This window comes from Jeotgalicoccus marinus DSM 19772 (assembly GCF_000425825.1).
Lineage (GTDB): Bacteria > Bacillota > Bacilli > Staphylococcales > Salinicoccaceae > Jeotgalicoccus > Jeotgalicoccus marinus.
On record NZ_AUEE01000004.1, the window covers coordinates 173,015 to 230,685 of the forward strand.

Annotated in this window: 64 protein-coding genes, 2 tRNA genes and 1 pseudogene (2 of these 67 running past the window's edge); 4 read left to right on the top strand and 63 right to left on the bottom strand. The window is 37.9% G+C overall.

Features of this window, described 5'->3' with window-relative positions:
- From rplK to H624_RS0102415, 19 genes are all read right to left on the bottom strand, one after another.
- Window positions 1-329, bottom strand: the 5' portion of a protein-coding gene (rplK, locus tag H624_RS0102330; protein ID WP_026866150.1) for a 50S ribosomal protein L11. 97 nt of this gene lie to the left of the window's left edge; the window shows 329 of its 426 coding nt (coding positions 1-329); its start codon is at window positions 327-329; the stop codon falls past the left edge of the window.
- Window positions 330-476: 147 nt separating this feature from the next.
- The gene (gene nusG / locus H624_RS0102335) at window positions 477-1,016 is read right to left on the bottom strand and encodes a transcription termination/antitermination protein NusG (RefSeq protein ID WP_026866151.1); all 540 of its coding nucleotides are present in this window, start codon (window positions 1,014-1,016) and stop codon (window positions 477-479) included.
- Between the two features lie 18 nt (window positions 1,017-1,034).
- Window positions 1,035-1,211, bottom strand: coding sequence for a preprotein translocase subunit SecE (secE, locus tag H624_RS0102340; RefSeq protein WP_026866152.1), 177 nt, complete (start codon window positions 1,209-1,211; stop codon window positions 1,035-1,037).
- 17 nt (window positions 1,212-1,228) lie between these two features.
- Window positions 1,229-1,366 carry a 50S ribosomal protein L33 gene (gene rpmG / locus H624_RS12320; protein WP_084145681.1) on the bottom strand — a complete coding sequence of 46 codons (138 nt, stop codon included), beginning with the start codon at window positions 1,364-1,366 and terminating at the stop codon, window positions 1,229-1,231.
- A 10-nt stretch (window positions 1,367-1,376) separates the two neighbouring features.
- Window positions 1,377-2,033 carry an RNA polymerase sigma factor gene (locus tag H624_RS0102345; RefSeq protein ID WP_026866153.1) on the bottom strand — a complete coding sequence of 219 codons (657 nt, stop codon included), beginning with the start codon at window positions 2,031-2,033 and terminating at the stop codon, window positions 1,377-1,379.
- A gap of 63 nt (window positions 2,034-2,096) precedes the next feature.
- Window positions 2,097-2,621: an NYN domain-containing protein gene (locus H624_RS0102350; RefSeq protein ID WP_035855783.1), complete on the bottom strand. Its 525-nt coding sequence runs from the start codon at window positions 2,619-2,621 to the stop codon at window positions 2,097-2,099.
- A gap of 1 nt (window position 2,622) precedes the next feature.
- Window positions 2,623-3,363, bottom strand: coding sequence for a 23S rRNA (guanosine(2251)-2'-O)-methyltransferase RlmB (gene rlmB, locus H624_RS0102355; RefSeq protein WP_026866155.1), 741 nt, complete (start codon window positions 3,361-3,363; stop codon window positions 2,623-2,625).
- A complete protein-coding gene (locus H624_RS0102360) occupies window positions 3,360-3,761 on the bottom strand; it encodes a Mini-ribonuclease 3 (protein ID WP_026866156.1) in 402 nt (133 codons plus the stop codon). The genes rlmB and H624_RS0102360 overlap by 4 nt, the downstream gene beginning before the upstream one ends.
- The gene (gene cysS, locus H624_RS0102365; protein ID WP_026866157.1) at window positions 3,754-5,148 is read right to left on the bottom strand and encodes a cysteine--tRNA ligase; all 1,395 of its coding nucleotides are present in this window, start codon (window positions 5,146-5,148) and stop codon (window positions 3,754-3,756) included. The genes H624_RS0102360 and cysS overlap by 8 nt, the downstream gene beginning before the upstream one ends.
- Window positions 5,132-5,788: a serine O-acetyltransferase gene (gene cysE, locus H624_RS0102370; protein ID WP_026866158.1), complete on the bottom strand. Its 657-nt coding sequence runs from the start codon at window positions 5,786-5,788 to the stop codon at window positions 5,132-5,134. The genes cysS and cysE overlap by 17 nt, the downstream gene beginning before the upstream one ends.
- A 248-nt stretch (window positions 5,789-6,036) precedes the next feature.
- Window positions 6,037-7,488 carry a glutamate--tRNA ligase gene (gene gltX, locus H624_RS0102375; protein WP_026866159.1) on the bottom strand — a complete coding sequence of 484 codons (1,452 nt, stop codon included), beginning with the start codon at window positions 7,486-7,488 and terminating at the stop codon, window positions 6,037-6,039.
- Complete coding sequence (ispF, locus tag H624_RS0102380; RefSeq protein ID WP_026866160.1) at window positions 7,488-7,973, bottom strand: 2-C-methyl-D-erythritol 2,4-cyclodiphosphate synthase; 486 nt, start codon at window positions 7,971-7,973, stop codon at window positions 7,488-7,490. Before ispF ends, gltX begins: the two co-directional genes overlap by 1 nt.
- Before the next feature lies 1 nt (window position 7,974).
- The gene (ispD, locus tag H624_RS0102385) at window positions 7,975-8,649 is read right to left on the bottom strand and encodes a 2-C-methyl-D-erythritol 4-phosphate cytidylyltransferase (RefSeq protein WP_026866161.1); all 675 of its coding nucleotides are present in this window, start codon (window positions 8,647-8,649) and stop codon (window positions 7,975-7,977) included.
- Window positions 8,646-9,698 (bottom strand): PIN/TRAM domain-containing protein, encoded by a 1,053-nt coding sequence (locus H624_RS0102390; protein WP_026866162.1) that lies wholly within the window; start codon window positions 9,696-9,698, stop codon window positions 8,646-8,648. The genes ispD and H624_RS0102390 overlap by 4 nt, the downstream gene beginning before the upstream one ends.
- A gap of 32 nt (window positions 9,699-9,730) precedes the next feature.
- Entirely contained in the window at window positions 9,731-11,110 is a 1,380-nt protein-coding gene (radA, locus tag H624_RS0102395; RefSeq protein WP_026866163.1) for a DNA repair protein RadA, read from the bottom strand.
- Window positions 11,111-11,343: 233 nt separating this feature from the next.
- Entirely contained in the window at window positions 11,344-13,788 is a 2,445-nt protein-coding gene (locus H624_RS0102400; RefSeq protein WP_026866164.1) for an ATP-dependent Clp protease ATP-binding subunit, read from the bottom strand.
- Window positions 13,789-14,805, bottom strand: a complete 1,017-nt coding sequence (locus H624_RS0102405) for a protein arginine kinase (protein ID WP_035855726.1) — start codon at window positions 14,803-14,805, stop codon at window positions 13,789-13,791.
- Window positions 14,795-15,310 (bottom strand): UvrB/UvrC motif-containing protein, encoded by a 516-nt coding sequence (locus H624_RS0102410; protein ID WP_026866166.1) that lies wholly within the window; start codon window positions 15,308-15,310, stop codon window positions 14,795-14,797. The genes H624_RS0102405 and H624_RS0102410 overlap by 11 nt, the downstream gene beginning before the upstream one ends.
- A 4-nt stretch (window positions 15,311-15,314) precedes the next feature.
- Window positions 15,315-15,782: a CtsR family transcriptional regulator gene (locus H624_RS0102415; protein WP_026866167.1), complete on the bottom strand. Its 468-nt coding sequence runs from the start codon at window positions 15,780-15,782 to the stop codon at window positions 15,315-15,317.
- A 213-nt stretch (window positions 15,783-15,995) separates the two neighbouring features.
- Here H624_RS0102415 and H624_RS0102420 point away from each other — a divergent pair, with 213 nt between their 5' ends.
- Window positions 15,996-17,207, top strand: a complete 1,212-nt coding sequence (locus H624_RS0102420) for a NupC/NupG family nucleoside CNT transporter (protein WP_026866168.1) — start codon at window positions 15,996-15,998, stop codon at window positions 17,205-17,207.
- Between the two features lie 47 nt (window positions 17,208-17,254).
- Here H624_RS0102420 and H624_RS0102425 read toward each other — a convergent pair whose 3' ends face one another.
- On the bottom strand, window positions 17,255-18,064 hold the full coding sequence (locus H624_RS0102425) for a ZIP family metal transporter (RefSeq protein ID WP_026866169.1): 810 nt from the start codon (window positions 18,062-18,064) through the stop codon (window positions 17,255-17,257).
- A gap of 118 nt (window positions 18,065-18,182) precedes the next feature.
- On the opposite strand from H624_RS0102425, the gene H624_RS0102430 reads away from it, so the two are divergent.
- Window positions 18,183-19,505 (top strand): MurT ligase domain-containing protein, encoded by a 1,323-nt coding sequence (locus H624_RS0102430; protein WP_026866170.1) that lies wholly within the window; start codon window positions 18,183-18,185, stop codon window positions 19,503-19,505.
- A 58-nt stretch (window positions 19,506-19,563) separates the two neighbouring features.
- On the opposite strand, the gene H624_RS0102435 is transcribed toward H624_RS0102430, so the two are convergent.
- From H624_RS0102435 to H624_RS0102570, 28 genes and pseudogenes are all read right to left on the bottom strand, one after another.
- A tRNA-Ile gene (locus tag H624_RS0102435) sits at window positions 19,564-19,637 on the bottom strand.
- Between the two features lie 31 nt (window positions 19,638-19,668).
- Window positions 19,669-19,743: transfer RNA gene (locus tag H624_RS0102440), tRNA-Gly, on the bottom strand.
- Window positions 19,744-19,875: 132 nt separating this feature from the next.
- Window positions 19,876-21,363: a lysine--tRNA ligase gene (lysS, locus tag H624_RS0102445; RefSeq protein WP_026866171.1), complete on the bottom strand. Its 1,488-nt coding sequence runs from the start codon at window positions 21,361-21,363 to the stop codon at window positions 19,876-19,878.
- A 22-nt stretch (window positions 21,364-21,385) separates the two neighbouring features.
- Window positions 21,386-21,853, bottom strand: coding sequence for a 2-amino-4-hydroxy-6-hydroxymethyldihydropteridine diphosphokinase (gene folK / locus H624_RS0102450; protein WP_026866172.1), 468 nt, complete (start codon window positions 21,851-21,853; stop codon window positions 21,386-21,388).
- Window positions 21,853-22,218: a dihydroneopterin aldolase gene (gene folB, locus H624_RS0102455; protein ID WP_026866173.1), complete on the bottom strand. Its 366-nt coding sequence runs from the start codon at window positions 22,216-22,218 to the stop codon at window positions 21,853-21,855. The genes folK and folB overlap by 1 nt, the downstream gene beginning before the upstream one ends.
- Complete coding sequence (gene folP, locus H624_RS0102460; protein WP_026866174.1) at window positions 22,218-23,006, bottom strand: dihydropteroate synthase; 789 nt, start codon at window positions 23,004-23,006, stop codon at window positions 22,218-22,220. The genes folB and folP overlap by 1 nt, the downstream gene beginning before the upstream one ends.
- 150 nt (window positions 23,007-23,156) lie before the next feature.
- Entirely contained in the window at window positions 23,157-24,092 is a 936-nt protein-coding gene (gene cysK, locus H624_RS0102465; RefSeq protein ID WP_026866175.1) for a cysteine synthase A, read from the bottom strand.
- A 70-nt stretch (window positions 24,093-24,162) separates the two neighbouring features.
- Complete coding sequence (gene hslO / locus H624_RS0102470) at window positions 24,163-25,035, bottom strand: Hsp33 family molecular chaperone HslO (RefSeq protein WP_026866176.1); 873 nt, start codon at window positions 25,033-25,035, stop codon at window positions 24,163-24,165.
- 156 nt (window positions 25,036-25,191) lie between these two features.
- A complete protein-coding gene (gene ftsH / locus H624_RS0102475) occupies window positions 25,192-27,261 on the bottom strand; it encodes an ATP-dependent zinc metalloprotease FtsH (RefSeq protein ID WP_026866177.1) in 2,070 nt (689 codons plus the stop codon).
- A gap of 72 nt (window positions 27,262-27,333) precedes the next feature.
- Window positions 27,334-27,876: a hypoxanthine phosphoribosyltransferase gene (gene hpt / locus H624_RS0102480; protein ID WP_211220881.1), complete on the bottom strand. Its 543-nt coding sequence runs from the start codon at window positions 27,874-27,876 to the stop codon at window positions 27,334-27,336.
- The gene (gene tilS, locus H624_RS0102485; RefSeq protein WP_026866179.1) at window positions 27,860-29,104 is read right to left on the bottom strand and encodes a tRNA lysidine(34) synthetase TilS; all 1,245 of its coding nucleotides are present in this window, start codon (window positions 29,102-29,104) and stop codon (window positions 27,860-27,862) included. The genes hpt and tilS overlap by 17 nt, the downstream gene beginning before the upstream one ends.
- 63 nt (window positions 29,105-29,167) lie before the next feature.
- Entirely contained in the window at window positions 29,168-29,548 is a 381-nt protein-coding gene (locus H624_RS0102490; protein ID WP_026866180.1) for a S1 domain-containing RNA-binding protein, read from the bottom strand.
- 81 nt (window positions 29,549-29,629) lie between these two features.
- Window positions 29,630-30,019, bottom strand: a complete 390-nt coding sequence (locus tag H624_RS0102495; RefSeq protein ID WP_035855733.1) for an FtsB family cell division protein — start codon at window positions 30,017-30,019, stop codon at window positions 29,630-29,632.
- Between the two features lie 75 nt (window positions 30,020-30,094).
- Window positions 30,095-30,367 carry an RNA-binding S4 domain-containing protein gene (locus H624_RS0102500; RefSeq protein WP_026866182.1) on the bottom strand — a complete coding sequence of 91 codons (273 nt, stop codon included), beginning with the start codon at window positions 30,365-30,367 and terminating at the stop codon, window positions 30,095-30,097.
- Window positions 30,357-31,529: a MazG nucleotide pyrophosphohydrolase domain-containing protein gene (locus tag H624_RS0102505; RefSeq protein ID WP_026866183.1), complete on the bottom strand. Its 1,173-nt coding sequence runs from the start codon at window positions 31,527-31,529 to the stop codon at window positions 30,357-30,359. The genes H624_RS0102500 and H624_RS0102505 overlap by 11 nt, the downstream gene beginning before the upstream one ends.
- Entirely contained in the window at window positions 31,526-34,996 is a 3,471-nt protein-coding gene (gene mfd / locus H624_RS0102510; protein ID WP_026866184.1) for a transcription-repair coupling factor, read from the bottom strand. Before mfd ends, H624_RS0102505 begins: the two co-directional genes overlap by 4 nt.
- A complete protein-coding gene (gene pth / locus H624_RS0102515) occupies window positions 34,989-35,561 on the bottom strand; it encodes an aminoacyl-tRNA hydrolase (protein WP_026866185.1) in 573 nt (190 codons plus the stop codon). The genes mfd and pth overlap by 8 nt, the downstream gene beginning before the upstream one ends.
- A 69-nt stretch (window positions 35,562-35,630) precedes the next feature.
- Window positions 35,631-36,278, bottom strand: coding sequence for a 50S ribosomal protein L25/general stress protein Ctc (locus H624_RS0102520; protein ID WP_026866186.1), 648 nt, complete (start codon window positions 36,276-36,278; stop codon window positions 35,631-35,633).
- A 114-nt stretch (window positions 36,279-36,392) separates the two neighbouring features.
- Complete coding sequence (locus H624_RS0102525; protein WP_371807501.1) at window positions 36,393-37,334, bottom strand: ribose-phosphate diphosphokinase; 942 nt, start codon at window positions 37,332-37,334, stop codon at window positions 36,393-36,395.
- A 55-nt stretch (window positions 37,335-37,389) separates the two neighbouring features.
- Window positions 37,390-38,745, bottom strand: a complete 1,356-nt coding sequence (glmU, locus tag H624_RS0102530; protein WP_026866188.1) for a bifunctional UDP-N-acetylglucosamine diphosphorylase/glucosamine-1-phosphate N-acetyltransferase GlmU — start codon at window positions 38,743-38,745, stop codon at window positions 37,390-37,392.
- A 262-nt stretch (window positions 38,746-39,007) separates the two neighbouring features.
- Window positions 39,008-39,292 (bottom strand): annotated as a pseudogene (gene spoVG / locus H624_RS11505) (septation regulator SpoVG); the annotation flags it as partial.
- Window positions 39,293-39,372: 80 nt separating this feature from the next.
- Window positions 39,373-39,747 carry a RidA family protein gene (locus H624_RS0102540; protein WP_026866189.1) on the bottom strand — a complete coding sequence of 125 codons (375 nt, stop codon included), beginning with the start codon at window positions 39,745-39,747 and terminating at the stop codon, window positions 39,373-39,375.
- An 18-nt stretch (window positions 39,748-39,765) separates the two neighbouring features.
- Entirely contained in the window at window positions 39,766-40,596 is an 831-nt protein-coding gene (purR, locus tag H624_RS0102545; protein WP_026866190.1) for a pur operon repressor, read from the bottom strand.
- Between the two features lie 62 nt (window positions 40,597-40,658).
- Window positions 40,659-41,504, bottom strand: coding sequence for a 4-(cytidine 5'-diphospho)-2-C-methyl-D-erythritol kinase (gene ispE, locus H624_RS0102550; RefSeq protein WP_026866191.1), 846 nt, complete (start codon window positions 41,502-41,504; stop codon window positions 40,659-40,661).
- Window positions 41,505-41,643: 139 nt separating this feature from the next.
- Window positions 41,644-42,345, bottom strand: a complete 702-nt coding sequence (locus H624_RS0102555; protein ID WP_026866192.1) for an ABC transporter permease — start codon at window positions 42,343-42,345, stop codon at window positions 41,644-41,646.
- A 1-nt stretch (window position 42,346) separates the two neighbouring features.
- Window positions 42,347-43,192: an ABC transporter ATP-binding protein gene (locus H624_RS0102560; RefSeq protein WP_035855739.1), complete on the bottom strand. Its 846-nt coding sequence runs from the start codon at window positions 43,190-43,192 to the stop codon at window positions 42,347-42,349.
- 172 nt (window positions 43,193-43,364) lie between these two features.
- Window positions 43,365-44,057 (bottom strand): hypothetical protein, encoded by a 693-nt coding sequence (locus tag H624_RS0102565; RefSeq protein WP_026866194.1) that lies wholly within the window; start codon window positions 44,055-44,057, stop codon window positions 43,365-43,367.
- A gap of 18 nt (window positions 44,058-44,075) precedes the next feature.
- Entirely contained in the window at window positions 44,076-44,981 is a 906-nt protein-coding gene (locus tag H624_RS0102570; protein ID WP_035855742.1) for a LytTR family DNA-binding domain-containing protein, read from the bottom strand.
- Between the two features lie 174 nt (window positions 44,982-45,155).
- On the opposite strand from H624_RS0102570, the gene H624_RS0102575 reads away from it, so the two are divergent.
- The gene (locus H624_RS0102575) at window positions 45,156-45,719 is read left to right on the top strand and encodes an NADPH-dependent FMN reductase (RefSeq protein WP_026866196.1); all 564 of its coding nucleotides are present in this window, start codon (window positions 45,156-45,158) and stop codon (window positions 45,717-45,719) included.
- A 59-nt stretch (window positions 45,720-45,778) separates the two neighbouring features.
- On the opposite strand, the gene H624_RS0102580 is transcribed toward H624_RS0102575, so the two are convergent.
- From H624_RS0102580 to metG, 6 genes are all read right to left on the bottom strand, one after another.
- Window positions 45,779-46,351: an NADPH-dependent FMN reductase gene (locus H624_RS0102580; protein ID WP_026866197.1), complete on the bottom strand. Its 573-nt coding sequence runs from the start codon at window positions 46,349-46,351 to the stop codon at window positions 45,779-45,781.
- A 114-nt stretch (window positions 46,352-46,465) separates the two neighbouring features.
- Window positions 46,466-46,732 (bottom strand): Veg family protein, encoded by a 267-nt coding sequence (locus tag H624_RS0102585; RefSeq protein WP_026860087.1) that lies wholly within the window; start codon window positions 46,730-46,732, stop codon window positions 46,466-46,468.
- Between the two features lie 74 nt (window positions 46,733-46,806).
- Window positions 46,807-47,691, bottom strand: coding sequence for a 16S rRNA (adenine(1518)-N(6)/adenine(1519)-N(6))-dimethyltransferase RsmA (gene rsmA / locus H624_RS0102590; RefSeq protein WP_026866198.1), 885 nt, complete (start codon window positions 47,689-47,691; stop codon window positions 46,807-46,809).
- Window positions 47,692-47,693: 2 nt separating this feature from the next.
- Window positions 47,694-48,251 (bottom strand): ribonuclease M5, encoded by a 558-nt coding sequence (gene rnmV / locus H624_RS0102595; RefSeq protein WP_026866199.1) that lies wholly within the window; start codon window positions 48,249-48,251, stop codon window positions 47,694-47,696.
- 94 nt (window positions 48,252-48,345) lie between these two features.
- Window positions 48,346-49,110, bottom strand: coding sequence for a TatD family hydrolase (locus H624_RS0102600; protein WP_026866200.1), 765 nt, complete (start codon window positions 49,108-49,110; stop codon window positions 48,346-48,348).
- Between the two features lie 15 nt (window positions 49,111-49,125).
- Entirely contained in the window at window positions 49,126-51,093 is a 1,968-nt protein-coding gene (gene metG, locus H624_RS0102605; RefSeq protein WP_026866201.1) for a methionine--tRNA ligase, read from the bottom strand.
- Window positions 51,094-51,318: 225 nt separating this feature from the next.
- Here metG and H624_RS0102610 point away from each other — a divergent pair, with 225 nt between their 5' ends.
- A complete protein-coding gene (locus H624_RS0102610; protein WP_026866202.1) occupies window positions 51,319-51,600 on the top strand; it encodes a transition state genes transcriptional regulator AbrB in 282 nt (93 codons plus the stop codon).
- A gap of 37 nt (window positions 51,601-51,637) precedes the next feature.
- Here H624_RS0102610 and rsmI read toward each other — a convergent pair whose 3' ends face one another.
- The 9 genes in view from rsmI to H624_RS0102655 are tightly spaced (at most 36 nt apart) and all read right to left on the bottom strand, a layout consistent with a single transcriptional unit that may run on beyond the window.
- On the bottom strand, window positions 51,638-52,450 hold the full coding sequence (gene rsmI, locus H624_RS0102615) for a 16S rRNA (cytidine(1402)-2'-O)-methyltransferase (protein ID WP_035855746.1): 813 nt from the start codon (window positions 52,448-52,450) through the stop codon (window positions 51,638-51,640).
- A gap of 2 nt (window positions 52,451-52,452) precedes the next feature.
- Window positions 52,453-52,704, bottom strand: coding sequence for a GIY-YIG nuclease family protein (locus tag H624_RS0102620; protein ID WP_026866204.1), 252 nt, complete (start codon window positions 52,702-52,704; stop codon window positions 52,453-52,455).
- A complete protein-coding gene (locus H624_RS0102625) occupies window positions 52,694-53,431 on the bottom strand; it encodes a tRNA1(Val) (adenine(37)-N6)-methyltransferase (protein ID WP_026866205.1) in 738 nt (245 codons plus the stop codon). Before H624_RS0102625 ends, H624_RS0102620 begins: the two co-directional genes overlap by 11 nt.
- A gap of 36 nt (window positions 53,432-53,467) precedes the next feature.
- Window positions 53,468-53,779, bottom strand: a complete 312-nt coding sequence (locus tag H624_RS0102630) for an initiation-control protein YabA (protein ID WP_026866206.1) — start codon at window positions 53,777-53,779, stop codon at window positions 53,468-53,470.
- Window positions 53,779-54,588, bottom strand: coding sequence for a PSP1 domain-containing protein (locus H624_RS0102635; protein WP_026866207.1), 810 nt, complete (start codon window positions 54,586-54,588; stop codon window positions 53,779-53,781). The genes H624_RS0102630 and H624_RS0102635 overlap by 1 nt, the downstream gene beginning before the upstream one ends.
- 6 nt (window positions 54,589-54,594) lie before the next feature.
- On the bottom strand, window positions 54,595-55,500 hold the full coding sequence (locus tag H624_RS0102640) for a hypothetical protein (protein WP_026866208.1): 906 nt from the start codon (window positions 55,498-55,500) through the stop codon (window positions 54,595-54,597).
- Window position 55,501: 1 nt separating this feature from the next.
- Window positions 55,502-55,831, bottom strand: coding sequence for a cyclic-di-AMP receptor (locus H624_RS0102645; protein ID WP_026866209.1), 330 nt, complete (start codon window positions 55,829-55,831; stop codon window positions 55,502-55,504).
- Window positions 55,828-56,460, bottom strand: coding sequence for a dTMP kinase (gene tmk / locus H624_RS0102650; RefSeq protein WP_026866210.1), 633 nt, complete (start codon window positions 56,458-56,460; stop codon window positions 55,828-55,830). The genes H624_RS0102645 and tmk overlap by 4 nt, the downstream gene beginning before the upstream one ends.
- A 12-nt stretch (window positions 56,461-56,472) precedes the next feature.
- Window positions 56,473-57,671, bottom strand: partial view of an Orn/Lys/Arg family decarboxylase gene (locus H624_RS0102655; protein ID WP_026866211.1) — the 3' portion only. Its footprint extends 25 nt past the window's final position; only the last 1,199 of its 1,224 coding nucleotides appear in the window; its start codon lies off the right edge, out of view; it ends in the stop codon at window positions 56,473-56,475.

Here is a 57,671-nt window from a genome sequence, read left to right on the forward strand (position 1 = left end):
TCTGCGATTTCACGAACTTGAGCTTCTGTAACAGTTGCTACTTTGTTCTTGTTAGGCTCTCCAGAACCTTTTTCAGTACCAGCTGCTTTTTTAAGTAAAACTGCTGCTGGTGGAGTTTTTGTGATGAATGTGAATGAGCGATCTTCAAATACTGAAATTTCAACAGGGATAATTAAACCTGCTTGCTCTTGTGTACGCGCATTGAATTCTTTACAGAATCCCATGATATTTACACCTGCTTGCCCTAGTGCTGGACCTACCGGTGGTGCCGGGTTAGCCTTTCCTGCAGGGATTTGCAATTTCACAACATTAATAACTTTTTTAGCCACGATGTTGCACCTCCTCATAATCGTGATGTGGTCACAGGATGTTTAGATTTCATCCTCCCACTCATAAGTCTTTATACAAATAAAGATGGCCGCAATTTTGCGACCATAAAAGTATAGCATATTAACCTGTAATTTCCAAGTGTAAAATTAAAGTTTTTCAATCTGATCAAATTCAACTTCAACCGGTGTCTCTCTACCAAACATCTCAACAAGTACCGTTAGCTTATAACGTTCCTCATCAATCGATTCAATCACGCCCGTTTGATTATTAAACGGTCCTGAAACGATGTTAATGGATTCACCAACTTCAACCTCAACATCCACAATTTTCTCACTCATACCCATCTGACGAAGGATAAATTTCACTTCTTCTGGTAAGAGTGGGTTTGGCTTACTACCCGCACCTTGTGAACCAACAAAACCTGTAACTCCTGGTGTATTACGAACAACATACCAAGACTCATCCGTCATGACGAGCTCTACTAAAACATAACCAGGGAATGTTTTCTTCATTGCCGTCTTTTTCTTACCATCTTTTATAGATGTTTCCTCTTCTTCAGGAATAACGACACGGAAAATTAGATCTTGCATATTCATTGACTCGAGGCGCGCCTCTAAGTTTGCTTTTACTTTGTTTTCATAGCCTGAATAAGTATGTACTGCATACCACTCTTTGTCTAGAGACATTATACCGCTCCTTTAAAATTACATTAAATCAATTAGTGCTGTGATACCCAGATCAAGCACATAGAAAAACACTAAGAAAAATACAACTGTCACTACAACTGTTGTCGTATAACGGACGACTTCCTGACCAGTCGGCCAGCTGACTTTTTTCATCTCGCTGACGACATTTTGGAAGAAGTTCTTATTATTATTCATCAATCGTTCCTCCTGAACTATATAGAACTCTTATGCGTTGTATGCTTATTGCATTTGGGGCAAAACTTTTTCATGATGAGTCTCTCTGTGTGGGTTGGTCTGTTCAATGAGTAGTTACGAGACCCACATTCACTGCAAATCAGTGCAATTTTCATCTTAAAATCCTCATTTCAATTCTAATATACTATATCGATTTGAAGCGTTGTTGTCAACAATACTGTGTAAATCTTCAACCTCACCAAACTTTATTTTCAACCGATGAACTGTGTTTTTCACAGACTTTAGACCACACTTTAAAATACTCGCTATTTCTTGAACGGAATATCTTTCAAAAAAAAGTTTTAGTACGTATTTTTCACGAGTGGATAAGCTTTCTACAGCAGATAAGTAGTCTTCTGCCCTTTCCTTTAAATGAATACCTGCTAATGCATCCGAATGTGTACTATCAAAGATAGTTTCAAGTAATGGCTCCCAGCTGTTCCATGCTCCAGGATTCACCACTATCTTGTTATACATTTTAAAACGTATAGAACGAAGCGCATAGTTCATAAAATGACCGCGTTCATAATCATATCTAAAACACATCATAAACACCTCGATCATCATATCTTGAACCAGGTCATCTCGATCATATGACGTTATTTCATATTTAAATGACATTCTTAATATATGAGACCTAAGCAGTTTATCAACTGTATCAAAGGCAGCATAGTCACCGTTCTTCACACGGCAAGCAGCTCTATCTAAATCTTCTAAATCACTATCTTTGTAACTTGTACGCCTTTCCAACACTAAATGACTAGAAACCTTGATCCTATACAATCGATTCCCCTCCAACCTTTAGTTAACCTAAATATAAGTTGGAGGGGGGATATCTTCAAGTTGTCAATTTTCTCCCCGTCGCAGTTTTTCCATTTCTGCAAGTATTTCATCCGAAATATCCAATTTTGTCCTAGGCAGTTTTTCATTTATTGCCTTAATTCTTTTACTAATATTTTTATCTGCCTCGGACAAGTTCAACCACATTTCTCTCGATGAGATTCGGTAAGCTCCATAAGCAAAGATTGCATTTTGTTCAGTTAAGTCACTCGTTACTACACTGATATCACATAGAAATGGATGGTAATTATCATAGACAAATCTTTCGATAAATTCGTCTGCCGTTTCTTTTTCTTTCGTGTAGACCACTTCAATACCGTAATAATCCATCACGGCTTCTTTGCTTTTGACCTCGTAAGCATCAAAGACGCAGATAATCTCATAATTCTGAACTGCTTGGTATTCGCTCAATAGCTTTAATACTTTATCTCTTGCGAGTTGTAGAGACATCTGCGCTTCACGGTATAAATCAGAATTTGCCCCAATTAAATTGTAGCCATCGACGAGTAATACCCTTCTTTTTTTACGCACATTAACCACGCCCAAGTGGGTTTTGCTGCCTGTATACCTCATACATTAAAAGTGCAGCTGAAACCGAAGCATTTAAACTCGTTATTTCTCCTGCCATCGGTATACGAACGACAAAATCACATTTCTCTAGCGTCTTCTTACTGATACCTTCACCTTCGCTACCGATTACTACTGCAGTGTTCCCCTTAGCATTAATCTCACGATAATCCGTTTGTCCTGTTCCATCCGTACCAACAAGCCAGAAGTTATGCGCTTTTAAGGTATCGATTGTTTGGTTGATATTAGTCACTCTAATTACAGGTACATATTCAATCGCCCCTGTGGAGGTTTTTGCCACTGTATCTGTCAATTGTACTGAACGACGTTTAGGAATAATGACCGCATCAAAACCAGAAGCATCACAAGTTCTTATGATTGACCCTAAGTTATGCGGGTCTTCAAGCCCATCTAAAATAATAACATTTGCTGTTTTCCCCTCAACATTTTCTAAAAAGGTCTCAAGTGGCATATATTCATGCGCACTAACCATCGCCACAACACCCTGATGACGTTCTTCAGTCATGCCATCAATCTTATTTTTCGGCACCATAGAAACAACAATCTTTCTCTCTTTAGCGAGATCTAAAATTTCTTTTAGCTGTTGCTTGTTTGCTGTGTCCTGAACGTATACCTTGTTTATATCTGCATCTGTACGCAGTAGTTCTCTAACAGCATGACGTCCTGCAATTACTGAACCAGTCAAATGTCTTCACTCCCATCTGTAATTATAAGTTTCATAAGTTCATCTACTCTGTCAGTCTCTCCAGTCAAGGTTAAATACCCAATCAATGCCTCTATACCAGAAGCATTTCTATATTCTTGAATCGTTGCGTTCTTCGCTCTGGTTTGACTCGATTTATTACGCGCTTTTCTCGCAATGTCCCACTCATCTTCGGTGAGCACGCTAGTATTTTTCAAATAGTGTAATGCAGTTGCTTGCGCCCTAGCGCTAACCAACTTATTGGCCGCTTTGTGTAGGGCATCCGGTTTTGAATAAGGTTCATTTTCAATTAAATGCTCACGGACTTTAACCGCATAGACCGCGTCACCTAAAAATGCAAGGGATAGTGATGGAATTCTATTAATATCTATATTATCCACGTTTAAATCTCACGCCATCTTTAGTGTCTTCTAGGATAATTCCTTCATTTTTCAAGTTGTCTCTAATTTCATCAGCGCGTGCAAAATCCTTATTTTTTCTGGCACTTTCTCTTTCTTCAATCAGCGCTTCTATTTCTTCATCTAGGAGTACCTCTTTACGTCCTAAACTGACACCTAGTACTTGTGAGTATGCATCAAAGGTTTCGATAAACTTCTGTAGAACTGCCTTGCAAGTTGCTGGACGGCGTAAGTATTTGTTCAACTCACCCGTCAACTCATGCCATGCGGTAATGGCATTAGCAGTATTGAAGTCATCGTCCATATGACTTTCAAATAATTTAATATTATCATCAATAAGCTCAAGCACTTTACCATCAGATGCTTCACCAACCGCTTTTTCAAGACGTTCAAGTGCATGATGGTAGCTATCTTGAATGCGTTCTAAACTACTTCTTGCTGCATCAACTAATTCACGGTTATAGTTAATTGGATTTCTATAATGCACACTGATCATAAAGTAGCGAAGCACATTAGGCTCAATCTCCTTAATAATGTCATGCACAAGAATGAAGTTCCCTAAAGACTTAGACATTTTCGTATTATCAATATTGATGTACCCGTTATGCATCCAATAATTCGCAAACGTTTTGTCTGTCATACATTCACTTTGAGCAATCTCATTTTCATGGTGAGGGAAAGTTAAATCTTGACCACCAGCGTGAATATCTATCGTGTCTCCAAGATGACGACGGGCCATAACTGAACATTCAATATGCCAACCTGGACGACCTTCTCCCCAAGGTGATTCCCAACTGATTTCTCCTTCTTTCGCTTGTTTCCAAAGAACAAAATCTAGTGGATCTTTTTTCTTCTCACCCGCTTCAATCCTCGCACCGACCTTCAAGTCATCAACTGATTGTTGAGACAATTTCCCGTAGTTATCAAATGAACGTGTTTTAAAATAAACATCACCATCTGATTCATAAGCATGCCCTTTATCGATCAATATTTTAATAAATTCGATAATATCAGGCATGTGATCGAGCACGCGTGGATGGACTGTTGCTTTCTTAACATTTAAAGCACCTGTATCTTCAAAGAAAGCTTCGATAAAACGTTCTGCAATCTCTGGCACTGTCTCACCAAGCTCCTTAGATGCCTTTATTAATTTATCATCTACATCCGTAAAGTTAGAGACGTATTTCACATCATAACCTTTGTATTCCAAGTATCGACGTACTGTATCAAAAGCAATTGCTGGTCTTGCATTTCCAATATGAATATAGTTATACACTGTCGGACCACAAACATACATGCTGACTTTACCTTCTTGTAATGGTACAAATTCTTCCTTTTTTCTAGTAATTGAATTATATATGCGAACCATCTTTTACCTCACTCCCTACTTCTCTTCTGAAGTTATTAATATCTTTTTCAAGTTCCAATAATTTTTCAAACAGCGGATCTGGTATATCTCTATGATCGAAATTATTATGCTTTCTTATGCGCTGGCCATGCTGCTTAACGACGTGACCAGGAATTCCGACCACTGTGGAATGAGCTGGTACATTCTTTAATACAACAGAATTCGCTCCAACATTTGAGGACGCTCCGATGCGGATGTTTCCAAGTACTTTAGCCCCTGCAGCAATTAACACGTTATCATCAATATCAGGGTGTCTTTTATGGTCTTCTTTACCCGTTCCACCGAGTGTTACCCCTTGGTAGATTGTCACGTTATTACCAATGTTACATGTCTCACCAATCACTACACCCATACCATGGTCAATAAATAGACGCTTGCCGATATTCGCTCCTGGGTGAATTTCTATTCCTGTCATAAACCGTGTGACTTGCGAAATTACCCGGGCAATAATTTTAAAATTTTTCTTATAGAACCAATGCGCAACTAAATGCGCCCATACTGCGTGAATTCCAGAGTAAGTAAAGAATACTTCTAGCCGATTCTTTGCTGCTGGATCGAGCTCTAACACCATATTCAAGTCGTCTTTCATTCTTTGAAACATCTGTACCCTCCTTCACATAAGTAATATAAAAGCGCCTCTGTCCATATTGGGACAGAGGCGCATAAGCACGGTTCCACTCTGATTTTACTCTTTAATATAAGGTTTAAAGTACGTAAAAGCGCAATTCTATAAGGTTTATTGTTATCCTTTTCACCAACCGGATAATCTCTACATGTCCAGAACCTTATATACTAAACTTTTAACACCCATATTATACTTCGTCACCGCACCATTTTCAACATTCCAGTTTATTTCAAGCGTTCAATTCTTTCTAATGCTGTTTCTTGACCAATCAATGAAATCGCATCTGGTAATTCTGGTCCTTTAGTTTCTCCAGTTACTGCGACACGAATTGGCATGAATAATTTCTTACCTTTTATACCTGTTTCTTTTTGGACAGCTTTGATTTCAGCTTTAATTGCTTCAGGCGAGAAGTCTTCCATCGCTTCAAAATGGCTATACAGTGCCGTCATCAATTCATTTATATGATCTTGTTCTAGCACTTCTTTCGCATCTTCATCAAATTCAACATGGTCTTTAAAGAACTGTGCTGATAACTCAGTAATCTCAGCAGCATAGCTCATCTGTGGTTGGTATAAGGCAACAAGCCTACGCGCCCAGTCCAACTCTCTATCATCTGGGTTTTCTGAAACCTTCCCTGCTTTTTGTAGGAATGGTAGAGACATATCGAAAATTTCCTCAGCATTTTTTTGCTTCATGTACTGGTTATTAATCCACATTAACTTTTGATTATCGAAGAATGCTGAAGCTTTAGATAGACGATTTTCATCGAAATTATTAATCAATTCTTCCTTAGTGAATAGTTCTTCTTCACCTTCTGGAGACCAACCAAGTAAAGCAATGAAATTAAACATTGCATCTGGTAGATAACCTAATTCTTCATACTGTTCGATGAATTGGATAATTGATGCATCACGTTTAGATAATTTTTTCTTCTCTTCATTTACGATCAACGCCGTATGCCCGAACTTCGGTAATGGTAGGTCGAGAAGGTCATAAACCATCATTTGTTTTGGTGTATTTGAGATATGATCATCCCCACGTAAAACATGGGTGATTTTCATTTCATAATCATCAATGACAACCGCAAAGTTGTACGTTGGTACACCATCTTTTTTAACAATGACCCAGTCACCAAAACCATTAGAATCGAACGACACTTCACCTTTAACCATATCGTTGAAGGTATATGTTTTATCTCTCGGTACACGAATACGAATTGAAGGTTCACGACCTTCAGCCTTAAATGCTTCTTCCTGTTCAGCTGTAAGGTGCGCATGCTTTCCACCATACATCGGTGTCTGTCCATTTCTTAGTTGTTCTTCTCTTTCCGCTTCCAGCTCTTCAGAAGTCATGTAGCAACGATATGCAAGATCATTATCTAACAATTTCTGAATGTAAGGTGCGTAGATATCACCACGTTCAGATTGGCGGTAAGGTCCATAGTCTCCACCAACGTCGACACTTTCATCCCAGTCGATGCCCAACCATTTTAAATAGTTGAGCTGTGATGATTCACCTTCATCAACGTGACGTTGCTTATCAGTATCTTCAATACGAATTATAAAATCACCATCATAGTGGCGTGCAAATAAATAATTAAATAATGCTGCGCGCGCGTTACCGATGTGTAGGAATCCTGTAGGACTCGGTGCATATCTAACTCTAACTTTACTCATTATTTTGCCTCCTGTTTGTTAAGTAAGACTACCGCTTCACTTGCGATGCCTTCTTCTCTACCTGTAAATCCAAGTTTTTCAGATGTTGTTGCCTTGATATTAACATTCTCTATCTTTGTCAATAAAAGATCGGCTACATTCTGCCGCATTGTATCAATGTACTCTCTCAGCTTTGGTTTTTCTGCAATGACAACAACATCAATATTTCCAATTTCGTATCCTTTTTCAGTCATCATTTCGACGACTGCCGACAATAATTTCTTTGAGTCCGCATCCTTATATTGTGCATCCGTATCAGGGAAAAACTTACCGATATCTCCAAGGGCTAAAGCGCCGAGGATGGCATCAGTAACAGTGTGCAAGACGACGTCTGCATCCGAATGACCCTTCAAACCACGGTCATGTGGTATTTCCATACCACCTAAAATTAGTGGACGATTTTCATCAAAGGCATGAACATCGTATCCATGACCTATTCTCATCATATTAACCTTTCCCTTCAAGTATCAACTTGGCAAGCTGAATATCTTCAGCTGTCGTTATCTTAATATTATCATAGGATGATTCTGTTATATAGACAGACTCCCCGATTGCCTCTACCATCATAGAGTCATCAGTGACGTCAAGATGATGCTTTTTTGCATGTTCATAAGCTCTTTTTAAAATGCTTGCTTTAAATGCTTGGGGTGTATGTACAGAAATTATTTCCTGTCTCGGTAACGTTTCAACGACTTTATCATTTACAATTCGCTTTAAAGTATCTTTAACTTTTACCCCGCAAATGACTGCACCAGTTTCTTGAACCTTTTCTTTCAATCGTAGGATAATATCCTGACTAACAAATGGCCTCGCCCCGTCGTGGACAAAAATATATTCAGCAGAGTCTACATTAATTAATGCATTATAAATGCTGTCCTGACGTTCTTTACCACCAGTATGGATCCCTTTTACCTTAGCGACACTATGAAACAAGTCAGATACAACATCTCGTTCTTCCGCTCGGACAGATAAATGTATTGCTTCACAGTCCGGGTCTTCATCAAAAAATCTAACCGTGCGTGAAATAATAGATTCCCCGCCTATGTCTAATAAGACTTTGTTGTAGCCGAGGCCCATTCTAGAACCAAGTCCTGCTGCCGGAATAATTACTGTATACCTCATTTGTTTTTCTCTCTTTTCGCAAAGACGATACGTCCAGAATTTGTCTGCAGTACACTAGTTACAATGATTTTAACTGTTTGGTTAATCAATTGCTCTCCACGTTCGACAACCACCATCGTTCCATCTTCAAGGTAACCGACACCCTGGTTCTCTTCTTTACCAGTTTTGGAAATAAAGAGTTCAAAAACATCACCCTGTGCAACTACAGTTTTTATTGCATTAGATAATTCGTTCACGTTTAAGACTGGAATATCGTGGAGCTGACAGATTTTATTTAAATTATAATCCGTCGTTAAAATTGCACCGCCTTCTTTTTTGGCGATATCAATCAACTGTTGATCTACATCAAGTCTCTCATAAGTTACGGGTTCAATTTTTACGTTTTCATTATTGGTCTGTAACTTATTCAACATGTCTAAACCACGTTGCCCCTTTTCTCTTTTCACAGGGTCAGTCGCATCCGCAATAAGTTGCAGTTCATCCAAGACGAATTGTGGAATGACAATGTCTCCTTCTAAAAAGCCCGTTTCAACTACGTCGACTATGCGTCCGTCGATAATCACACTCGTATCGATAAACTTCGTCTTAGCTTCGGAAATCATTTTTTCCTTCGGGTTATTCTTTGGAAAGAAGTCCAGAACCTCACTGAACTTTCTCAAGCCGATAATGAAACCTAAGTAGCCAAAAACAACTGCCGACACAATCGGTACAATCTCTCCGACAAGTGGAATTTCTAAAGTATTAATCAATAGTGTGATTAGTACTGCAATCACTAAACCTAGTACCATTCCGAGTGTTGCAAAAACAATTTCGGTCAAACTTCTACTCAATAAATAACCTTCGCTTTTCTTCAAAAAGTTGTAAGCATGCTTGATTGTCCAGCCAAATAATAAGAAAAATAAAAGAATACCTAATAGGCCATATACAAGCACATTGTCTACTACTCTCGGAATATCAAACGGTAGCCAAACTGCTAGTTCTGGGAATAGCCAAGCACCTAATGATAAGCCAATCACTAAATAGACTGCATAGAGTAAGTATTTAAGCATCTTATCGCCTCCTCTCTTAAGCTTTTTTAAAATTAATCATTAAATTTTGTATGTCTCAATGCTTGTTTTAAAGTCTTAACACCCAACACTTCTAAACCATCAGGTACTTGGACCCCACTTAAATTGGACTGAGGAACAATAGCTCTTTTGAAGCCAAGTTTTGCCGCTTCTTGTAGCCTCTGTTCGATCTTTGTCACACGTCTGATTTCCCCAGTTAAGCCAACTTCACCAATGAAACAATCATCTCCTCGTACAGCAATGTTTTGAAAACTTGATGCAATACTGATGACTATACTTAAGTCTACTGCAGGTTCGTCTAATTTCACACCACCTGCTACTTTAATATAAGCATCATGTTGCTGCATCAGCAGACCTTCCGATTTTTCTAACACTGCCATAAGTAGCGATAGACGGTTAGTATCGATACCGGTTGCCATGCGTCTTGGATTGTGAAAGTGGGTAGGCGTAACAAGGGATTGTACTTCTACTAGCATCGCTCTCGTACCCTCCATAGTGGCAACAATAGCTGATCCTGGCGCATTTTTCGAACGTTCTTCCAAGAAGATTTCAGAAGGGTTTAACACCTCTTCTAAACCACTCGCTTTCATCTCAAAAATACCCATCTCATTTGTTGAACCAAACCTGTTTTTCACTGCTCTTAAGATACGATAAGTATGATGCTGATCCCCTTCAAAATAGAGTACAGTATCAACCATATGTTCAAGCAATCTAGGACCTGCAATCTGTCCATCCTTTGTGACATGTCCAACTATAAAGGTTGCAATATTATTGCCCTTAGCGATATTCATAATAGACTGTGTACTCTCTCTCACTTGTGCCACTGAACCTGGTGCGCTTGTAACGTCTGGGTGAAAGACAGTCTGAATTGAGTCGATAATCAAATAATCTGGTTGGATCTTTTTAATTTCATCATGAATATACAAAAGGTTTGTCTCACAAAAGACTGTTAAATTGGATGGTTTTGAGGTAATGCGGTCTGCACGCATTTTAATCTGCTCTAGAGATTCCTCCCCAGATACGTATAAAACGTTATGGTTTTCAGCTAGAATTAATGCAGTCTGTAAGAGAATAGTGGACTTCCCTATACCTGGGTCACCACCAATTAAAATAAGCGATCCATTAACAATACCACCACCGAGCACTCTATCGAATTCCCCAGAACGCGTAGTTGTTCTTGGTGTGACTTTCTTTTCAATGGTACTTAATTTAGATGCTTTACTACGCTCATCTATCTTATTTTTTCCGAGCGTCCCTCGACCACTAACGGTTTCTTTATGTACAATTTTTTCTTCAAGCTGATTCCACGCACCGCAATTTGGACATTTACCCATCCATTTAGGTGTTTCATAACCACATGCCATACACTCAAAAGTAACTTTTGGTTTTGCCATTCGTGTATACACTCCCCCACTATATTTCTTTTTCTATTGTATTATTTATCTACTTGTTTTAAAAGGCTAAAACCTTACAGTTAAAGACTTTTATAGAATTTTGTTGAGTAATTCACAAAAGTAAAATTATATTACTAGTTATAAAATATCCCTCTTAAGTATTCACTTTTTAAGTGTCTACATAAGAGGGAATATATCATGAGTCAGAGATGCTTATTAAAATCTATCCAGGATTACTGTTCAACAGTTTCGTTAACTTTGTCTTCTGTTGTGACTTTGAATGCATCATCAACATAATCCACTGTGACAAGTTTATTCTCGAAACTTTCACCTGATAGTAATGATTCACTTAGAGTATCTTCTATATTCTTTTGAATACTTCTAGACAAAGGTCTCGCCCCATATTCCGGATCGTAACCTTCTTCAACAATACGCTCAGTCGCTCGATCTGTAACCTCAATGTGAATATTCTGGTCAGTTAATCTCGCTCTTAACGTATCAATCATCAAGCTAACAATTTCCTTAAGATGTTCTTTCTCAAGCTTGTGGAAGACAATAATGTCATCAATTCGGTTAATGAATTCTGGTCTAAAGGTATTCTTCAATTCTTTCATCATTGTACTTCTAATATTTTCATAGCTTTCAGCCTCTGGACCACCAAAGCCTACGAATCTTTGATCTTGTAATTCTCTTGCACCTACATTTGATGTCATAACAATAATTGTATTGCGGAAATCCACCATGCGTCCGTTAGAGTCTGTTAAACGTCCATCATCTAACACTTGTAAGAGCAAGTTAAACACATCAGGGTGCGCTTTTTCAATTTCATCGAAGAGTATAAGAGAGTATGGTTTTCTTCTTACTCTTTCCGTTAATTGTCCCCCATCATCATAGCCTACATAGCCTGGAGGCGAACCAACTAAACGAGATACGGAATGTTTCTCCATATATTCACTCATGTCTACTCGAATCATCGCATCTTCTTCACCAAACATTGTTTCACTTAAGGCTCTAGCGAGTTCAGTTTTACCGACACCTGTCGGTCCTAAGAAGATGAAACTACCGATTGGACGCTTAGGATCTTTCAGTCCAGCACGCGCACGTCTTACTGCCTTAGATATCGATTTTACTGCAGAATCCTGTCCGATCACACGCTCGTGTAGAATGGATTCAAGATTCATCAGTCTATCCGACTCGTCTTCAGCAATCTTAGATAATGGAATACCTGTAATACCAGCGACTACAAGCTCAATATCACTTGCTGTAACTGATTGTGAAGATTGACCCTGTTGTTTCTTCCAGTTTTCTTCACATTCTTTAACTTCATTTTCAATTTTTGTTTGTTGATCTCTAAAGTTTGCTGCTGCTTCAAATTCTTGGCTTTGAACCGCCGCATCTTTTTCCTTTTTCACTGCTTCTAAACGCGTCTCTAAGTCTTTAAGATCTGGAGGTGTAGAATAACTTCTTAGTCTAACCTTAGATGAAGCTTCATCAATTAAATCAATTGCCTTATCAGGTAAGAAACGGTCCTGAATATAGCGGCTGCTCATACGAACTGCCGCTTCCAGTGCTTCATCTGTAATATTAATGCGGTGGTGCGCCTCGTAACGATCACGTAGGCCTTTTAGGATCAACACGGCATCTTCTGCCTTAGGCTCATCGACCATTACCGGCTGGAAACGACGTTCTAATGCCGCATCTTTTTCAATGTGTTTACGGAATTCATCTAAAGTTGTCGCACCGATACACTGCAGTTCGCCACGTGCAAGAGCTGGTTTAAGAATGTTAGATGCATCGATCGCACCTTCAGCTCCCCCCGCACCGATTAGTGTGTGTAACTCATCAATAAATAGTACAACGTTACCAGCCTTATGGATTTCATCCATTACTTTCTTCATTCTCTCTTCAAATTCACCACGGTACTTCGTACCTGCAACAACAGTCCCCATATCTAGAGACATCACGCGTTTATCTTTTAAGTTTTCAGGCACTTCACTGTTAATCACTGCTTGGGCTAGGCCTTCAGCCACAGCTGTTTTACCAACACCAGGTTCACCAATTAACACGGGATTGTTCTTCGTTCTACGGCTTAGCACTTCTATAACACGTGTAATCTCACTAGAACGACCAATCACTGGATCTAACTGACTCTCTCTGGCCATTTGAGTTAAGTCACGTGCCAAAGAGTCTAATGTCGGCGTATTTGTATCTTTTTGGACACTTGAATGTGACTGGAAAGCTTCTGGATTACCAAGCATTTTAATCACTGCTGCACGTGCTTTAGTAATATTTAAGTCAAGATTAGCCAATACTCTCGCTGCCACGCCCTCACTCTCACGAATCAGGCCTAATAGTAAGTGTTCTGTACCTACAAAATTGTGATGTAGTTTACGAGCTTCATCCATAGATAACTCAATTACTTTTTTAGCACGCGGTGTATAGTGAATCGATGATGCTTTTTCTGTACCCGTTGTTATTAAATTGTGCACTTCTTCATTAACTCGTTGTTCATCGATATTAAACGATGCTAGAACTTTTGCAGCGATGCCTTCTTTTTCTTTTACCAAACCTAATAGTAAATGTTCTGTACCGATATTAGAGTTTTTAAGTGTGATCGCTTCTTCTTGGGCAAATGCGAGTACTTTTTGTGCTCGCTCTGTCAGTTTTCCAAATAGCATCTATTTCCCTCCTAATAGTTCGCGTGTCAGTGTCGCCCGTAATCTTTCGTGCTGATTATTTGGTCGACTAGTGTCATATTCAAATTCATTCAGTTTTTGGCTAATAAAAGCCGGTTGGATTTGTTGAAACCATGCTTGAAAGTTAAAACGGTCAAAATCTATATAGCCTAAATCAATCCCTAGTTTCACATTACTCAAATGCATTGCTGCTTCTTTTAAAGGTAATTTGTAGGCGTATTGTAGAATACCAAAAGAACGATTGACAGCGTCACAGGTTTCTAAAGTTTTTAATTGCTCTCTTGCGCTACGTTCTTCTTCAATAATGCGTTCTTTTAATTCTGTCAAATTTTCAATGATATCTGTTTCACTAAAACCAAGCGTCACTTGATTCGATAACTGGTAAACAGAACCAATGGGCTTAGACCCTTCCCCGTATATACCTCGTAAAGTAAAACCAAAGCGCGTTAAATTATTATGAAAACGTTGAATTCTTTTCAAGGCTGTCAAGGCAGGTAAATGCAGCATTATAGAGGCTCTCATTCCTGTCCCTAGATTAGTCGGGCAAGCTGTAAGATAGCCGTATCGTTCATCAAATGCATACTCTATCTTACTCTCTAATGTATCATCTATAGCACTTGCTTTCTCGTATAGCGACTCAAGGGATTCATTTACACCGAGACTTTGAATTCGTAAATGATCTTCCTCACCAATCATCACCGACACGTCTTCCTCTTCATTGATGAAGACACTTTCTCCATTTTGTGAAAATCTAGGACTAATCAAATGCTTTTCGACCAATAAGGCACGGCCTACATCAGTAAATTCAGATAAGCGGAGACGAGTCAAATTAGGTAAAGTTTTCTCTACTATTTTACCAAGCGCTGTGATGTCTTCATCATCTTCAAGCATATGTGTGAAAGGTACACCATTAATATTCCGTGCTAGCCTCACACGTGAGGAAAGTTCAATATCAGTGACTGCTGTTCTATTGAGCCACTTACTAATATTATTCTCCATGTGACTCACCATCCTTCAGTGCCTGAATCTGGTCTCTAATCACCGCTGCTTCTTCAAAGGCCTGGGTTTTCACCTTGTCATCTAGTCTCTGTTGTAAGGACTCTATGTCTCTTTTGAGGCGCAGTGCATCTACTTTTTGATGAGGAATCTTCCCAAGATGTCTATTTTGGTTCAGCTGCACACGTTCAACAATTTGAGGTACGTATTCGCCGAAGTAGTCATAGCAATAACTACAACCAAACAAGCCATTGTCGACGACGCTTCTTAATGTTGAACCACATGATGGACATTCAGGCGCTTCAACTTCAACCTCTTTTTTCTCTGCATTAGCCGCTAACATCTTCAGTAATGTATGGATGTCAAAAGGATTATCCACTTGATAGTCATTCACGTGTAGCGATTTTTCAGCACACTGCTCACACAAATACCGTACATTTTGAGCAAGACCTAAGTCTTCCGAAATATGGACTGTGGCTTCATTTTCGTTACATATCTCACACTTCATATATTCACTCCTTAGCGTACAGTATTGCCGTGATTACACGGCGTAAAATTTTCGCTCTTAAGCGGTCTCTATAAGGTAACTCAATGGATAGAACTTCTCTTTCCATAACAGCATCGATGATCTGTGCTTCTCTATAGGTAATAACACCATTTTCAAACATTGATTGAACAAGGTGACCCGCATTCAACTGAGATATGTTATCCCCAATAAGATTTTGTAAGTGCGCTAAGTATTCTGTCTCAGAATGTGTTTCTACTTTGGTGATTCTTATATAGCCGCCACCGCCACGTTTACTTTCAACGACGTAGCCATGTTCATTTGTAAAACGCGTTTTGATAACATAGTTTAACTGCGACGGTACGCAATCAAATTTTTCAGCGATGTGCGCACGTTTTATTTCAACGACTTCGTTACCGGATTTCTCAATCATTTCTTTTAAATATTTTTCAATAATATCCGACATATTACGCATCTCATCACTCTCCCTTGACCTACTTTGACTAAAGTATACAAGTTGTGAACAAAATTGGCAAATAACATGTTTATTTTTAATTAAAAGGGTTTATTTTTGGAACCGGTTGCATTATAATAATTTAGTATCGCATAAATGTATCATTTGGTATATAATTTACAAATGAAATCATTTTCAATATTTCTTACATAATAATTTTTGGAGGCTTTCACAATGAGTATTGTAATGGGAATAGTTGGTATACTATTCACTGTCTTTCTTGCTTGGATTGCAAGTAGCAACAAAAAACTTGCGTTCAAACATTGGAAGAACATATTAATATTAGTTGCATTACAGTTTATCGCTACGTTCTTATTCCTTAACACTACGGGTGGACAAACGATTATCCTTGGTTTAGCGAACGGTTTCGACTACTTACTAGGATATGCAAGAGAAGGTGCACAATTTGTGTTTGGAGATTTGATGACGAACGCGGAAGGCGAACCAGTTGATGTATTCCTATTCAACGTGCTTATACCGATCATCTTTATCTCAGCAATTATCGGTATTCTTTCTTACACTAGAATCTTACCTTTCATCATAAAAGGATTAGGCTTCTTACTGACTAAGATTACTGGAATGCCATACATCGAGTCATACAATGGTGCGGCATCTATGATGCTTGGACAGTCAGAGGTATTCGTATCTCTTAAAAATCAGCTGCCTAAGCTTACAACACGTCGTTTATATACATTAGCTGCACAGGCAATGAGTTCAATTTCACTTTCTATTGTCGGCGCATTCTTTACAATGTTAGACCCTCAATTTGTCATCATTGCGATTGTACTGAACTTATTCAGTGTTTACATCATCGTACACATCATCAATCCATATGATGAAGTTATCGAAGATGGTGACATTGAAATCTCAACTAATCCAGAAAAAGGTAAATCTTTCTTCCAAGTCCTTGGTGATTACATCATCGATGGTGGTAAAATCGTACTCGTCGTTGGTTCGATGTTAATTGGTTTCATCGCTCTAATCGGTTTACTGAACCAGATTTTCTTATTAATTCCTGGTTCAAACCTTTCATTCCAAGATATCTTGGGCTACATCTTTATGCCAGTTGCCTTCCTAATGGGTATTCCTTGGGCTGAGGCACAAACTGCCGGTTCATTAATGGCAACTAAGTTAATCACTAACGAATTTGTTGCAATTCTTGAATTCATAAATGTTGCAGAAGGACTTTCTGAGAAGACACAAGCAATGATTTCAGTATTCTTAATCTCATTTGCTAACTTTGGTTCAATCGGTATCATCGCTGGTTCTGTTAAAGGACTTCACGGTGAGAGCGGAGACAAAGTTGCGAGATTCGGCCTTAAACTAGTATACGGTGCGACTCTTGTATCTATCTTAAGCTCTGTAATCATCGGTTTCTTCTATTAAAATTTATAAATTTTAAGCCTCTAGGGAAGACCCTAGAGGCTTTTTTGTTATCCTAAAGCTACGTCTAATACCATCATCACAGAAAATCCAATCAGGAATGCAAAGACTGCTGCATCGGAATGACCATTTTTTTGTGTGCTTGGAATAACTTCCTCCACCACCACAAATATCATTGCACCTGCACCTGCAGCTAAAGCATACGGCAATACTGGCTCCATTGAGGCCACAAGCAAGACACCAACAAGTGCTGCCATCGGCTCAACGATTGCTGACATCCAGCCCCAAAAGAATGCTCGAAATTTAGATGAACCCTCTGCTCTTAACGGCATGGAAACTGCAGTACCTTCTGGGATATTTTGTAGACCAATCCCTACTGCTAAGGTAAGTGCACTGGCAATCATGACTGGATCTTGACTCAACCCTGCTGCACCGAAGAGAATACCGATAGAGAGTCCTTCAGGAATATTGTGAAGTGTTAAGGATGTTACTAGTAAGGTACTTCTTCTGGAGCTAGCAACTGTAAGCCCCTCAGCAGTGTGTTCTCCCCTATGACGGTGAGGGATAATTTTATCGAAGAAGTAAATAAATAAGGCACCGCCTAAAAAGCCGATTAAAGCAGGGAACCATTCTCCTATTGGATTATCTGCACTCGCATCAATCGCAGGTGATAAAAGCGACCAAAAACTCGCGGCCACCATGATACCGCCTGCAAAGCCAAGCGTGATATTTAAAAAGTTTTCACTAACACCTTTAGTTAAAAAGACAACTGCTGCACCGAGCCCCGTCATTGTCCATGTGAACAAGGTTGCTATAAGTGCCTGTAGCCAAGGGTCCAAGGTCATTAGATAATCTAACATATTCATTCTCCTTAGAATTTTCTTAATAATAATTATAACGCTTTCCAAAAAATTATAGTACCTATTAAAACTGAATGATATAATGGTTTCTCATAAGGAACTTAAAGGAGCGCTACGAATGACAATTAAATCCACTATTGCCAAGAACGTCGGAAAAACATTAAGTTATTTCCTAACGAGATATACAAATGGAGGCAGCAGCTTACCAGGTAAGGTTGCCTTATCAATCGACAAAAACCTGCTAAAAAACTTAGCAGCGTCTTACGATGTTGTCGTTGTAACTGGGACGAACGGTAAAACCTTAACAACGACACTAACGACAAGTGTTTTATCGAAGAAGTATAACAATGTAATTACTAATAAGGCAGGTTCTAACATGAAGCAAGGCATCGTTGGTGCCTTCCTGAATGCACCGCGAGTGACAAAAGATGCCATTGCTGTCTTAGAAGTTGACGAGGGATCCTTAAAAAATGTTGTAGAAGAATTACAACCTAAAGTATTTCTACATACTAACATATTTGCAGACCAGCTCGATCGTTACGGTTCAATAGAAAAAATATATGAGTTGCTAACAGACGCTGCAAACAGTACCCCAGATGCTACTGTTATAGCAAATGGTGATTTACCGTTATTTAATTCTGTCGCACTACCTAACAGCAGAAAATTCTTTGGGTTTGACACAAATGTTGATACAGGGAACCAATCAAAAGCAGACACAGCCTGCCCAAACTGTGGACATGATTTAGAGTATACAATTTATACTTATGCAAACCTTGGAGACTATTCATGTTCATCTTGTGGGTATAAACGCCCTGAATTAGACCATAGAGTCACTTCGGTCAAAGAATTAGATGTTACGCATTCCACATTTACGATCGACCATCACACATACACTCTGCATAATGCGGGAATATACAACATATACAATGCCCTAGCAGCCTACTCGGTCGGTCGTCATTTTGATGTTCCAAAAGAAGATATTGTCGATGCATTTAATGTCAATGAACGTGTTTTCGGTCGCCAAGAAGTCATCGTCGCATACGATAAGAAAATCGTCCTTAATGTTGTTAAAAACCCAGTAGGGTTAGATCAGGTATTGAATCTTATTAAACTTGAAAAAGAACCATTTACTTTTGTATCACTCTTGAACAACCGACCAGCAGACGGTGTCGACCTATCTTGGTTAGCTGATACAAACTTTGAATCCCTAACTGACTTAGACATCAAACAAATAATTACTGGTGGTATCGCAGTCGATAAGATGACAGATCGCTTGCTCACTGCTGGATTCGATTCCTCAATACTTGATAGTGCTGGTACACTAGAAAATGTTGTAGAAGCTATTGAAAAAGCACCGACGACAAAAATCCACATGATCGCCACCTATACTGCTATGCTTGAGATTCGTAAAGCATTAATAGAAAAAGGTCACATTAAATAAAGTTCACTCGAAACAAAAAGGTCACTGATGAAAACTCATCAGTGACCTTTTATATTAGTGGGCCTAAGTGGACTCGAACCACCGACCTCACGCTTATCAGGCGTGCGCTCTAACCAGCTGAGCTATAGGCCCTTATATGGGAAAAAGCAAAAAAAAAATAAAATGGAGCGGAAGACGGGATTCAAACCCGCGACCCCCACCTTGGCAAGGTGATGTTCTATCACTGAACTACTTCCGCATAATATGTATAGCAACAAAATCAAACTATTAATTATTTTAGCGATAACCACCTAAATTGTCAACCAATTTTTACACAAAATTAATAATTACAAAAATCGTACTTATTCTTTAAGAATAAGTACGATTTTCCTTATCTTTCTCTCATTGAAGGGAACAATAAAACATCACGGATTGAAGCTGAGTCTGTCAGTAACATTACTAATCTATCAATTCCGATACCCAGTCCACCTGTTGGTGGTAAACCGTATTCCATCGCCTCTAGGTAGTCTTCATCCATTTCATGCGCTTCATCATTACCTTGATCACGCTCAGCAACTTGTGCTTCAAAGCGCTCACGCTGATCAATCGGATCATTTAACTCTGTAAACGCATTGGCATGTTCACGTCTAACGATAAATAACTCAAATCTATCAGTGAATCTAGGATCCTCATCATTTTTCTTAGCTAACGGTGAAATCTCTACAGGATGGCCGTATACAAAGGTCGGTTGCACTAATTCTTCTTCTACTTTTTGTTCAAAGAATTCATTTAGAATGTGACCATACTGCATGTTGTCACCAATTTCTACATTGTGTGCCTTAGCTGCTTCTCTTGCATCTTCTACTGAATTAATATCATAGAAGTTAACCCCTGTATATTCATTAACGATATCTACCATGTGCACGCGTTTCCACTCTGGTGCTAAGTCAATCTCTTCACCATCATACACAACTTTAGTCGTCCCATTCACTTTCTCAGCAATATAAGCAATCATCTCTTCTGTTAAAGTCATAATGTCTCTGTAATCAGCATAAGCTTCATATAGTTCCATCATTGTGAACTCAGGGTTATGTCTTGTAGATACCCCTTCATTTCTAAACACGCGACCAATTTCATAGACTTTCTCAATACCTCCGATTACGAGGCGTTTTAAATGCAGCTCCAAGGCAATACGCATATATAAATCTGTATCTAAAGCATTGTGATGAGTAATGAACGGACGTGCCTGCGCACCACCTGCGATTGAGTGCATCATTGGTGTTTCTACTTCTAAGAAGTCATTCTCATTTAAGTAGTTACGCATTTCTTGTATAATTTTACTTCTTTTAATAAATGTTTCTCTAGACTCTTTACTTGTAATTAAATCTAAGTAACGTTTACGATAACGCTCTTCAACATCTTTTAGACCGTGATATTTATCGGGAAGTGGACGAAGGGCTTTTGTAAGTAATGTAAACTCTGTTGGTTTAATCGATAATTCGCCCGTATTCGTTTTGAACATCGGTCCTTTAACACCAACAAAATCACCTAAATCTGCCTGGTTCCATACCTCAAACGCTTCATCACCAATTTGATCTTTTCTAACGTATATTTGAATCTGACCGTTGATATCTTGGATATGTGCAAATCCAGCCTTACCTTTGCCACGCTTAGTCATGATACGTCCAGCAATTGCTGTTACTGACTCATCTTCTCTTTCTGCTAATTCTTCTTTTGAGAACTGGTCCCACTCTTCAACGAGTTCATTAGTATAATGTAAACGGTCAAAACGTTTACCAAATGGATCTAATCCTTGTTCTCTTAATTGTTGCATTTTCTCGCGGCGTACAGCCAGCTGATCATTTAGTTCTTCAGACACTATATTCCACTCCTAAAAGTCATTATTGTTCGTTATCTAATTTGTTTTTAATTTCTTCGATTGTCATTTTCAAAGTTGGATGTTCTCTTTTTGGTGCAATTTCACTCATCGGATCAATCACAAAAGAACGGAGGTGCATTTCCGGATGAGGCACCTTCAAATCTGTTAAATCCAGTTCCAAATCTTCGTATAAGAGTACATCGATATCAATCGACCTCGGACCCCATGTTTCCTTACGTACACGACCAAGTTCATGTTCAATGCCAAGTACGACTTCAAGCAAATCCAAAGGCGTTAAATTTGTCTCCAATTCTACAGCCATATTTATAAAATCTGGCTGATCTGTCTTACCATATGGTTTAGTTTCATATCTTGAAGATATTTTAGTAACGGTAATCCCAGGAACTTCAGATATTTTTTTTAGGGCTTGTCTTAAACTCTCTTCTCTGTCCCCGATATTACTACCGAGTCCGAGATACGCTATAGCCATTATCTTTCCCGCTTTCCTTTTAAGGTAATACCCACACTGTCATAGTTACCATCTATCGGTGGATTAGGTTTAGTAATCGTAGTTTCTACTTCTACTATTTTAGCATATCGGTCAAATAGCTGGGCATTGATTTTCCCTGCTAAATGCTCAATTAAACTCACTGAATCACCTTTAACAATATTTTCAACAAGTTCGTATACTTCACCGTAATGTACCGTTTCATTCAAATCATCCGTCAAAGATGCTTGAGATAAATCTAAGCTAATTACTAAGTCAGTAATAAAGTACTGACCAAGCACACGTTCTTCTTTTATTGCACCATGATAAGCATAAGTTTTAATACCGTTGATATGAATTTTATCCATTATAGTTCACCTTTTAACTTCATATAGACATCTGCACCCTGCCTATTCATTTTTACGTTGTGCACTCTCACAGCATCGACACCTGCATCAATGCCTAAAATCGTTGTTGCGAGGGTTGCTGCGTCCCGTTCGTCAGCATCTGTATCATGACCAATCAGTTCTTTTACCATACGTTTACGGCTTGTCGCGAGTAAAACAGGATATCCCTCTTTAACGAGTTCATCCAAGTTACGCATGACCTCGATTTCTTCATCTCTAGATTTTACAAAACCGATACCTGGGTCCAGCCAAATTTTTTCTTTCTTAACGCCAGCTTCAAGGGCTTTATCAGCTGATAATTTTAACTCATCAATCATCTCACTAACCACATCTTCATATTGAGCGTGATCGTTGTTGTGCATAAGGAATATTTCAGCATCGAATTCAGCAACAATATCTAAGATTTTTTCATCATAAAGACCTCGCCACTGATCATTAATCATCGTTGCACCCTTTTCTAAGGCTGCCCTTGCAACTTCTGAGCGAAATGTATCTACAGAGATGTCTGTCTTTATACCTGCTGCTCGAATCGCCTGTACGACAGGGACAACCCGCTCTATCTCTGTTTCCACTGTAATTTCACTATAGCCAGGTCGTGTAGAGTAGCCACCGACGTCTATAATATCGACGCCCTCCTCTACCATTTCCTTGGCACGCTCTACGGCTTTCTCTACAGAGTCATATTTTCCACCATCGCTAAAAGAGTCTGGTGTTGTGTTTAAAATACCCATTATCTTCAGTTTTTCCATCATACCAACCTCTACTTATACATTTGTTGAATAGTCATATTATAACATGTTTAAAAATACATGCCTGATTAAAAATCTCATACAAAAAAGCTTAGAAATCTATGTTCATATAGATCTCTAAGCTCTTTAGTTTGGATTAAGATTATTGACTTAAGCTTCAAAGTTAAATAGTGGTGTAGATAAATATCTCTCACCGTTTGATGGTAGTACAACGACCACATTTTTACCTTTGCCTAGTTTTTTTGCTGTTTGAAGTCCTGCTAAGACAGCAGCACCAGAAGAAATTCCACCAAGGATACCTTCTTCTCTACCTAACTGACGAGCAGTATCCATTGCTTCTTCATTTTCAATCGTAATGATTTCATCATAAATATCTGTGTCTAATGTCGTTGGTACAAAGCCAGCACCAATCCCTTGAATCTTATGCGGTCCTGGTTCTTTACCACTTAGAATTGCTGAATCCGTTGGTTCAACAGCAATCACTTGTACATCTTTAAAGTTATCCTTCAACACTTTACCTGCACCGGTGATCGTACCACCTGTACCAATACCAGAGATGAAAGCATCTATAGACAAGCCAGCACTATTCGCTTGTTCCACTAGCTCTTTACCAGTCGTTCTCTCGTGGATTTCTGGGTTGGCTGGGTTTTCGAACTGTTGGGGCATGAAGTATCCATCTTTCTCAGCAAGTTCTCCAGCTTTTTTAATTGCACCTTTCATACCGTCAGCACCTGGTGTTAAGACAAGTTCTGCACCATATGCACGTAATAGATTACGACGTTCCTTACTCATCGTATCAGGCATAACAAGAACTGATTTGTACCCTTTTGCAGCTGCTACCATTGCCAGACCAATTCCCGTGTTACCACTGGTTGGTTCAACAATAATCGTGTTTTCATTAAGTTTGCCTGCTTCTTCTGCAGCTTCAATCATCGCTAAGGCGATACGATCTTTTACGGAACTACCTGGATTCATAAATTCAACTTTTACATAGACATCTGCACTATTTTCATCTGTTAACTTATTTAATTTCACTAAAGGCGTATTTCCAATTGTTTCTAAAATATTGTTATATACATTACTCACAATCAAACACTCCTATTCCTAGTTTTTAACTATGAATAATATAACATTATCCCTACTATTTTTCAATTAATTAGTGTGTGATAAGGGCTTGAAGCTCTTCTTTTGTAATCCATTCTTTATTACGGCAGAAATGACAATCCGCTTCAGCACCGCCATCTTCTTGAATCATAGACATAATTTCTTTAGGGTCTAAGGCACTTATCGCATTAATAAAGCGTTCTTTAGAACAGTTACATTCAAAACTAACTGGCATCTCACTCAGTTGTCTCCAATTTTCCTCACCGATTGCTTCATCAATAATTTGGTTCGGTGTCATACCCTTAGCGAGCAGTTTAGAAACCGGCGTCATTTCTTTGGCACGTTCATTAAGCCGGTTAATCGTTTCCTCACTTGCTGAAGGTAAAACTTGGATTATAAAGCCACCCGCTGCTTGAATTGTGTTATCCGGGTTTACAAGCACGCCTAAAGCGACAATAGATGGGACTTGTTCACTCGCATAGAAGTAATAAGAGAAGTCCTCTCCTAATTCTCCAGAAACAATCTCAGTAGATCCAACAAAGTTATCTTTTAAACCAATATTCTTAGCGACTCTAAGGTAACCATTTGTACCAACTGCTCGTCTCACATCAAGCTTTCCTTGATCATTTAAATCAAAGTGGACTTGTGGATTACCAAGGTATCCTCTAACATGACCGTGTGCATCACTATCTACAACAATCGCACCAATTGGTCCACCACCCTCAATGGTAATTGTATTCTTGTCTTCACCTTTTAACATAGCACCCATCATTACTCCTGCACTCATCGCTCTACCTAGTGCTGCAGCTGCAGTTGGGTAAGCCACATGTCTCTGCACTGCCTCATTTATAGTAGCTGTAGTATCTACAGCAAATATTCTTACTTCATCATTTAATCCTAATCCCCTTATTAAGTGGTCTGTCATAGTCGTTCCTCCAAACGATTTTTACATCAAATTTTTTATAAACATAGTTTACTATCATGCATAATATAGGAAACGTCAAAGATAGTCAATTTACGTGCTTTATGTCATTTCCTACGAAAAAATAAGCGCAGCATCATCCGCTGCGCTTAAAGTTTCTTATCTGTTATCTTTACGGTCTTCTTCTAAGTCATTTGAAGATTGATTTTCTTGGTCAGTCGACTCATCAGGTTCAACCATGTCTGGTCTTTCCTCAACTTGTTCTTCAGACTCAAGGTCTTTTTCATCATGTGACATCTTTTCTTTAACTTCATCATAAGATGCTCCTGCTTTGTCTGAATCCTTATCTTCCTCAACAGGTTCATTATCAAAGTTTCTTTCAGGTAGTTTACCGTTGTAGAAAAGTCCTTCGATTTGTTCTCTGTCGAGTGTCTCCACTTCAAGTAATGTTTCAGCAATTAATTGAAGCTGTTCTTTATGCTCTGTAAGGATCTGACGACAACGCTCATATTGTGTTTTCACAATGTTTTGCATTTCTTGGTCGATTTCATAAGCGATACTATCTGAGTAATTCGAATCGTTAGACATATCTTTACCAAGGAATACTTGACCGTTTGATTCACCGAACTGAATTGGACCGAGTTTTTCACTCATACCGTATTCAGTTACCATGCTTCTAGCGATACTTGTTGTTCTTTGGAAGTCATTGTGGGCACCTGTTGATACTTCACCGAAGTTAATTTCTTCGGATACTCGACCACCAAGTAATCCAACAATCTTATCTTCCAATTCTGGTTTCGTCATAAAGTAACGATCCTCTTTAGGAAGCATTACAGCATAACCACCAGCTTGTCCACGAGGGACAATGGTAACCTTGTGAACTGTCTCAGCATCGTCTAAGACCATACCGATAATCGTATGTCCTGCCTCATGGTAGGCAACGATATTACGTTCTTTCTTACTCATTACACGACTCTTCTTAGCTGGTCCTGCAATCACACGGTCAGTCGCTTCATCGACATCACGCATATCAATCAACTTCTTGTTTTGTCTAGCAGCGACTAAAGCAGCTTCGTTTAATAGGTTCTCAAGGTCTGCACCAGAGAAACCTGGCGTACGCTGTGCAAGTGCTGCAAGGTCTACAGTCTCATCAAGTGGCTTGTTACGTGCGTGTACTTTAAGTACAGCCTCACGACCTTTAACATCCGGACGCCCTACTTGAATCTGTCTGTCGAAACGACCTGGACGTAAGAGTGCTGGGTCTAGAATATCAGGGCGGTTAGTTGCAGCAATCATAATGATACCTTCATTATCTGCGAAACCGTCCATCTCAACTAATAGTTGGTTTAGTGTTTGTTCACGCTCATCGTGACCACCACCAACACCAGCACCACGCTGACGACCCACTGCATCAATCTCATCGATAAAGATGATACAAGGCGAGTTTTTCTTAGCATTTTCAAATAAATCACGTACACGAGATGCACCAACACCAACAAACATCTCAACGAAGTCAGAACCACTGATTGAGAAGAATGGTACCCCTGCTTCACCTGCTACCGCTCTTGCAATCAATGTTTTACCAGTACCTGGAGGACCAACAAGTAGTACCCCTTTAGGAATTCTGGCACCGATTCTATCAAAGCGACGTGGATCTTTTAGGAAGTCGACAACTTCCACTAGTTCAGCTTTTTCCTCATCTGCACCAGCGACATCGTCGAAGCGAACTTGTTTTTTACTTTGGTCATAAAGCTTGGCTTTACTCTTACCAAAGTTCATCATGCGGCCTCCGCCGCCTCCGCCGCCACCTTGGGCTTGGCTCATGAGGAAGATGAATAAGAAGAAGATAATAAGTAATGGAATAATTGTAAATAACATGCTTGTCCAAGGACTTGGTTCTTCTTCAGGTTCTACATTAAATGTTAGGTCATCTTGATTTCGTGCCGTGTCTGTAATTTGCTGGATATCATCCGCACTATTAAAAGGCACAACAGAAGTAAATGACTCTTGGTCACTTTGATCAGCTAAGCGACCGCTAACTAAATAAACATTGTTTTCAGGCTGCAATGTTAACTCAGCCACTTCACCATTTTCTAGGGCATCGACGAACTCATTATATTGAAGTTCTTCTTCGTCGCCGTCAGAGCCGTTGAAACGTTGGAATATACCAAACATGACAACTGTTAATATGGCGATAAGTAATATGTTACGGCCAGTATTCTTCGGCATCCGTAATCCTCCATTTCTAATACATTACAAAAAATAGTAACAAAAATAACTTTTAACTTCCAGTGATATGATTTAGCTGTAAAATTCAGGTTTTAACAAACCAATGTACGGTAAATTTCTGTATTTTTGATCAAAATCCAAGCCGTATCCTACAACAAACCCATCTGGAATTTCTGTTCCAACGTATTTTACATTAACATCTAACTTTCTTTCTGCAACAGGCTTATCTAATAAGGTTACAATTTCAATGGATGCAACCTTTCTATACTGCAGAAATTCGATAATAGAATTTAAAGTTGTTCCAGTTTCAACAATGTCTTCAACAATCAGTATATGCCTACCTTCTACAGAAGTTGATAAGTCCTTAAGTATTTTAACCTCTCCAGTTGACTTTGTCCCAACATAGCTAGAGACATCCATGAAATCAATTTCCATGTGTGTATCCACATGCTTAATGAGGTCTGCCATAAACATAATTGATCCCTTTAAAAGGCCCACCATAATCGGCGTCTTACCTTCATAGTCTTTAGTGATTTTCTCTCCGAGACGTTTGTTAATTGCATCTATATCTGACTCAGAAAGTACAATTTCACTGATATCATTTTTTATTGTCATCTTCTTGCTCCTTCGTTATCTTTAAAATTCGATTTTCAGCTGGTTCAATTATATTATAAATGGTACCGACTGCAACAATTATACCGTGTTGATTCAAAACCACCGGCATCGCCTCTCTTTCGCTTGCCACTATCTTTTTATCGATAAAAAGACGACTGACTTTCTTACTACCGCCTTGTTTAAGTTGAACACGGTCACCATCTAATCTAGGACGTATAGTCAACGGAAGTTCATCACTCGGTAATTTTACCACGATATGATAATTATTATAAATAAAGTTCCCATTATCCTCAACAATCAGAGGTTCGCTAATGGGGCTTAACGTTGTTTTTTTTACATAAACTTGATCGTATTCGATATGTACTGTATGGGAATCAAGTTGATATACCGTCTGTGATGGTCCTGACATCAATGTTTGATCAAGTGATTCCAAAGCCTTTCGACTCATTATAGTTGATGACTCAGATAAGAGTGCATTTAAAATATATATTCTAACTAATGGACTATATTGTTTATAAGTTTCCCTCGAAAGACTACCATTACTAGTAAAGTTTTTAGCAAAACCACTAACAAAATCACTTAACGCATTTATGTCATTTTTTAGGCTCACTAACTGCTTTAAATCTAAAGTCTCTGTGTCTTCGATGTCTGGAACAATATGATGCCGAATATAATTTCTTGTGTAAGTATCTTCATGGTTACTTTCATCTTCAAAATACTTCACCATATGTGTGCGTTGATATTTCTTGATGTCTCTTTTACGTACCATCATCAGCGGCCTTGATATTTTTATACCTGCTCTTTCATTGGCTTCTGGTATACCGAGGTTGCCGTGTAAATACCGTCCAGTTAATAGCTGATGCAAGACAGTTTCATACTGATCATCCTCATGATGCGCCATCAACAAAACATTTAAACGATGTTTTTTTACAATATCTCTAAAGAATGCATACCGCTTTTTACGTCCTGCTTCTTGAGAAAAATGCCCCTCAAAATCAAGAACAACTGACTCAAAGTTTACACGATCTTTTTCAGTCATTTCTTTTATGTAAGCCGCCTCAGATATGGATGCAACTCTTTGATTATGATTAACGTGTAATACGGTCAAACTTTTATAAGTATCTTTGTAAGTCGTCGTCAAAAGATGATAGAGCACCATAGAGTCGATGCCACCAGACAAGGCCAGGCCAATATGACTTTTTGTTGTCCATGAAATATTCAACTTCAAAAGTAGCACCACCTTATAAAAACTAAAAAGGCTAGAGCGACTTGCTCTGGCCTCTTCATTTCATTATCTACGCCCTCTACCGCCACGACGTGACTCAGCTTGTCTCTTAATTGTAGACATTCTTTCTTCACTGTCTTTTAAGAACCCTGAAAGTTTTTTCTCAAAATCTTCAGGTGACGGTGCCTTCTGACGAGGTTTTGGTTTAGGTTTATCTTGTGCTTTCTTGATAGATAAACTAATCTTGTTATCATCACCGATAGATAATACTTTAACTTCTATTTCGTCACCGACTTTTAAGTGTTCATTGATGTCTTCTACATATTTGTCCGCTACTTCACTAATGTGAACCAAGCCTGTTTTACCGCCTGGTAACTCAACAAACGCACCAAATGGTTTAATCCCTGTAACTTTGCCGATAACTTTACTGCCCGCTTCAACTGACATGTTTATATAATATCCTCCCAAAATCGTTATACATTAATATATTAACACTTAATAAAGGAATAATCATTACATATGTAATGATTATTCCTTTTCCGGCCTTTCTTCTCCAGATTCACCTTCTGGTAAATTGAAGATTAGTTCTCCTTCTTCTGATAAGAAGAACTCACTTCTTGCTATACGTAATATATAGTTGTCATCATTTAATTGTTTAATCTGTTGCTCGAGATCCGAATGCTGCTTATTTTTATTGTCTAGGACTTCAGATGTTGCAGCAACTTCTTGCTCTAGCTCTTGATTGGCCTTCTTTTGATTAATGCCAATCATCAATAAGACGATAACGATTATCATTAGCACACTGCCAAAAACGAGGGCACGACGGCGTGACACACGCGCTTCAGTCTTTAATTGTTTCTTTTCACTATCTCTTTTTTTAGTATAGTTATTCAAAAGACGAACCACTTTGTTGTTCATTTTAGTCACACCTCTCCCATCGTTTTGTACATTATCCTTTATATACAAGATACATCAAATGAGCTTTGGTTTCTATTAAAATTCTGTTTCTTTTTCAATTTTTTCTTCTTTTAATACTTTATACATTCTTTCTGCATCTTCTTTTTTTGTTGTATCGTTTAATTGCATCACTTCATAAGTGACAATACTACGTCCAAATTTGATGACTAAGTGATCTCCAACTGATAAGTCAGTACCTGCTTTTGCCATACGTCCATTGACTTCGATACGACCATCATCACTAATCTCTTTTGCAAGTGTACGTCTTTTAATTATCCTTGATACTTTTAAAAATTTATCAAGTCTCATCTACATCATCCTTTAGCAAGGTTTTTAGTGGGGTATCTGAATGGATGGTTTCTTTCATCCATGCAAGCATTGTCGTTGCATATTCTTTTTCATGCTTAATTTTTTCTTTCTTACCTTCGGCTCTTTTCGCTTCTTGCCACACCTTATTTAAATCTTCCATTGACTCCACTGACTCATCGCCAAAAACATGTGGATGACGTCTAACTACTTTTTGATTTAAGGCAGCTAGAACATCATAGAAATCAAAGTAGCCATCTTTTTTACCTATTGCTGAATGCAAGGCGACTTGTAGAAGGATGTCTCCAAGTTCTTCTACAATACCTTCATCATCTTCATGCTCTATTGCTTCAATGACCTCATACGATTCTTCTAACAAGAATCGTTCAAGTGATTCATGGGTCTGTTCTTTATCCCACGGACAACCATCTTCCGATACTAGCTGGTCAAACACATCTACCATATGCGTGATTGTTCTATCCGCATATCGAATATCATCTTGTTTTGGAACAAACATACACATTAAGTTTGAGTCTGGTACATGATGATCAATTTCCGCGATAGTCGTTTCTATAATATGCTCATCTTCACTGCCAGCCTTGTCTACAAGGTAAGCTTTGGCATCGTAGTGATAATAATCTAGGAGTGTCACCTTCACTTCACTCACAGACAATTGATTATACACTTGAGTAATCAGTGTGTGCTTTTGGTAATCTAAGTCTTTTAAGGACAAATTCGTTCCGTCTAACAACTGAAAGTTCTCATTTACTGGAATATTTAATGCACTTATCACTTCATCTATAAAACTCTGACCACCTTTAATCTCGACGTTGACTTCACCTTTTCGCTTTCTGTCTAATAGCAGTTCAGTCGTCGTCTCGTAAAACATTGGATGCCCTGGTACAGCATAGGTGAGATTACCATGCTGAGCATCCTTCACTAAGGTATCAACGATACGTTCATACACTGCTTCGAAAGTTTCAGATGCCTCATAATATTCATCAAAACTGATTAATTTTATATCACTATCTTTTAAAAGTGACACTGCTGGATGGTCCATGGTTCTCAGATAAATTTTTTCTTCTGCTAATAGTGATTTGTAAACACCTAAGGGCATTTTATCGATATCAGATGTACCAAGCCCGATTACTGTGATTGTGTTCATGACACACCCTCCATTCTACTCTCTTGTATTGCTGCCATTACTGAGACTAAATCTTTAAGTTGTTTCGAGCGTATGGTTAGGTTGATTTCTCCACTCTTGACTGAAATCTTCAAGATTCTACTAAACGCTTGAGTGTCTTCAAATAATTTTTCACCATTGATTTCTGCTGTTGCAGATTGAGATACATTAAGATAGAAGTGACGTGCATCCTCAGATACTTTATAGATACCATATAGAAGTGCATATATTTTAACTTTAACTAAGTCAATTAATGTTTGTACTTCTGTTGGATACTCACCAAAACGGTCGATGAGTTCATCTTCTATATCTCTCAGAGTCTCTAGAGAATTTGCTTTTCTAAGACGCTTGTAAATATCAATCTTAGATTGCTCATGGGTAATATATGTTGCCGGAATATAAGCATCTGCTTCGATATTAATTGGAATATTAACCGGTTCTTCTTCTTTTTCAACACCCTGTTTTTCTTTTACTGCACTTTCTAACATATCACTATACATCTCATAACCAACTGAATCTATAAAGCCTGACTGATTCTTACCAAGTAAATTACCCGCTCCGCGTATATTCAAATCACGCATGGCAATCTTAAAGCCGGATCCAAGTTCAGTGTATTCCTTAATCGCTTCTAATCGTTTTTCTGCTACTTCTGTTAACACCTTATTCGGTTGATGGAATAAGTATGCATAAGAGATACGATTACTACGACCAACGCGCCCGCGTAATTGGTAAAGTTGACTCAAACCAAAACGGTCTGCATCTTCAATAATTAGCGTATTGGCATTCGGAACATCTACCCCGGTTTCAATGATAGTCGTGGTGACGATAACATCATACTCACCATTAACAAAGGCAAGCATGGTCTCTTCAATTTGCTTTTCAGTCATCTGTGCATGCATGACACCTACTGCAGCGTCTGGTACTAACATTTCTACGTGTGCCTGTTTGTTATAGATTGTCGCAACACTATTGTGGAGGTAAAAGACCTGCCCGTTTCTAGCAAGTTCCCTTTCAATCGCTTCTTTAACAAAGTTTCCATTGTATTCTAAAACATAGGTTTGAACTGGAAATCTATTTTCTGGTGGCGTTTCTATGACAGAAAGGTCTCTTACACCCGTTAAACTCATGTGTAAGGTTCTTGGAATTGGTGTTGCTGTTAAAGTTAAGACATCTACATTATTTTTCAACTGTTTAATCGCTTCTTTATGCTTAACTCCAAACCTTTGCTCCTCATCGACAATTAAAAGACCGAGATCTTTATACTCAATTGATTTACCTAAAATTTTATGCGTACCCACGACGATATCAATCTTTCCTTCTTTAAGTCCTACAGCAGTCTCTCTATTTTCTTTTGCCGTTCTAAAGCGAGACATCATCGCCACATTCACAGGGTAATCCTCAATTCTTTCGATTAAGCTTTCAAAGTGCTGGGCTGCGAGTATGGTTGTCGGCACTAAAAATGCGACTTGTTTGCCATCTTGAACCGCTTTAAATGCTGCACGAATTGCTACTTCGGTTTTTCCGTAACCGACATCACCACAAAGCAGTCGATCCATAGGCTTACTATCTTCCATGTCATTTTTAATTTCACGGATACTCGCTAGTTGGTCAGGCGTTGGTTCATAAGGGAAACGTGCTTCGAAAGCCTCTTGCATCTCTGTATCTGGACTATACTTAAACCCTTCAGACATCGCACGTTCTTGATAGAGTCGAATCAGTTCTTCTGCGATATCATTAACATTTTGCTGAACCTTCGCCTTAGTCCGTTTCCATTCAACACCACCAAGTTTATGCATCTTAGGTTGGCCGTCATCACTTGCCACATATTTTTGCACCAGGTCCATCTGATCCACAGGAATATACAGCTGGTCTGTCCCTTTGTACTGCAACTTCATATAGTCATTATGAATGCCGCTAACTTCAAGGGTTTCAATGCCTAGATATCGACCGACACCGTGATGAACATGGACGATATAATCACCAGGGTTTAATTCCTGATAAGATTTAATTTTCTCTGCGTTAGATAACTTCTTATTACGTTTTTTACGTTTTTGTACTTTGTTATACAATTCTTTAGAAGTTAAAATAGCTGCACTCATGTAAGGCAGGATAAAACCAGATTCTATAGCACCCGTCGTTAAGACAATACCTGAATCACTCGGTATATTTTCAATATAGCTTTGAATTTTTAGGTCTTCAAGAAGTTGCTTTGTTTTATTAAGCTCATCTTCGTCTCTTAAAATAATATTGATGAGATAGTCATTGTCCAACATCTTATTTAAATTCGACGCAAGAATGTCATACTGCCCATAGTAGATTTCTGCTGGTTTAACAGAAATTTTAATCATTTCTCCAATGGACACAGGCATACTTTTCATAAATAAATTAAAGTAAGTAACACCATTTAGGTTTAGCAATCTATCATACTGATGCTCTAAATAGTTGGCCGCACCTTTAAACATTTGTCCTGCTTCTAAGACAGAACTAAAGTAATTATTCACCGCTTCAAACTCTGCATCATAAGCTGATTTAATTGCATTGATATCATCTGCAAACACTCTATGCTTATCGGTCATATAATCTAGGAGCGATTGATCATGATCATCTAAGAGATGAGCGAATTGATTTAAGTGTTCTACAAGTAAATCAGGATGTGTCACCTTGTCATAATATTCATCTAATGACTCTTTAGCGACAGCCTGTAAGCCTTCAGAAGTCTCCTGATATAAGGTGTCAATTTTCTCTATCAATTCCACACGTTCACTCGGATCAACAATATATTCAGCATAGGGTTCAATTTTCACTGATTCAATATTTTCTAAAGAACGTTGAGTCTCTGGATCCAAAAGACGCAGTGAATCAATCTCATCGTCAAATAGCTCTACACGAAGAAATAAATCATGCATATAGATATCAATAATATCCCCTCGAACTGCAAATTCTCCGAAATTAGAGGCCTGATTCATACGTTTATATCCTAAACTAACTAAGAACTCGAGAAATTCATCGTAATCAAGTGTGCTTCCTAACTCTAATGTTTTTTCATAAGCTAACAATTTTTCTTTAGGCATCAACGGTTTTAATAAGGCATGTATAGGCACGATAAATAACCCTGGCTTCTCATGTAGCAAGGCCGATAAGGTCGACATTCTTGCCTTCATAAAATCAGGGCTTTGTTTAGACATGTTTTCAATCATGATGTCACCAACTGGGAAGGTATACACTTCATCCATAACGTCCATCATGCTATTTGCGAGCTTTTCCATGTGGTGGTTATTTTCAACAAAGACCACATTGGCACGCTCTGAGTTTTCTGTCAGTTCTTTGAGTAAGATTGGTTTAAAGTCATCATTTATTCCAGTGACAAGCAGGTTTTTATCATCATTGAATGAAATGATGCTCTGGACGCGTTCATCATTTAAGATGCGATCGCTAATTTTATTATGCATTCACATCACCATTATACTTATTCATTACATCTAGGAAGTCATTTGAAACAAAGCTTTGACACGCTTCAGATGACACTTCTAAAACTTTTTGTAAAGTATCTTCATCTACCTTACTAAACTTACCTAAGACATAACGTGTGATTGGCGTACTATCAGTTGGACGATCTATACCAAGGCGTATACGATTGTACTTTTCGCCACCTAGATGTTGATTCAGAGACTTGATACCGTTATGTCCACCACCGCTACCTTTTTGACGCAATCTTATACGACCAAGAGGTAGGTCAAGATCATCATAAATTACAACAATATCAGATAATTCGATATTATAGTAATCCACAAGTGGTCGCACACCTTCTCCAGATAGGTTCATAAACGTTTGTGGCTTAACCAGCATAATCTTTTCACCGTTGAGTACACCTGTTCCAAAGTGACACTTAAATTTCTGCTGATCTAAGGCTAGACCAAGGTCTTCTTGTAGTTGATCAATCGCCATAAAGCCTATGTTGTGCCTCGTTTTTTCATATTTAGCACCTGGATTCCCCAGGCCAATAATACATTTCATTTCGTCACCTCATAAACGTTAAAAAAGGCGATGGAAAGCCCACCGCCGTTGTGTTTAAAATGTTCAAGATTACTCTTCTTCTTTTTCAGAGTCTTCTTCATCTTTTTGTTCAGTTGCTTCAACTTCAGTTTCTTCTTCTTCAGAAACTTCTTCGTCTTCATCCGGTTCTTCAGTTGGCGCACTAATAATAATTAGTGAGTCTTCGTCTTCGTTTTCGATTACGAAGTTACCTTTTTCACGGATGTCTGCAACGTGAATTGCATCACCAATGTTAAGTTCTGAAATATCAACTTCGATAGTTTCAGGAATGTCAGCTGGTTTAGCAGTTACAGAAACTTCAAATAATGGCTGCTCGATTACGCCGCCTTCTTTTTGCCCTGGTGCCTCACCAGTTAATTCGATTTGAACATCAACAGTCACTTCAGTTTGCATGTTAATTGCAATGAAGTCGATGTGTAAAATTTGGTTTTTAAGTGAATCAAACTGATAGTCACTTACCATTACTTGTTTTGTACCGTTTTCTAATTCAAGATCGATAACGCCGTTACGTCCAACTTCACGGATTAGTTTGATGAATTCAACTTCATCAACTGATACTGAAGTACTTTCAGTTTCATAGCCATATACGACTGCTGGAACTTGTCCATTGTAACGGAGCTCGTTCAGTTCAGATTTCTTAGAATTTTCAGCTCTAGAGCTTGAGGCTAATTTAGCCATAGTTATTTCCACCTTTCATCAAATAAAGCAATTTATAATAACGCCTATCCTAACACATAGCCACGCATTATAATACCACAAAACACACTGTTTTGTAAAAAATATGTTAAATTATCACGTTTGGTCGAATAAAATACTTACGGATTCTTGCTCATGTACTCTGACAATTGCTTGTGCAAGCAGTTCACCTACAGACAGTTCAGTCACTTTCTCAATTTTCTTTTCTTCTGGTAATTGAATTGAATTTGTGACAACTAACTCTTTGATAACTGACTCTTCAATTCGTTCAACTGCAGGTCCAGAAAGTACTGGATGTGTACAACAAGCGTAAACATTTTTCGCACCTTTGTCTACGAGTGCTTGTGCAGCAATTTTAATCGTACCACCAGTATCAATAATGTCATCAATAATGATAGCTGTCTTACCATCAATTTCACCAACAATATTCATCACTTCTGCGACATTCGGACGCGGACGTCGTTTATCAATGATGGCAATTGGTGCTTTTAGGCGATCTGCCATACGTCGTGCACGCGTTACACCACCGTGGTCTGGTGACACGATAACGACTTCGTCTAAATTAATATCTTTATGTTCCAAGAAGTAATCACTTAAGATTGGTACACCCATGAGATGGTCGATTGGAATATCGAAAAATCCTTGGATTTGTGGTGCGTGTAGGTCAAGTGAAATCACACGGTTTGCACCAGCTGTTTCAATAAGATTAGCAACCAATTTGGCAGTGATTGGTTCACGCGCACGACTCTTTCTGTCTTGGCGTGCATAACCATAGTAAGGCATAACAATATTAATAGTATTCGCTGATGCACGTTTTAAGGCATCAATCATGATGAGTAATTCCATTAAGTTTTCATTTACCGGCTGACTTGTCGGTTGAATTACAAAAACATCGCAACCTCGCACACTTTCTTCAACGTTAACCTGAACCTCTTCATCAGAGAAACGATTAACTGTACACTTCCCAAGTGGAATACCGATGTGCTCAGCGATTTCTGCTGCTAGGGGTTCGTTACCTGTTAATGTAAATAGTTTCATTTTGTTAGAACTTTTGTTTTGATTGCTAGAAGCTAACATTTTGATCCTCCAAGTATTATTTTTTGTAGTAGCCGTCTTTTGTCGTTTGCTTACTTCTTGCGATTGCTAGACTATCATTTGGAACATCGTCTGTAATTGTAGATCCTGCTGCAGTTATAGAACGTTCTCCTACAGAAACCGGTGCAACTAAGTTCGTATTACAGCCAATAAACGCATCATCTCCGACCGTCGTTTTAAATTTGTTTACACCGTCATAGTTTACAGTGATTGCACCACAGCCGATATTTGCACGTTCACCAATTTCAGCATCCCCAATATAGCTTAGATGTGATACTTTAGCGCCGTCTTTTAAGACTGCTTTCTTCACTTCTACAAAGTTTCCAACTTTAACAGTAGACGCAAGTTTGGCCCCTGGACGAAGTTGTGCATACGGACCAACAGTCGTTTGATTACCGACTTCAGCATCTGATACTACTGAGTGTTTAATCTCGACTTCATCACCGATTAAACTATTAGAAATCTCACAGTTTGCAGAAATAATCGTACCTTCACCAATAACAGTGTTTCCTTTAAGTACAGTATTCGGATAAATAATAGTATCCATACCAATCTTAACACTTTCATCGATATATGTGTTTAGAGGATCGATAATTGTAACACCTTTTTCTAAATGTCCTTGGTTAATTCTCAATCTAAGTATTCTGGATGCCTCGGCAAGAAGCATACGATCATCAACACCGATAATTTCTTCATGGTCAGCAGTAACATAAGCACCAACACGTTGACCCTTGCTACTTAAAATACCAATGATATCTGATAGGTAATATTCACCAGCTTCATTATCGTTCGTTACTTTTCTTAAAGACTTAAACAACTCAACATTATTAAATAATGCAACACCAGCTGAAACTTCTTTTATATCTTTTTGTTCTTCTCTTAGTTCAGCTGCTTCTAAAATTTCTTTTACTGTGCCGTTTTCCTTACGAATGACACGTCCAAAACTTCCAGGATTTTCTGTATAAGCAGATAAAATTGTCGCTTTAAAACCAGTTTGTTCATGCTCACCTTGTAACATCGAGAGCGTGTTAGGACTAATTAATGGCGTATCGCCACATACAACGAGGGTCTCACCTTCTTGGTTTTGGAGCTCACTCTCTAACTGTTTAACAGCATCTGCTGTACCGAGCTGTTCTTTTTGTTCAACCGTTTTAATGTCTTCTGGTAAGATTGCTTTAACCGCTTCTGAATCATTACCTAAAACAACGTAAATCTCTGAAACACCTGCATCTTTCACACTATTGATCACTCTAGTAATCATTGGAATTCCACAAACTTCGTGTAATACTTTCGGTTGTTTTGAATTCATTCGCTTGCCTGTGCCAGCAGCAGTGATTATCGCTCTAACTTGCATAATTAACCCCCATTTAAATACGATGTTTTAATTATATTTCAGACTGTCACATCTTTCAAGACAGAGCTTAGGCCGGACACTAATGGCCCGGCCTAAAATCCAATTATTATTATCTTTCTTCGTCAGCTGTATCTTCAGTGACTTCAGGGCTATTTTCATCATTAACCCTTTCGTTTAAACTCTCGTCAGATTCTTCTGATGCTGTTGATTCAAGCGTACTATCTTCGTCTTCTGCTGGATCAGATTCCACTGTTGGTTCAACAGCCTCGTTTGAATCCTCAGACGCTGGATCTTCAGTTTCTTCATAGACACGCATCACTTCTTCTTGTACATGCTGACGCATCTCTGTGTTGATTGGGTGAGCAATGTCTCTAAATTCGCCGTCCGGAGTACGTTTACTCGGCATAGCGACAAACAGTCCATTATTACCATCGATGACGCGTAAGTCATGTACGACAAATGCCTCATCAAATGTCACAGATACTAACGCTTTCATTCTAGTATCTTGATTATTGACTTTTCGTAATCTTACATCTGTTATTTTCATGTGTTTGTCCTCCATAGATTTGTGTTTTAGATCCTCTGTGTAAAACGCTTATCTAACTAAGAACCCACTAAAATAACCAGTTATTCAAATGATGCGACGACTTCAATTTCTACTTTCGCATCTAATGGGAGCCGGCTAACTTCTACACATGATCTTGCTGGTAGTTTACCCGTAAAGTACGTCCCATAAACTTCATTAATTAACGCGAAATCGTTCATATCAGTAATAAAAATAGTAGTTTTAACCACATTTTCGTATGATAATTCAGCCGCTTCAAGGACGCCACCAACATTATCTAAGACTTGCTTCGTTTGCTCTTTGACGTCTTCAGACACAATCTTCCCCTCAAGTGTTAGTGGTACTTGTCCAGATGAGTAGAATAAGTTGCCTGTTTTGACACCGTGGCTGTATGGTCCAACGGCTGCTGGTGCTTTATTTGAATTGATTGGTTCCATGAATATCGACCTCCTAGTTTATCTATCTTTAATGTAATCTAAACAGTTGCCTTCTTCAACTACAAACGACTCGTTGTATTCATCAATTTCCGACACTTTAAGTAAGGAAGTATAGTCCTTGAAACGACGATTCGCAACTTGCTTTGCTTCAACAAGTACACTCACACCAGCAACCGTGGCATTGAACTCCTCCATGAGATTCGTAACGCCTGTGATCGATCCGCCAGCTCTAAGAAAGTCATCGACAACAAGTACATTTGATCCTTCTTTAAGAGTGCGTTTTGATAAGACCATCGTTTCAATCTTACGTGTCGAACCTGATACATAGTTAATTGAGACTGTTGACCCTTCTGTAACTTTGTTATCCTTTCTAATCACAGCAACAGGTACATTCAATTTACGTGCAACTGCATTAGCCAAGGAGATACCTTTAGTCGCTATCGTTACAACTGCATCGATTTCAACATCACCATACATCGTGGCTATTAAATCCCCGAAATCGTTCATCATCTTAGGATCTCCCATGATGTCCGACATGTATAAATAACCACCTGGTAAAAGCCTTTCACTTTCCTCTAATTCTTTTTTGAAGTATTTTATAATCTCTTCAGCACGTTCCAGACTAATTTTAGGGATAAACATTGCACCCCCATTTGCTCCAGCTGTGGTTTTTAAGACACCGAGCCCCTCTGAATCCATTACATCCTTAATTATTCTTATGTCCTCACTAATTGATGATTTCGCTTGGCTGAACTTCTCTACGTATGTTGTGAGTGGAATTAATTGGTTCGGATGTGAAACTAAATGCTGGGTCATATAGACCAATCGTTCACTGCGTTTAAATTTCATAACTTAACTCCTAATCCGTATTATTGACAACAATTCTAACATATATGTTCGGTTTTTAATACTTAGCCGAGTAATCTTATTCTATAAACTTCAGAACAGCATCCTTTAATCGCATTATATACGTGATTCGCTTGTCTTTCTTTTTTACATATTCCGAATACCGTCGGTCCACTACCACTCATCATCGCTCCATCAGCACCAGAATCTCTCATATTTTCTACAAGCTTTTTGACCTCTGGATACTTTTTGACCGTCACTTCTTCTAAATCATTTTTCAAGAGTCGAATAATTGAATCATAGTTTCCATCGATGATAGCTCTTTTCATTTCATTTGATGCTGGTTTGTTTTTACCAGGTTTTAAGGCTGAGTATATTGTTTTCGTCGACACGCTAATTTTGGGCTTGGCTAAAACAACCCATCCATGTGGTGGACTCGGTAGTCGCTCAATCATCTCACCGCGCCCTGTTGCAAGTGCCGTGCCACCATATACGCAAAATGGGATATCTGAGCCGAGCTCGGCAGATAAATCAGCTAGTGTCTCGAGTTCGATGCCGAGCTCGTACAAGGCATTCATGCCACGGAATGTCGCTGCCGCATCCGCTGAGCCACCAGCTAAACCAGCAGCAATTGGAATGTGTTTATCAATGTGAATCGTAACACCCGTTCTTATGTTATATCGCTTCATCATCAGCTCGGCGGCCTGATATGCTAAATTTCGCTTGTTAGTCGGCACAAATTGATTGTCAGTTTCTATGACTATCCTCTTGTCTGTCCTTTTTTCAAAGGACAGGTGGTCATTCAAATCCACTGTTGTCATAACCATGCTCACCTCATGATAGCCATCATTACGTTTATATAGCGTATCCAGTGTTAAATTTATTTTTGCAGGTGCTGTTTCATAGTGCATATTTCCATGTCCTTTGTTAGTTTATTAATCGTCTCGATATATGCGTTATTTTATCATATATTTAAAGATCTAAGGAGGTAAATTAAAACAACCCTCACCAGAAACGGTGCGGGTTGTTTAGAATTATATTAGTTATTAATTAATCATCTGATTTTCTTGCTTTGAAGCCCCATAGTGTCACTACGAAACTGACTGCGACCCAAGCGGCAAGGATAATGAACTCTTTAATTCCACCTTCACCGTTTAAAATGAAGATATGCTGGTATAAGGGGAAGTATTCGGCAATTTTTATAGCGATACTGTCTGGGTCCGTCACCAGTAGTTCGATATAGGGTGTAAAACCAAAGATGAACATGATTGGTATGAGGTACACTGATGTTGTGGCAACTGATTTCACAATCAGCCCAATCCCGATACCTAGGTTGATAAAGAACACACCGAGTAATATTAGGCTCACAATATTTTCCCCTGTCCAATAATCTGTTGGACCAATTACAAATATAGAGGCAACCAAGGAAATAATCGTCATCAATCCGATAACCATGCTCTTACCTACGATAATGTCCATAAAGGTAGCTGGTGATTGTAAAAGACCTCTTAAGGTGTCTTTTTCATTTTCTTCTGCAATCATCGTCATGATTGCACTGAAAGTCACTGCTGAAAATACGACTCCTGCGATGAGCGCTAGGGTTTCAGCAGGTAGTCCGCCTGTCGCGTCGCCTAGGTTAGTAAATAGAAAAGCTAAGATAATCGGAATTAGCACCGAAGTAAACAGCATCATATTCTTCATAAACTCTTTAAGGTCTTTTTCAAAAATCGCCATTATTCTAGTGATATTCATATTAATACAACTCCTTACCTGTTACTTTTTTGAACACTTCACCGAGGGTTGGGAAATCCGTTCTGACATCCACTGCAGCCTCATCAAGTAATACTGATTTTAAGAGGGCTTCGTTGTCCGCTGACTTATCAATCGTTTTTTGTGATCCGTCGTTATACGTGACATGAACGACATTACGCTTGTACTTATGTCTGAGCTCACTTGGTGAACCGTAATCTTGGATGACACCTTGATATAAAAAGGCAACATTGTCACAAAGTCTCGTTGCCTCATCCATATTATGTGTTGTGAGTAAGACTGTTGTGCCTTCATCTCTTAAAGCTTCTAACATCTCATGAATCTTTTCTGCCGTTGTTGGATCTAGTGCTGAAGTTGGTTCATCTAAGAATAGAATATCCGGCTTATGAATCACTGCCTTACATAGAAGAATTCTTTGCTTCATACCTTTAGATAATTTCGATACAGTTTTATCGATTTCATCTGCTAGGCCAACATCTTTTAGGACGCTTTCAACGGAACCCTTTGGTGCGCCGTATAATTTTCTAAATAGTTCTAAATTGTCTTTAACAGTTAATCTCTCATATAAGGAGCTCTTATCCGATAAAATCCCTAACTTACTTACATAATCGTTCTTGCCAAATTGTTCGTGATTAAAGCCATTCACAATTACCGTTCCACCATTAGGTTCAAATTCTCCCGTTAGTACTTTAATTGTTGTTGTTTTACCAGAACCACTTGGACCTAATAGACCAAATATTTGCCCTTTCTGCATTTCAAATGAAACACCTTTTAAGGCACGCTCACTGCCAAAATTCTTCTCTAAGTCATTTACTTTAATAATGCTCATGCTAATACCTCCAATTTCGTTTTCTTGTTCGTAATTCAAGCTTAAAAGAAATACAAAAAAGCCGCGATAAGATCGCGGCGAATTGTAGCTATTTCATTTTAAGTTGTGGTATTCAAGTGTTGTATTGTTATGAATTTTTACTAAGTTGTACCAAAAATAAGCTCAACTGTACTCAAATTTTTTCATCTATTTCTAAACTTCTATAGACAAGGAACCCTATTATACCAAGCCATACCAACAAAATAACGATAGGCATTACACTAGCGTTATTTTGTAATGCCATCAATTGGTAAACAGGTGTGATGTCTGCCAAAAACCTAATAAACGACACATTTGTGAGCCCCATGCTCTCAACTATGGGTGTCATACCGAGTAAGAACAAGATAATGACACCTGCAACTGCTGATGTTGTTTCTAGTTTTGTGCGAATACCAAATAGTATACCCAGTCCTAAAAATACTAGCATTGCTAGGAACAAGCCAAACGACAAACTGAGTGACAACATGTCTATACGATCAATAATCACAAGTGAGACAATGATTAACAGGGCTGACATTATGATTACAAGCGCACTTCTTCCAATGATCATTAAACAAAGATCCTTTTTATCTTTGACCACCATACGAATCATACCGTGCTCTATTTCATCTGCAAATAACATAAGTGGCACATTCGTTGTGACTGCAGCTAACACCGTTCCAATAATTATAAAGACCATGATATTTGGTATCGTTTCACCAGCATCTTGTCCAATCATACGGTAGATAAGTGCCATGCCTAATGGCATTAAAAATAGTATAAATACAGAATAATTTGCAAGGTACTCTTTAAAATCACGGTATATTGTTGCATAAATTTTGTGCATTTTAATAAGCCACCCTACCTATAATGTAATGAGACGCTCTTGAATTTCATTATGCTTCGTTCTTGATAAAGGAATTTTAGATTTTTCATGGTTATCGATAATCACAGAGTACGCATTCTTAGACCATGTAATTATCTCCTTCACCTTATGTAAGTTGACGATGTAGGAACGATGACATCGATAAAAACCGTGACTGCTCAACTCATCCTCTGCATTTTGTAAGGTTGTTTCCATCATAAATTTCTCACCATCTAGATTTATATAGACCTTACCATCCTGACTCTCTAAAAATTCAATATCACTAATGTCCACAAAAATCGTCTTATCATTTGCTTTGACTTTAATTTTTGTATTTTGCACTTCTTTATCATCAACTGTATTTTCTGACGTTTCTACAATTTTCAATCCATCCTCATTAATCTTCATAACGTCTGATTGTAATACAAAGGCATCTTCTAAACGAGAGGTTACCACAAGCAGTGACTTATTTTGGTCTATAAGTTGTTCCTTCATCTTATGAAAGAGATGAATATTATCGTTAATCGTATGTAAAAAAGGGTCAATAAACACAATGTGCTGTTCATCCGTTAACAGAGCTTGTATATAATTAAGCTTTTGTATCTCGTTTTTATTTTGTTTTGATAGTTTCTCATCAGGCGTTTCAATTCTAAATTGTTGAATTAAATCATCAACTTTTAGTGGACTATTATACCATTTTTTAAAGTAATGAATATGAGCTTTGAAAGTGATACGTTTATAAACAGGGATATCATTAGTAAACACATTGGCATCCGAATCCCTAACAACTTTCGATAGCCTCTCAAAATAATCGTAGGGCATCTGTACTGCATAAGTCTTGCCATTAACGAGTTGAATCTTATCTTCTGTTGGTTTACCAATCACAGTACCAATCTCTAAGTCCATTAAATAACCCTCCAAGCTAATTAATCTATTTAAATTTATCATGTAAACGTAATCATTACAATTTCATTGAATAATTGAGCTAAAAGACTTTATTTCTCTTTCGAAATAATGTATATTATTAATCAGTTACAAAATGTAACTCAATATTAATTACACACCTCGGAGGTATTTTAAATGACTAAAATTGGTATTGTAACTGGAAGTGTACGTGAAGGACGCGTCAACTTACAAGTTGCAGAATGGGTAAAAGAACAAGCAGATAAATTAAATCTAGATGCAGAATTCGAAATCGTAGACATCAAAGATTACGAGCTTCCACTTTTCAACGAAGCTATGCCACCAGCAATGGCTAATAAACAATACACAAGTGAAGACATCAACCGTTGGTCACAAAAAATTGACTCTTTAGACGGATTCATCTTCATCACACCTGAATACAACAAAGCTACTTCAACTGTACTTAAGAGTCAAATTGACTACTTAGGACCTGAATTTGGTAACAAAGCTACTGGTATCGTAGGTTACGGTTCAACACTTGGTGTTGCTGCTACACAATCTCTACGTCAAATCCTAGCAAACTTCAACGTTGCTACAGTTGGACCATTCGGCGCATTCAGCCTATTCACTGACTTCGAAAACATGTCAACTTTCAAGCCAGCTGAAGTACACACTGCAACAATCGAAGCAGTAATTGCAACTACAGCTAACTGGGCTAAAGCTCTAAAAACAATTAGATAAGTCAAAGCTTTATATACATTAAAACGCGTACACTTTATTGGTGTACGCGTTTTTTTATCTTACACTATCCCTGTACTATGTTCTTCATATTTACTCAACACATGTCGCTGGGCTTCTCTTTCATTAAAAGTCGCTTCAATCAAACGATCAATTCGGTAGTGAATATCGTCACTTTCTACACCTGTAGAACCAAAGTCAGAATCTATAGCATAAACATAACCTTGTACAATATTTGCCTTCATATAAGCTAAAATAGGCTTAAGTTGTTGCTCAGCAACTAAGTAATGTCTCTGAGATCCTGCTGTAATTACCATACCTACAGTCTTATTACGGAATCCATCTGGTGGAAGAAGATCGAATAAGTTTTTTAAAGGTGCGGGTATCGAAGCTTGGAAGATTGGTGTCCCTATAAAGACCACATCCGCTTCCATTATTTGTTTTAAAGCACTGGATGTTGAATCATCATAATCTAAATAATTCCTGCCATCACTATAGGGCATATCATAGTCTTTTAAGTCTATATAAGAAATTTCATAATCACTGTACTTCTCATCAATTTTTTCCTTAATTTCAGTTGTAATCTTTCGTGTTTTACTGCCTACAACTGAACCACTCACTATGGCCACTTTCATTTATAGCCCTCCTTAGACATTCATTTATACCTATCATATATAATTCAGACTAATTCAGTCAGTTATTTAGCTCATAAATTAAAAAAACCATCCTAAAGGATGGTTTGTCATATGTTATTGAATAAGAAATTCTTCTGTAAAATCGTCATTATAGAATGTTACTTCTACATTTGATGTTAGAACGTCGGTGTATGTATATGATACACGTTCGAAATTGTGCTCGTCTTGATCTAGTTCAACTACGAAAATCGATGGATATGTTTCTCTTAAAATACCTTTTCTTTCAATCAACTTCTTGCGTCCTCCGTTTGCACGAAGCACACATGGATTTCCTAACTGACAATCAAGAATCTTTTTGATGTCGATTAATGTTTTTGGCATTATACCCCACCTCACTAGATTCATTATATCAAGTTTACATAATTTTGTCAAAAATTAGCCAATAACTGTGCAAATTACACAATTTCCAAGTCACTTTTCTTGAAAGCTTCATAAATTTTTTGATAATCTTCTAAGTTTAAACTTTCCCCTCTGCGATTTGCTTCTATACCTGCATCCTCAAATAGTTGCCTAATCTCATCTTTTTTCTTTTTCCCGTCTAAAAATAGACTTTGATAATTATTTAATATCGTTTTTCTACGATGTAAAAAGGCCCCTCTTGTTAATTTAAAGAATGTTGATTCATCATCAACCTGAACCTTTTTCTCTCTTCTCGTTTTCAATTCTACGATGATTGAATCCACATTAGGTGGTGGCATGAATACAGTTTTTGGTACATTTTGTACTGTCTTCGCTTCAGTGTAATAATCAATCGCAATCGATAAAGACCCGTATGCTTTCGTATTTGCTACTGCACTAATTCGTTCTCCAACTTCTTTTTGCATCATGACATAGTAGCGAGATATTGGGAGATTACCAGTTAAGAAATTCATCAATATCGGTGTTGTAATGTAGTAAGGAAGATTTGCCACAACAACGATTTCATCACAGTCTGACAGATGTGTTTCAATACTATTTGGTACATCTGCTTCTAATATATCTTCATTGATTACTGTCACATTATCATATTCACTTAAAGTATCATCTAAAACTGGAATTAAACGTTGGTCAATTTCAAAAGCGAGTACTTTTTTAGCATGAATCGCCAAATGTTCAGTCAAAGAACCAATCCCAGGACCAACTTCAATGACACCAGTATTTTTATCGATATTTGCTTTATGGATAACTTCCCTAATGACATTTGAATCAATTAAAAAATTCTGTCCAAGACTCTTTTTAAATGTAAAACCATGCTTTGCTAAAATTTCTTTTGTCCGACCTGCACTTGCGATATATTTCATATTTAACTCCTCTTATCTTCAGCTAATATCTCAGCTATTTTTTCACGTGTTATGCCATAACGATTGAGTTTATTTCGAAGTGCGGATGCATTTGCATATCCAATATTTAAACGATCTGTTAGGTACGCTCTACGCGCTTTGGATTCCCTGTCACCAGACAAACCAAAATCCTGCATATCTTTAATACTAATCACTTCTGTATCTATTTCAACACTCGTCACAGAATGCTTAAGGGCCTGTCTGATATCTTCTATTGAAGCATGTTCAACGCCTAAACTCTGCCCCACTTTACCTTTTGCCTTTCTTTTTGGCAAAAATGCTTCCTTTATATTTGGAAATCGCGCTATTATTGTATTTCTAATTTTATGTCCTGGAAAATCAGGGTCAGTAAATATAATGGCTCCTCTCGTATTGAGGGCGACTTCTATTTCTCTTAATGTTCTTTCGTTAATCGCTGAGCCATTCGTTTCAATCGTTTGGCAAATGACAGATTCTTTTAAACGCCTCGTGTCATCTCTACCTTCAACGATTACAACTTCTTTTATGATGGGTTTATCCATAAGTTCACCTCTATATCCGCTTAGTATCATACCATAATTTAATATAAAAAATATCAGTGTTTTACCTTGACTGTGCAAAGTAAAACACTGATTTTTATAAATTGAACAGACGTTCAGCATTTTCAGTTGTTGCTTGACCTAGAGCTTCATATGAAATGTTGCGAAGTTCCGCAATTTTCTCTGCCACTAATTTAACATGTGCAGGTTCATTTCTTTTCCCTCTATATGGATGAGGTGTTAAATACGGGGCATCCGTTTCAACAAGTAAACGATCTAATGGAACATGAACTGCAATATCCTTAGGTAGCTGTGCATTTTTAAAAGTCACAGGACCACCTAAAGAAACATAGAAATTCATTGCGATAATCTCATCTGCAGTACGTTCATCTGCAGAAAAAGCATGCATAATACCACCGACTTCATGTGCATCCTCTTCTTTTAAGATTTCTACACAATCAGCAGTTGACTCTCTATTATGAATGATAATAGGTAAATTCACCCGTTTAGCTAAGGCAATTTGTTTTCTAAACAATTCTTTTTGTACGTCTTTAGGTGACTTATCCCAATGATAATCAAGACCAGTTTCACCGATACCGACAATTTTCTCATGCTTAGACAATTCCTCGATCCACTTGAGGTCATCATCCGTACAATCGATTGCATCCACAGGATGCCAGCCAATGACACCGTATATATCATCATACTCATCAATCATTTCCATAGTACGCTCGATGGATTCACGGTCACAGCCAACAACCACCATCTTTTCAATACCATTGTCTCTTGCTCTGTCGATGACTGCTTCTAAGTCTTCATTATATTGTTCTGCATTTAAGTGGACATGTGTATCGATTAACACAAAATCACTCCCGTATTATTTTACAACGCTACCATTCTCAATACCATCTGGTACGTCAATTAGTGTCAGGCGATTTCCTTTTTCTGCTGTTAAAATCATGCCTTCAGATTTTTCACCACGAAGTTTTACAGGTTGTAGGTTAGTTACAACAAGTACCTTCTTACCAATGATATCTCCTGGCTCGTAATGTTCATGGATACCTGAAACTATCTGACGTTCTTCATTACCTAAATCGACTTGTATTTTAAGTAATTTATCCGCTTTTTTAACAGCTTGTGCTCCAACAATAGTGGCAACTTTAATTTCTACTTTGTTAAAGTCATCAATTGTTATCGTGTCGTTCTCAGCATCATCAGCTTCTTCTACAGGTGTTGAAGGTTTCATTTGATCCTTAATATGTTGAACCTCTTCTTCGACATCGAGTCTAGGATAGATTGGGTTCGGTTTCGATAAAGCTCCGGCGGGCTTAATGACACCGTAAGTTAAAGTAGAATCATAAGTCTGTTGATCTTCATCAAAAATATTTAATTGCTTAAATATTTCTTTAGGCCCGTGAGGTAGATATGGTTTTAATAGAACCGCTGCAATACGGATATTCTCCGCTAAGTGCACCATAACATTACCAAGCTCATCTTTCTTCGATTCATCTTTCGCTAAGACCCATGGAGTTGTTTCATCGATATATTTATTTGAGCGGCTAATAATCGTCCATACTGCTCTTAATGCAGTATTGAACTTCATATTTTCCATTGCTATTTCATATTCGCTGATGTTTTCAGCTACAACAGCTTCAAGGTTTTTATCGATATCATTATGCGCACCTGTATAGCTAGGTAACTCTCCATCAAAGTACTTATTAATCATTGAAATCGTACGGTTGACGAGGTTACCGAGATCGTTTGCTAAATCAAAGTTTGTTCTTTCGATAAATGACTCGGGTGTAAATACACCATCGGAACCGAAAGGTACTTCACGCATTAAGTAATATCTCAGTGAATCAAGACCATATCTTTCAACGATTTGGTCAGGGTAAATTACGTTACCTTTAGATTTAGACATCTTACCATCTTTCATGAGTAACCAACCGTGACCGAGTAACTTTTTAGGCAATGGTAAATCTAGTGCCATTAACATAATTGGCCAATAGATTGAGTGGAAACGTACAATTTCCTTACCGATCATGTGCACATCTGCAGGCCAATATTTTTTAAATAGTTCATCATCATCTGATGCATAGCCGAGTGCTGTAATGTAGTTTGCTAATGCATCAATCCAAACATAGACCACGTGTTTCGGGTCAGATTTTACTGGTACACCCCAAGAAAATGTCGTTCTAGAAACAGCCAGGTCTTCTAAGCCAGGTTTAATGAAGTTATTCAGCATTTCATTCTTACGTGTTTCCGGTTGAATAAAGTCAGGATGATCTTCATAGTATTGAACCAGACGATCCGCATATTTACTCATTCTAAAGAAATAGCTTTCCTCTTTTACGAGTTCAACATCGTGTCCACTTGGTGCGCGGCCACCAATCATATTGCCCTCATCATCCCGGTACACTTCTTCCAACTGAGTTTCAGTAAAGAATTCTTCATCTTGTACTGAATACCAACCTTCATATTCACCTAGATAGATATCGCCTTGTTCAAGTAAACGTTCAAAGATATATTGAACTGCTTTTTTATGCTTTTCACTTGTCGTACGTATAAATTGATCATAGGTGATATCTAACATCTGCCATAAGTCTTTCATGGATTTTGCCATATCATCAACATAATTCTGAGGTGATATACCCATGTCTTCTGCTTTTTGCTCAATTTTTTGCCCGTGCTCATCCGCACCGGTTAAATAATAAACATCATACCCACGCATTCGTTTATACCTAGCCATTACGTCACATGCTATCGTAGTATAAGCATTACCGATATGGAGCTTTCCACTCGGATAATAAATTGGCGTCGTGATATAAAATGTTGGTTTTGTCATGGAAAATCCTCCTATAATATACTAATCTACTATATCTAAAATATGTATTTTTTTCAATTACAAGCAGTTTTTAATAGTTTTTAAATTCATTATGTGCTATAGTCATGAATATCCATTTACCATGGATAATTAAGTCATGAATATACAATTATTTTTATTCAATTGACATTTACAATATCCACTCATTATCTTTGTGTTTGGGTAGTAATGTAGGAGGAATTCTTAATGAAATCTACAGGAATTGTGCGTAAGGTCGATGAACTTGGACGCATCGTCATTCCTATCGAACTACGCCGCGTACTCGATATAGAAGTTAAAGATGCACTTGAGATCTTTACGGATGACGACAAAATCATCTTGAAAAAATATCACCCACGTATGACTTGTGCAGTAACTGGCGATGTATCAGACGATAATCTATCTCTTGCAGATGGTAAAATTGTTTTGAGTCCCGAAGGCGCAGAACTATTAATTAATGAAATTCAAAGAAAACTCGATAATAAATAATATGTGAGTTCAGCCATGAAGGTGCTTCATGGCTTTTTTATTTGTGAAACTCGTCATATACATGTTGTTTCTTCATGCCTCTTAGTTCTGAAACAAGTTTAATCGCATCTTTGGGTCTCATTCCTTCATTGACAAGTTCAGAAACATGATCCTTAGCAGTCCCTGTAAAATTGACTGTTTCCTCTTCATAACCTTCAATTATAACAACAAATTCACCTTTTAATGGAATTTCTTTGTCCATCATATGTAAAAGTTCATTTGCAGTTTTTCTTTCATGTTGCTCAAACTTCTTAGTAATTTCTCTGGAAATAGAAACAAGTCGTTTTGGGTCAAACTTTACCAAGTCTTTTAACAACTGTTTCATTCGGTGTGGAGATTCATATATCACAGCTGTCTTTCGATGGTGCAGAATTTCTGTCAGCTTTTCTTGTCTCTTCTGATTACTCTTTGGTAGAAAACCAAAATATGTGAATTCATAAGAAGGAATCCCACTTGCAACAAGTGCCATTGTAAAAGCAGATGCCGCTGGAATTACAGTATAGTCTAATGATTCATCCTGTAGGCGGCTAACAAGTTCAAAGCCTGGGTCTGAAATTACTGGCATACCGGCATCAGTAACCAAAGCAAACGACTTACCCGCTTTAAGTTCTTCAATAATCTCTTCAGTTGCTGTTTCTTTATTAAAGTCATGATAGCTTCTAAGCGGTGTGGTAATTTCAAAATGATTGGTTAGTTTCCTCGTGGTTCTTGTGTCTTCACAGAGAATTTCATCAACTGCTGCTAAAGTACTTACCGCTCGATAAGACATATCATCTAGATTGCCAATTGGTGTGCCAGTTATATACAACATATTCAGCCCTCCATCAAAGCTTTCTTTTCTACTTTCGATAATTGCTTTATTGCGTATTCTCTTTTTAAAGCCTCACTTTTTGTATGATACATCTCCACGTATCTTAAGATTACAGGTAGCCGTCCTCGTGTATACTTTGCACCTAGTCCTTTATTATGTATGTCCACTCTATGCTCTATATCAGTGGTATAACCTGTATAAAGCGTATCGTCATTACATTGTAGAATATAAACATAATATACCTTATCTGTCATTGCCGTAGTAGACCTCCAACATCTCAGGAGAGTATGTCCCGACTGTGTCGTAGATATAGAAAGGCTTGAGTACATCAACGTAAGCATTAGAGTTAAATATCGCCTCTATCACTATAAACATCGCTTCTTTAGACTGTGGATCATTATAAACATAACGCGCACGTCTAACCCTAAAACCACTATTGTGAAGTAAGGCGAATACTTCTGCACTTCTTTCAGCTCGATGTACCATATAAAGCCGACCTTTGTTTGTAATCAAGTAGCGGCATGCTTCAACAATACCTTTTAAATCGATGTGAATCTCATGTCTAGCAGTACGTTCAGCATCTTCAATTTTTACAGGTTGGTTGTTTGTAAAATACGGAGGATTGACTGTGATCACATCATAACTAGAATGATTAAACTTCGATTTTATATCTTTAATATCCAAATTATATACTGAAATCTGACCAGCTTTTCCATTCATTTCTACACTACGTTCAGCCATATCACATAGAGGTTCTTGGATTTCAACAGCATCAATTTTTTTATTCGTACGATAACTTAAAAGTAATGGAATGATGCCATTACCACTACAGAGATCCATGATATTTCTATCACGTTTTCTTAATTTTACAAAGTCACCGAGTAATAATGCATCGACTGAGAATGAAAATGTTTCGCTACTTTGAATAATTTTCATTTGTTCTCTGTATAGTTCATCGATTCTCTCACTTGGTTTTAACATCGTTTCACCTCAAAAAGAAAAGCAGCCAACAGCTGCTTAACCTTGTCTTTCATTAAAAAATGATTGGCAGAAGAGGCAATCGTCACCATGTCTATGAGTACCAAAGTGAATGCTACATACATGAAACCCTTCATCATATAGACTTTTTAAAGAATTCTCTTTAAATGGAACGTCTTTTTCTTCTTTCTCATTTAATAATTGTTCATAGTTCTCTTTTTCTATCTCTAAACTGACATTTTCTTCGACCAGTTTAACAGTTAATTCTTTTAAAGTTTGCATCTCTTCATTCATAACATGCAAATTACGTTCAAGCTGTTGAATGTGAAGGAACAATTGTTCACGGTCCATCAATTCACAACCTCCAGCTTATCAATATCTTCTTCACCATATTCTTCAATATAGTCATCAGAACCCTTTACTCTAACAGCTAGGTCTAAAATATTAATACCAATAACTTTACCGATACCAGCAGGTGTTTTTACTTTCTCGCCTACATCAGGTAACTTCACTCTGGCTTCTTCATAGTACTCATCTTCATAATTGAGACAACACATTAAACGACCACATGCACCGGAGATCTTACTTGGAGACAGTGATAAGTCCTGATTCTTCGCCATTTGAATACTCACGGGCACAAAGTCACCGAGGAATGTAGAACAACAGTGTGCACGTCCACATGGGCCTATACCACCTAAGTATTTCGCTTCATCACGTACACCAATTTGCCTGAGTTCAATTCGTGTTTTGAATTTTGTCGCTAATATTCTTACCAAATTTCTAAAGTCCACGCGCTCATCAGAAGTAAAATTAAAGATTAACTTTTTCAAATCGAGTGTGTATTTAGCATTGACGAGATTCATTTCAAGCTTTTCTTGTTTGACAGCATCCTTACAAAAATCAAGCGCTTCAGAAGCTTTTTCATCATTAACTTTGAATTTAATCAAGTCTTCTTCCGTTGCTAAACGTAGAAATTTACCGTCAGGCTCAACGATATTATCTTTTGGAATTTCATAAGTCCCTTTAACTACACTAAGTAGCTCAAGACCTCGTTTTGTTTCTGCAACGATATAATCGTGTCGCTCTATAGAATCATCACTACATGTGATGTAGAGATTGTCATAATAATCAAGTTGCGTCACCTTGATGATTTTAAACATAGTCCATCAACCTTTCGCACCTATGACCATACCTTCAAAAACAAGCATTGGATTGACGTTAAACGTTAACAATCGGTTTGCTTCTTGAATTTCTTCAAGTATTCGAGTTAATTTAGCCGGGTGAACATCATTACCTTCAGGCATATGGGTTTCAAATGGCTTAAAATCCTCTAATCCGATAGCATGGTGTAACGTTTGTCGTACAAATCCACTAATTAGCGCCAAGAGCATGACCTGATCCCTTCGATCATCACATAAATCAAGCATTCGCTTCATATCGATTAGCGTAAGTGGATGATCATGGATCCAACGATTCGAGAAATTGATGACTTCATTTCTAATAGTAGAAAACTTATCATCTAGCTCCTGAACATGAGTTGCATTTAAAGAGAGGACATTGACAGTCGTTCTTTCTGCTTCTGACAATTGGGGTAATGCATTAATACGATCCTCATCTTCACCTTGGATTGCGATATGTTGACTTCTCGAATGTATCGTTGGCAAAATGCCGCTTTTGTTAATTGTAAGTAGTATGGCAATGGTTTTTTCAGGTGGTTCTTCTAAAAATTTTAACACGCTATTTTCCGCTTGAGGTGTTAATTTCTCAAACTGCTCTATAATATAAACTTTATAGTCAGATTCGATTGGTTTTTGATTCATCCTACGAACCAATTCTTCAATCTGTTCTTTTTTAATCGATGTTTCTTTAGTGGATAAATAGTACAAATCCGGATGATTACCTGATTCTACCAACATTTGGTTTCTCTCAGTATCCCCAAAAATATGCAATGCAAAAAACTTACTATACTTAGACAAGGTTTCTATGGTGTCACCTTCAAACATATAAGTATGGCTCAGCTTTTTGTTATCAATAATTTTTAACAGTTGTTCTTTTACTACCCTGTTGTTCATTCTAGAATCTTTCGAATTGTTCGATTGGTAAGACGAATACTGTTGCGCCGCCTACTTCCACCTCAACTGGGTAGGGAATGTAAGAGTCAGCGTTACCACCCATAGGTGTAACTGGAGCAACTGTTTGCTCTCTGTTACCACATGTGTCATCAATTAATTTCAATAACTCATCGACACGTGCATCTTCTACCCCACATAGGAAAGTTGTATTCCCAGCACGTAAGAAGCCACCTGTAGATGCAAGTTTTGTATTACGGAAATCATTCTTAGTTAATTTATCATTTAATCTTTGGCTATCGTGGTCTTGTACAATCGCAATTACCATTTTCATAAATATTCACCTCTAAAATTTATATATTCTTCAATTACAGTTAAAGTATCGCTGACTACCTTCTCGACTGACTGTGATGCATCGACAACTTTAATCCTTTCAGGGTAAAGAATCGATAACTCATTATAACCCGAGACAACTTTTTTGTGAAAGTCTATAGTCTCTTGATCTAAACGATTATTTTCACGTCTATTGTCACTAATCCGCTTAAGACCAACCTCTGGTGCCAATTTTAAATAGATTGTTAAATCCGGCATATGATTGTCGATTGCAAATTGATTTATTGCCATCACTTCATCAAAACCAATTTCTCTCGCCATGCCTTGATAGGCAAGTGAACTATCTACAAAACGGTCACAGAGCACAATTTTTTTTTCGTTTAATGCAGGGATGACTCGTTCCACTAAATGCTGACGTCTAGACGCAGCAAACAAAAGTGCTTCAGTTCGCCCATCCATAACGTTTCCTTCATCTAACAGAAGGTCACGAATTTTTTCACTAATCGCAATACCGCCAGGTTCTCTCGTTGTAATTACTGGACAAGTTTTCGATAAGGCCTCATGGACGTGTTTAATCACTGTGGACTTACCAGAACCTTCAGGTCCCTCAAAAGTAATGAAGTAACTCATAATCTGCCTCATTCATAAGTAATAATTAATATTGTTATCTATACCCTCTATTTTAACATGATTAAACAGATATTGTTTGACAGTTTTAATGTCATCCTTAGTAAAGACACTTCCTTTTAACACCAAAGGTACACCAGGAGGATAAGGGACTACATTTTCTATGCATGTCTTATCTATAAGAAAGTTTAAATCAACGTCATTACTATGCTTCTCTTCTACCTTCTCTAGATGTTCTAAACGCTCTAACAACCATTCAAATGGATAACGATCATTTTCGTGCCATAGTGGTAGGCACCACAACACACCTTCATCCGTCGTCATTTCACTGTAGATATTTTGAGCGATAAGTTGTGCGTTAAGCTGGTAAGGACCATCCTCACTGTTTAAGAGCAACTTTGCTGGATCATTAACTTCAGTAACACTGATGTTTAAAGCTTTAAGTTTATTAATTAAAGCTTGTCGTTTAACAAAAAAGATTTGATCATCATATGTATTATAAAAATGCTGAGCATATTCGATAGAAGCCAAAACTAAATAGGACGGACTTGATGTTTCAAACTGATTAATATATGAACAAACCTTTTCATAAAGTTCACGTTTTTTCACAAAGATAACAGATGCCATGGTTAAGGCAGGTAGCATTTTATGATAGGATTCAACTACAATATCTGCACCTGTGACATGCGCGCCATCAGGAAAGTGATACGTTATAGATAAATGTGCACCATGGGCAGCATCTATAAGCACGTAGCCCCCAGTATTTTTAACATGGTTAACGATGGCCTGTAGATTATGAAGAATTCGTCCTTCATATGATGGTGAAGTTAGCACTAATACTTTATCTTTAAACGAGGTATCAAATATTTGGATATCTTCTATATAAGTATAAGAAGATTTGGATAAAGACAGAGCATTATATACAGATTTATGTAACTCACCTAATAGTACAAAACTAAAATCATCACTGAAAGCAAAAATACTACTCAAAATACCATTTGTTGTCCCATTGACCATTGCTTGTGCATAATAACCCGGCGCCTTATTGGCCAAAGACAGATTCAGTTCTTTTAAAACACCCTCAGGAGCATGCAAATTATCTAAACCTAAAATTTCAGTTCGATCAAAGTCTAAAGAGACATGCTCTGACAAATAACCGATAGTATCATTCTTATGACCCGGTACATGCATAGATAGGGCATTTGCTTTACTTA

Excerpts from the sequence above, each read along its gene's own strand:
- nusG (WP_026866151.1), bottom strand. The coding sequence starts at position 1,016 with ATGTCTCTAGACAAAGAGTGGTATGCAGTACATACTTATTCAGGCTAT.
- secE (WP_026866152.1), bottom strand. The coding sequence starts at position 1,211 with ATGAATAATAATAAGAACTTCTTCCAAAATGTCGTCAGCGAGATGAAA.
- rpmG (WP_084145681.1), bottom strand. The coding sequence starts at position 1,366 with ATGAAAATTGCACTGATTTGCAGTGAATGTGGGTCTCGTAACTACTCA.
- cysS (WP_026866157.1), bottom strand. The coding sequence starts at position 5,148 with ATGGTTCGCATATATAATTCAATTACTAGAAAAAAGGAAGAATTTGTA.
- cysE (WP_026866158.1), bottom strand. The coding sequence starts at position 5,788 with ATGTTTCAAAGAATGAAAGACGACTTGAATATGGTGTTAGAGCTCGAT.
- gltX (WP_026866159.1), bottom strand. The coding sequence starts at position 7,488 with ATGAGTAAAGTTAGAGTTAGATATGCACCGAGTCCTACAGGATTCCTA.
- ispF (WP_026866160.1), bottom strand. The coding sequence starts at position 7,973 with ATGATGAGAATAGGTCATGGATACGATGTTCATGCCTTTGATGAAAAT.
- ispD (WP_026866161.1), bottom strand. The coding sequence starts at position 8,649 with ATGAGGTATACAGTAATTATTCCGGCAGCAGGACTTGGTTCTAGAATG.
- H624_RS0102390 (WP_026866162.1), bottom strand. The coding sequence starts at position 9,698 with ATGCTTAAATACTTACTCTATGCAGTCTATTTAGTGATTGGCTTATCA.
- radA (WP_026866163.1), bottom strand. The coding sequence starts at position 11,110 with ATGGCAAAACCAAAAGTTACTTTTGAGTGTATGGCATGTGGTTATGAA.
- H624_RS0102400 (WP_026866164.1), bottom strand. The coding sequence starts at position 13,788 with ATGCTATTTGGAAAACTGACAGAGCGAGCACAAAAAGTACTCGCATTT.
- H624_RS0102405 (WP_035855726.1), bottom strand. The coding sequence starts at position 14,805 with ATGGAGAATAATATTAGTAAGTGGCTCAATAGAACAGCAGTCACTGAT.
- H624_RS0102410 (WP_026866166.1), bottom strand. The coding sequence starts at position 15,310 with ATGAAGTGTGAGATATGTAACGAAAATGAAGCCACAGTCCATATTTCG.
- H624_RS0102415 (WP_026866167.1), bottom strand. The coding sequence starts at position 15,782 with ATGCGTAATATGTCGGATATTATTGAAAAATATTTAAAAGAAATGATT.
- H624_RS0102420 (WP_026866168.1), top strand. The coding sequence starts at position 15,996 with ATGAGTATTGTAATGGGAATAGTTGGTATACTATTCACTGTCTTTCTT.
- H624_RS0102425 (WP_026866169.1), bottom strand. The coding sequence starts at position 18,064 with ATGTTAGATTATCTAATGACCTTGGACCCTTGGCTACAGGCACTTATA.
- H624_RS0102430 (WP_026866170.1), top strand. The coding sequence starts at position 18,183 with ATGACAATTAAATCCACTATTGCCAAGAACGTCGGAAAAACATTAAGT.
- folK (WP_026866172.1), bottom strand. The coding sequence starts at position 21,853 with ATGGCTATAGCGTATCTCGGACTCGGTAGTAATATCGGGGACAGAGAA.
- folB (WP_026866173.1), bottom strand. The coding sequence starts at position 22,218 with ATGGATAAAATTCATATCAACGGTATTAAAACTTATGCTTATCATGGT.
- folP (WP_026866174.1), bottom strand. The coding sequence starts at position 23,006 with ATGGAAAAACTGAAGATAATGGGTATTTTAAACACAACACCAGACTCT.
- hslO (WP_026866176.1), bottom strand. The coding sequence starts at position 25,035 with ATGACAGACCACTTAATAAGGGGATTAGGATTAAATGATGAAGTAAGA.
- ftsH (WP_026866177.1), bottom strand. The coding sequence starts at position 27,261 with ATGCCGAAGAATACTGGCCGTAACATATTACTTATCGCCATATTAACA.
- hpt (WP_211220881.1), bottom strand. The coding sequence starts at position 27,876 with ATGACAATAAAAAATGATATCAGTGAAATTGTACTTTCTGAGTCAGAT.
- H624_RS0102490 (WP_026866180.1), bottom strand. The coding sequence starts at position 29,548 with ATGTCAGTTGAAGCGGGCAGTAAAGTTATCGGCAAAGTTACAGGGATT.
- H624_RS0102495 (WP_035855733.1), bottom strand. The coding sequence starts at position 30,019 with ATGAACAACAAAGTGGTTCGTCTTTTGAATAACTATACTAAAAAAAGA.
- H624_RS0102500 (WP_026866182.1), bottom strand. The coding sequence starts at position 30,367 with ATGAGACTTGATAAATTTTTAAAAGTATCAAGGATAATTAAAAGACGT.
- H624_RS0102505 (WP_026866183.1), bottom strand. The coding sequence starts at position 31,529 with ATGAACACAATCACAGTAATCGGGCTTGGTACATCTGATATCGATAAA.
- mfd (WP_026866184.1), bottom strand. The coding sequence starts at position 34,996 with ATGCATAATAAAATTAGCGATCGCATCTTAAATGATGAACGCGTCCAG.
- pth (WP_026866185.1), bottom strand. The coding sequence starts at position 35,561 with ATGAAATGTATTATTGGCCTGGGGAATCCAGGTGCTAAATATGAAAAA.
- H624_RS0102520 (WP_026866186.1), bottom strand. The coding sequence starts at position 36,278 with ATGGCTAAATTAGCCTCAAGCTCTAGAGCTGAAAATTCTAAGAAATCT.
- H624_RS0102525 (WP_371807501.1), bottom strand. The coding sequence starts at position 37,334 with ATGAAACTATTTACATTAACAGGTAACGAACCCCTAGCAGCAGAAATC.
- glmU (WP_026866188.1), bottom strand. The coding sequence starts at position 38,745 with ATGCAAGTTAGAGCGATAATCACTGCTGCTGGCACAGGCAAGCGAATG.
- H624_RS0102540 (WP_026866189.1), bottom strand. The coding sequence starts at position 39,747 with ATGGAACCAATCAATTCAAATAAAGCACCAGCAGCCGTTGGACCATAC.
- purR (WP_026866190.1), bottom strand. The coding sequence starts at position 40,596 with ATGAAATTTAAACGCAGTGAACGATTGGTCTATATGACCCAGCATTTA.
- ispE (WP_026866191.1), bottom strand. The coding sequence starts at position 41,504 with ATGCACTATGAAACAGCACCTGCAAAAATAAATTTAACACTGGATACG.
- H624_RS0102555 (WP_026866192.1), bottom strand. The coding sequence starts at position 42,345 with ATGAATATCACTAGAATAATGGCGATTTTTGAAAAAGACCTTAAAGAG.
- H624_RS0102560 (WP_035855739.1), bottom strand. The coding sequence starts at position 43,192 with ATGAGCATTATTAAAGTAAATGACTTAGAGAAGAATTTTGGCAGTGAG.
- H624_RS0102565 (WP_026866194.1), bottom strand. The coding sequence starts at position 44,057 with ATGCACAAAATTTATGCAACAATATACCGTGATTTTAAAGAGTACCTT.
- H624_RS0102570 (WP_035855742.1), bottom strand. The coding sequence starts at position 44,981 with ATGGACTTAGAGATTGGTACTGTGATTGGTAAACCAACAGAAGATAAG.
- H624_RS0102575 (WP_026866196.1), top strand. The coding sequence starts at position 45,156 with ATGACTAAAATTGGTATTGTAACTGGAAGTGTACGTGAAGGACGCGTC.
- H624_RS0102580 (WP_026866197.1), bottom strand. The coding sequence starts at position 46,351 with ATGAAAGTGGCCATAGTGAGTGGTTCAGTTGTAGGCAGTAAAACACGA.
- H624_RS0102585 (WP_026860087.1), bottom strand. The coding sequence starts at position 46,732 with ATGCCAAAAACATTAATCGACATCAAAAAGATTCTTGATTGTCAGTTA.
- rsmA (WP_026866198.1), bottom strand. The coding sequence starts at position 47,691 with ATGAAATATATCGCAAGTGCAGGTCGGACAAAAGAAATTTTAGCAAAG.
- rnmV (WP_026866199.1), bottom strand. The coding sequence starts at position 48,251 with ATGGATAAACCCATCATAAAAGAAGTTGTAATCGTTGAAGGTAGAGAT.
- metG (WP_026866201.1), bottom strand. The coding sequence starts at position 51,093 with ATGACAAAACCAACATTTTATATCACGACGCCAATTTATTATCCGAGT.
- H624_RS0102610 (WP_026866202.1), top strand. The coding sequence starts at position 51,319 with ATGAAATCTACAGGAATTGTGCGTAAGGTCGATGAACTTGGACGCATC.
- rsmI (WP_035855746.1), bottom strand. The coding sequence starts at position 52,450 with ATGTTGTATATAACTGGCACACCAATTGGCAATCTAGATGATATGTCT.
- H624_RS0102620 (WP_026866204.1), bottom strand. The coding sequence starts at position 52,704 with ATGACAGATAAGGTATATTATGTTTATATTCTACAATGTAATGACGAT.
- H624_RS0102625 (WP_026866205.1), bottom strand. The coding sequence starts at position 53,431 with ATGTTAAAACCAAGTGAGAGAATCGATGAACTATACAGAGAACAAATG.
- H624_RS0102630 (WP_026866206.1), bottom strand. The coding sequence starts at position 53,779 with ATGGACCGTGAACAATTGTTCCTTCACATTCAACAGCTTGAACGTAAT.
- H624_RS0102635 (WP_026866207.1), bottom strand. The coding sequence starts at position 54,588 with ATGTTTAAAATCATCAAGGTGACGCAACTTGATTATTATGACAATCTC.
- H624_RS0102640 (WP_026866208.1), bottom strand. The coding sequence starts at position 55,500 with ATGAACAACAGGGTAGTAAAAGAACAACTGTTAAAAATTATTGATAAC.
- H624_RS0102645 (WP_026866209.1), bottom strand. The coding sequence starts at position 55,831 with ATGAAAATGGTAATTGCGATTGTACAAGACCACGATAGCCAAAGATTA.
- tmk (WP_026866210.1), bottom strand. The coding sequence starts at position 56,460 with ATGAGTTACTTCATTACTTTTGAGGGACCTGAAGGTTCTGGTAAGTCC.